The organism is Rhodococcus sp. T2V (genome assembly GCF_029269925.1).
Taxonomy (GTDB): domain Bacteria; phylum Actinomycetota; class Actinomycetes; order Mycobacteriales; family Mycobacteriaceae; genus Rhodococcus_F; species Rhodococcus_F koreensis.
The window spans coordinates 1-56,648 of record NZ_JARJBD010000027.1; the positions used below are offsets into that span (position 1 = coordinate 1).

56 protein-coding genes and 3 pseudogenes are annotated in these 56,648 nt (G+C 69.1%); 20 read left to right on the plus strand and 39 right to left on the minus strand.

Annotated features, from left to right (window positions below):
• Nucleotides 1-83 precede the first annotated feature (83 nt).
• The 4 genes from P3H15_RS22515 to P3H15_RS22530 are packed head-to-tail and all read right to left on the minus strand — an operon-like array spanning nucleotide 84 to nucleotide 3,553.
• Nucleotides 84-476, minus strand: coding sequence for a universal stress protein (locus P3H15_RS22515; protein WP_276139273.1), 393 nt, complete (start codon nucleotides 474-476; stop codon nucleotides 84-86).
• A complete protein-coding gene (locus tag P3H15_RS22520; RefSeq protein ID WP_276139274.1) occupies nucleotides 473-2,032 on the minus strand; it encodes a tripartite tricarboxylate transporter permease in 1,560 nt (519 codons plus the stop codon). Before P3H15_RS22520 ends, P3H15_RS22515 begins: the two co-directional genes overlap by 4 nt.
• Before the next feature lies 1 nt (nucleotide 2,033).
• Entirely contained in the window at nucleotides 2,034-2,567 is a 534-nt protein-coding gene (locus P3H15_RS22525) for a tripartite tricarboxylate transporter TctB family protein (protein ID WP_276139275.1), read from the minus strand.
• Nucleotides 2,564-3,553: a tripartite tricarboxylate transporter substrate binding protein gene (locus P3H15_RS22530; protein WP_276139357.1), complete on the minus strand. Its 990-nt coding sequence runs from the start codon at nucleotides 3,551-3,553 to the stop codon at nucleotides 2,564-2,566. The genes P3H15_RS22525 and P3H15_RS22530 overlap by 4 nt, the downstream gene beginning before the upstream one ends.
• Nucleotides 3,554-3,620: 67 nt before the next feature.
• On the opposite strand from P3H15_RS22530, the gene P3H15_RS22535 reads away from it, so the two are divergent.
• Nucleotides 3,621-5,237: an ATP-binding protein gene (locus tag P3H15_RS22535; protein WP_276139276.1), complete on the plus strand. Its 1,617-nt coding sequence runs from the start codon at nucleotides 3,621-3,623 to the stop codon at nucleotides 5,235-5,237.
• Between the two features lie 30 nt (nucleotides 5,238-5,267).
• Nucleotides 5,268-5,942, plus strand: a complete 675-nt coding sequence (locus tag P3H15_RS22540; RefSeq protein WP_087555714.1) for a response regulator — start codon at nucleotides 5,268-5,270, stop codon at nucleotides 5,940-5,942.
• 12 nt (nucleotides 5,943-5,954) lie between these two features.
• On the opposite strand, the gene P3H15_RS22545 is transcribed toward P3H15_RS22540, so the two are convergent.
• From P3H15_RS22545 to mqo, 10 genes are all read right to left on the minus strand, one after another.
• Nucleotides 5,955-6,716 (minus strand): serine protease, encoded by a 762-nt coding sequence (locus tag P3H15_RS22545; RefSeq protein WP_276139277.1) that lies wholly within the window; start codon nucleotides 6,714-6,716, stop codon nucleotides 5,955-5,957.
• A gap of 62 nt (nucleotides 6,717-6,778) precedes the next feature.
• Nucleotides 6,779-7,150, minus strand: a complete 372-nt coding sequence (locus tag P3H15_RS22550) for a glyoxalase superfamily protein (RefSeq protein WP_276139278.1) — start codon at nucleotides 7,148-7,150, stop codon at nucleotides 6,779-6,781.
• Between the two features lie 43 nt (nucleotides 7,151-7,193).
• Nucleotides 7,194-8,627, minus strand: a complete 1,434-nt coding sequence (locus P3H15_RS22555) for an MFS transporter (RefSeq protein WP_276139358.1) — start codon at nucleotides 8,625-8,627, stop codon at nucleotides 7,194-7,196.
• A gap of 101 nt (nucleotides 8,628-8,728) precedes the next feature.
• Complete coding sequence (gene cobA / locus P3H15_RS22560) at nucleotides 8,729-9,955, minus strand: uroporphyrinogen-III C-methyltransferase (RefSeq protein WP_276139279.1); 1,227 nt, start codon at nucleotides 9,953-9,955, stop codon at nucleotides 8,729-8,731.
• 47 nt (nucleotides 9,956-10,002) lie between these two features.
• Nucleotides 10,003-10,383, minus strand: coding sequence for a cobalamin biosynthesis protein (locus tag P3H15_RS22565; protein WP_276139280.1), 381 nt, complete (start codon nucleotides 10,381-10,383; stop codon nucleotides 10,003-10,005).
• Complete coding sequence (locus tag P3H15_RS22570) at nucleotides 10,376-11,776, minus strand: cobyrinate a,c-diamide synthase (protein ID WP_276139281.1); 1,401 nt, start codon at nucleotides 11,774-11,776, stop codon at nucleotides 10,376-10,378. The genes P3H15_RS22565 and P3H15_RS22570 overlap by 8 nt, the downstream gene beginning before the upstream one ends.
• Complete coding sequence (gene cobO, locus P3H15_RS22575; protein WP_276139282.1) at nucleotides 11,770-12,384, minus strand: cob(I)yrinic acid a,c-diamide adenosyltransferase; 615 nt, start codon at nucleotides 12,382-12,384, stop codon at nucleotides 11,770-11,772. Before cobO ends, P3H15_RS22570 begins: the two co-directional genes overlap by 7 nt.
• A gap of 35 nt (nucleotides 12,385-12,419) precedes the next feature.
• Entirely contained in the window at nucleotides 12,420-14,333 is a 1,914-nt protein-coding gene (locus P3H15_RS22580; protein ID WP_276139359.1) for a magnesium chelatase subunit D family protein, read from the minus strand.
• Nucleotides 14,334-14,544: 211 nt separating this feature from the next.
• Nucleotides 14,545-15,048: a GNAT family N-acetyltransferase gene (locus tag P3H15_RS22585; RefSeq protein ID WP_276139283.1), complete on the minus strand. Its 504-nt coding sequence runs from the start codon at nucleotides 15,046-15,048 to the stop codon at nucleotides 14,545-14,547.
• A 64-nt stretch (nucleotides 15,049-15,112) separates the two neighbouring features.
• Nucleotides 15,113-16,657 carry a malate dehydrogenase (quinone) gene (gene mqo, locus P3H15_RS22590; protein ID WP_072937847.1) on the minus strand — a complete coding sequence of 515 codons (1,545 nt, stop codon included), beginning with the start codon at nucleotides 16,655-16,657 and terminating at the stop codon, nucleotides 15,113-15,115.
• 121 nt (nucleotides 16,658-16,778) lie between these two features.
• Between mqo and P3H15_RS22595 the strand changes: the two genes are divergently transcribed.
• The 3 genes from P3H15_RS22595 to P3H15_RS22605 are packed head-to-tail and all read left to right on the plus strand — an operon-like array spanning nucleotide 16,779 to nucleotide 19,497.
• Entirely contained in the window at nucleotides 16,779-17,789 is a 1,011-nt protein-coding gene (locus P3H15_RS22595; protein ID WP_276139284.1) for an alpha/beta hydrolase, read from the plus strand.
• Nucleotides 17,786-19,171 carry a mycothione reductase gene (gene mtr / locus P3H15_RS22600; RefSeq protein ID WP_276139285.1) on the plus strand — a complete coding sequence of 462 codons (1,386 nt, stop codon included), beginning with the start codon at nucleotides 17,786-17,788 and terminating at the stop codon, nucleotides 19,169-19,171. Before P3H15_RS22595 ends, mtr begins: the two co-directional genes overlap by 4 nt.
• Nucleotides 19,168-19,497, plus strand: a complete 330-nt coding sequence (locus P3H15_RS22605) for a YnfA family protein (protein ID WP_015890329.1) — start codon at nucleotides 19,168-19,170, stop codon at nucleotides 19,495-19,497. Before mtr ends, P3H15_RS22605 begins: the two co-directional genes overlap by 4 nt.
• Before the next feature lie 31 nt (nucleotides 19,498-19,528).
• Here P3H15_RS22605 and P3H15_RS22610 read toward each other — a convergent pair whose 3' ends face one another.
• The 4 genes from P3H15_RS22610 to P3H15_RS22625 all read right to left on the minus strand — a co-directional run bounded on the left by P3H15_RS22610 (nucleotide 19,529) and on the right by P3H15_RS22625 (nucleotide 23,493).
• Complete coding sequence (locus P3H15_RS22610) at nucleotides 19,529-20,095, minus strand: alpha/beta fold hydrolase (protein WP_095860754.1); 567 nt, start codon at nucleotides 20,093-20,095, stop codon at nucleotides 19,529-19,531.
• Between the two features lie 239 nt (nucleotides 20,096-20,334).
• Complete coding sequence (locus P3H15_RS22615) at nucleotides 20,335-21,873, minus strand: cobyric acid synthase (protein WP_276139286.1); 1,539 nt, start codon at nucleotides 21,871-21,873, stop codon at nucleotides 20,335-20,337.
• A complete protein-coding gene (gene map / locus P3H15_RS22620; protein WP_072937841.1) occupies nucleotides 21,870-22,727 on the minus strand; it encodes a type I methionyl aminopeptidase in 858 nt (285 codons plus the stop codon). Before map ends, P3H15_RS22615 begins: the two co-directional genes overlap by 4 nt.
• Before the next feature lie 58 nt (nucleotides 22,728-22,785).
• Complete coding sequence (locus P3H15_RS22625; protein WP_276139287.1) at nucleotides 22,786-23,493, minus strand: GntR family transcriptional regulator; 708 nt, start codon at nucleotides 23,491-23,493, stop codon at nucleotides 22,786-22,788.
• Nucleotides 23,494-23,676: 183 nt separating this feature from the next.
• Here P3H15_RS22625 and P3H15_RS22630 point away from each other — a divergent pair, with 183 nt between their 5' ends.
• The 4 genes from P3H15_RS22630 to P3H15_RS22645 are packed head-to-tail and all read left to right on the plus strand — an operon-like array spanning nucleotide 23,677 to nucleotide 27,548.
• Nucleotides 23,677-24,714, plus strand: a complete 1,038-nt coding sequence (locus P3H15_RS22630) for a 2-aminoethylphosphonate ABC transporter substrate-binding protein (protein WP_276139288.1) — start codon at nucleotides 23,677-23,679, stop codon at nucleotides 24,712-24,714.
• Between the two features lie 2 nt (nucleotides 24,715-24,716).
• On the plus strand, nucleotides 24,717-25,886 hold the full coding sequence (locus P3H15_RS22635; protein WP_276139289.1) for an ABC transporter ATP-binding protein: 1,170 nt from the start codon (nucleotides 24,717-24,719) through the stop codon (nucleotides 25,884-25,886).
• Nucleotides 25,883-26,788, plus strand: coding sequence for a 2-aminoethylphosphonate ABC transporter permease subunit (locus P3H15_RS22640; RefSeq protein WP_276139290.1), 906 nt, complete (start codon nucleotides 25,883-25,885; stop codon nucleotides 26,786-26,788). Before P3H15_RS22635 ends, P3H15_RS22640 begins: the two co-directional genes overlap by 4 nt.
• Nucleotides 26,763-27,548, plus strand: a complete 786-nt coding sequence (locus tag P3H15_RS22645; protein WP_276139291.1) for an iron ABC transporter permease — start codon at nucleotides 26,763-26,765, stop codon at nucleotides 27,546-27,548. The genes P3H15_RS22640 and P3H15_RS22645 overlap by 26 nt, the downstream gene beginning before the upstream one ends.
• A gap of 65 nt (nucleotides 27,549-27,613) precedes the next feature.
• Here P3H15_RS22645 and P3H15_RS22650 read toward each other — a convergent pair whose 3' ends face one another.
• Nucleotides 27,614-29,233: an AMP-binding protein gene (locus tag P3H15_RS22650; RefSeq protein ID WP_276139292.1), complete on the minus strand. Its 1,620-nt coding sequence runs from the start codon at nucleotides 29,231-29,233 to the stop codon at nucleotides 27,614-27,616.
• Between the two features lie 116 nt (nucleotides 29,234-29,349).
• On the opposite strand from P3H15_RS22650, the gene P3H15_RS22655 reads away from it, so the two are divergent.
• A complete protein-coding gene (locus tag P3H15_RS22655) occupies nucleotides 29,350-30,216 on the plus strand; it encodes a LuxR C-terminal-related transcriptional regulator (RefSeq protein WP_276139293.1) in 867 nt (288 codons plus the stop codon).
• Between the two features lie 53 nt (nucleotides 30,217-30,269).
• Nucleotides 30,270-31,691, plus strand: coding sequence for an APC family permease (locus P3H15_RS22660; RefSeq protein ID WP_276139294.1), 1,422 nt, complete (start codon nucleotides 30,270-30,272; stop codon nucleotides 31,689-31,691).
• A gap of 44 nt (nucleotides 31,692-31,735) precedes the next feature.
• Here the strand turns inward: P3H15_RS22660 and P3H15_RS22665 are convergent, their stop codons facing one another.
• From P3H15_RS22665 to dxr, 8 genes are all read right to left on the minus strand, one after another.
• Nucleotides 31,736-32,164, minus strand: a complete 429-nt coding sequence (locus P3H15_RS22665; protein ID WP_276139295.1) for an AraC family transcriptional regulator — start codon at nucleotides 32,162-32,164, stop codon at nucleotides 31,736-31,738.
• 2 nt (nucleotides 32,165-32,166) lie between these two features.
• A complete protein-coding gene (locus P3H15_RS22670) occupies nucleotides 32,167-32,643 on the minus strand; it encodes a GyrI-like domain-containing protein (protein WP_276139296.1) in 477 nt (158 codons plus the stop codon).
• 1 nt (nucleotide 32,644) lies between these two features.
• Nucleotides 32,645-32,950: a hypothetical protein gene (locus P3H15_RS22675; RefSeq protein WP_276139297.1), complete on the minus strand. Its 306-nt coding sequence runs from the start codon at nucleotides 32,948-32,950 to the stop codon at nucleotides 32,645-32,647.
• A 157-nt stretch (nucleotides 32,951-33,107) separates the two neighbouring features.
• On the minus strand, nucleotides 33,108-34,922 hold the full coding sequence (locus P3H15_RS22680; protein ID WP_276139360.1) for a penicillin-binding transpeptidase domain-containing protein: 1,815 nt from the start codon (nucleotides 34,920-34,922) through the stop codon (nucleotides 33,108-33,110).
• A 54-nt stretch (nucleotides 34,923-34,976) separates the two neighbouring features.
• Nucleotides 34,977-35,813: a GNAT family N-acetyltransferase gene (locus P3H15_RS22685; RefSeq protein WP_015890310.1), complete on the minus strand. Its 837-nt coding sequence runs from the start codon at nucleotides 35,811-35,813 to the stop codon at nucleotides 34,977-34,979.
• Between the two features lie 94 nt (nucleotides 35,814-35,907).
• Nucleotides 35,908-37,065 carry a flavodoxin-dependent (E)-4-hydroxy-3-methylbut-2-enyl-diphosphate synthase gene (gene ispG, locus P3H15_RS22690; protein WP_276139298.1) on the minus strand — a complete coding sequence of 386 codons (1,158 nt, stop codon included), beginning with the start codon at nucleotides 37,063-37,065 and terminating at the stop codon, nucleotides 35,908-35,910.
• A 41-nt stretch (nucleotides 37,066-37,106) separates the two neighbouring features.
• A complete protein-coding gene (locus P3H15_RS22695) occupies nucleotides 37,107-38,327 on the minus strand; it encodes an RIP metalloprotease (RefSeq protein WP_276139299.1) in 1,221 nt (406 codons plus the stop codon).
• 6 nt (nucleotides 38,328-38,333) lie between these two features.
• Nucleotides 38,334-39,491, minus strand: a complete 1,158-nt coding sequence (gene dxr, locus P3H15_RS22700; RefSeq protein ID WP_276139300.1) for a 1-deoxy-D-xylulose-5-phosphate reductoisomerase — start codon at nucleotides 39,489-39,491, stop codon at nucleotides 38,334-38,336.
• Between the two features lie 141 nt (nucleotides 39,492-39,632).
• Here dxr and P3H15_RS22705 point away from each other — a divergent pair, with 141 nt between their 5' ends.
• Nucleotides 39,633-39,902, plus strand: coding sequence for a DUF2631 domain-containing protein (locus P3H15_RS22705; RefSeq protein ID WP_276139301.1), 270 nt, complete (start codon nucleotides 39,633-39,635; stop codon nucleotides 39,900-39,902).
• 82 nt (nucleotides 39,903-39,984) lie between these two features.
• Here P3H15_RS22705 and rlmN read toward each other — a convergent pair whose 3' ends face one another.
• The gene (rlmN, locus tag P3H15_RS22710) at nucleotides 39,985-41,094 is read right to left on the minus strand and encodes a 23S rRNA (adenine(2503)-C(2))-methyltransferase RlmN (RefSeq protein ID WP_276139302.1); all 1,110 of its coding nucleotides are present in this window, start codon (nucleotides 41,092-41,094) and stop codon (nucleotides 39,985-39,987) included.
• A 114-nt stretch (nucleotides 41,095-41,208) separates the two neighbouring features.
• Between rlmN and P3H15_RS22715 the strand changes: the two genes are divergently transcribed.
• Nucleotides 41,209-41,622: a lipopolysaccharide assembly LapA domain-containing protein gene (locus tag P3H15_RS22715; protein WP_276139303.1), complete on the plus strand. Its 414-nt coding sequence runs from the start codon at nucleotides 41,209-41,211 to the stop codon at nucleotides 41,620-41,622.
• An 83-nt stretch (nucleotides 41,623-41,705) separates the two neighbouring features.
• Nucleotides 41,706-42,557, plus strand: a complete 852-nt coding sequence (locus tag P3H15_RS22720; protein ID WP_206015285.1) for a CoA ester lyase — start codon at nucleotides 41,706-41,708, stop codon at nucleotides 42,555-42,557.
• 9 nt (nucleotides 42,558-42,566) lie between these two features.
• Here P3H15_RS22720 and P3H15_RS22725 read toward each other — a convergent pair whose 3' ends face one another.
• From P3H15_RS22725 to rpsB, 6 genes are all read right to left on the minus strand, one after another.
• Nucleotides 42,567-43,268 (minus strand): class I SAM-dependent methyltransferase, encoded by a 702-nt coding sequence (locus P3H15_RS22725; RefSeq protein ID WP_276139304.1) that lies wholly within the window; start codon nucleotides 43,266-43,268, stop codon nucleotides 42,567-42,569.
• A 10-nt stretch (nucleotides 43,269-43,278) separates the two neighbouring features.
• Nucleotides 43,279-44,205: a phosphatidate cytidylyltransferase gene (locus tag P3H15_RS22730; RefSeq protein ID WP_095860764.1), complete on the minus strand. Its 927-nt coding sequence runs from the start codon at nucleotides 44,203-44,205 to the stop codon at nucleotides 43,279-43,281.
• 28 nt (nucleotides 44,206-44,233) lie between these two features.
• Entirely contained in the window at nucleotides 44,234-44,791 is a 558-nt protein-coding gene (gene frr, locus P3H15_RS22735; RefSeq protein ID WP_015890301.1) for a ribosome recycling factor, read from the minus strand.
• A gap of 81 nt (nucleotides 44,792-44,872) precedes the next feature.
• Entirely contained in the window at nucleotides 44,873-45,601 is a 729-nt protein-coding gene (gene pyrH / locus P3H15_RS22740) for a UMP kinase (protein ID WP_015890300.1), read from the minus strand.
• A 178-nt stretch (nucleotides 45,602-45,779) separates the two neighbouring features.
• Nucleotides 45,780-46,604, minus strand: a complete 825-nt coding sequence (gene tsf, locus P3H15_RS22745; RefSeq protein WP_072937822.1) for a translation elongation factor Ts — start codon at nucleotides 46,602-46,604, stop codon at nucleotides 45,780-45,782.
• 112 nt (nucleotides 46,605-46,716) lie between these two features.
• Complete coding sequence (gene rpsB / locus P3H15_RS22750) at nucleotides 46,717-47,583, minus strand: 30S ribosomal protein S2 (protein ID WP_015890299.1); 867 nt, start codon at nucleotides 47,581-47,583, stop codon at nucleotides 46,717-46,719.
• 316 nt (nucleotides 47,584-47,899) lie between these two features.
• Between rpsB and P3H15_RS22755 the strand changes: the two genes are divergently transcribed.
• Entirely contained in the window at nucleotides 47,900-48,442 is a 543-nt protein-coding gene (locus P3H15_RS22755; RefSeq protein WP_276139305.1) for a M23 family metallopeptidase, read from the plus strand.
• A gap of 83 nt (nucleotides 48,443-48,525) precedes the next feature.
• On the opposite strand, the gene P3H15_RS22760 is transcribed toward P3H15_RS22755, so the two are convergent.
• Complete coding sequence (locus P3H15_RS22760; protein ID WP_276139361.1) at nucleotides 48,526-49,551, minus strand: MinD/ParA family protein; 1,026 nt, start codon at nucleotides 49,549-49,551, stop codon at nucleotides 48,526-48,528.
• A gap of 124 nt (nucleotides 49,552-49,675) precedes the next feature.
• Nucleotides 49,676-50,169 (minus strand): annotated as a pseudogene (locus P3H15_RS22765) (tyrosine-type recombinase/integrase).
• A 109-nt stretch (nucleotides 50,170-50,278) separates the two neighbouring features.
• Here P3H15_RS22765 and P3H15_RS22770 point away from each other — a divergent pair.
• On the plus strand, nucleotides 50,279-51,448 hold the full coding sequence (locus tag P3H15_RS22770) for a multidrug effflux MFS transporter (protein WP_276139362.1): 1,170 nt from the start codon (nucleotides 50,279-50,281) through the stop codon (nucleotides 51,446-51,448).
• A gap of 21 nt (nucleotides 51,449-51,469) precedes the next feature.
• On the opposite strand, the gene P3H15_RS22775 is transcribed toward P3H15_RS22770, so the two are convergent.
• On the minus strand, nucleotides 51,470-52,249 hold the full coding sequence (locus P3H15_RS22775) for a siderophore-interacting protein (protein WP_276139306.1): 780 nt from the start codon (nucleotides 52,247-52,249) through the stop codon (nucleotides 51,470-51,472).
• A gap of 357 nt (nucleotides 52,250-52,606) precedes the next feature.
• On the opposite strand from P3H15_RS22775, the gene P3H15_RS22780 reads away from it, so the two are divergent.
• Nucleotides 52,607-52,984 (plus strand): helix-turn-helix transcriptional regulator, encoded by a 378-nt coding sequence (locus P3H15_RS22780; RefSeq protein ID WP_276139307.1) that lies wholly within the window; start codon nucleotides 52,607-52,609, stop codon nucleotides 52,982-52,984.
• Entirely contained in the window at nucleotides 52,981-53,589 is a 609-nt protein-coding gene (locus P3H15_RS22785; RefSeq protein ID WP_276139308.1) for an SRPBCC domain-containing protein, read from the plus strand. The genes P3H15_RS22780 and P3H15_RS22785 overlap by 4 nt, the downstream gene beginning before the upstream one ends.
• Nucleotides 53,590-53,628: 39 nt before the next feature.
• Here P3H15_RS22785 and dprA read toward each other — a convergent pair.
• Both dprA and P3H15_RS22795 read right to left on the minus strand, forming a co-directional pair.
• Nucleotides 53,629-54,782: pseudogene (gene dprA / locus P3H15_RS22790) on the minus strand (DNA-processing protein DprA).
• Nucleotides 54,779-56,047, minus strand: a pseudogene (locus P3H15_RS22795) (YifB family Mg chelatase-like AAA ATPase); the annotation flags it as partial. The pseudogenes dprA and P3H15_RS22795, both read right to left, overlap by 4 nt.
• Nucleotides 56,048-56,136: 89 nt before the next feature.
• Between P3H15_RS22795 and P3H15_RS22800 the strand changes: the two are divergent.
• Both P3H15_RS22800 and P3H15_RS22805 read left to right on the plus strand, forming a co-directional pair.
• Nucleotides 56,137-56,286 carry a hypothetical protein gene (locus tag P3H15_RS22800; RefSeq protein ID WP_276139309.1) on the plus strand — a complete coding sequence of 50 codons (150 nt, stop codon included), beginning with the start codon at nucleotides 56,137-56,139 and terminating at the stop codon, nucleotides 56,284-56,286.
• Nucleotides 56,283-56,486 carry a hypothetical protein gene (locus tag P3H15_RS22805; protein WP_276139310.1) on the plus strand — a complete coding sequence of 68 codons (204 nt, stop codon included), beginning with the start codon at nucleotides 56,283-56,285 and terminating at the stop codon, nucleotides 56,484-56,486. Before P3H15_RS22800 ends, P3H15_RS22805 begins: the two co-directional genes overlap by 4 nt.
• Nucleotides 56,487-56,648 lie beyond the last annotated feature (162 nt).

The window sequence follows — 56,648 nt, forward strand, 5'->3', positions numbered from 1 at the left end:
CTCCGCTCCCCACGCTGACTGCCAGGTGTCTCACGACCATGCTGACAGCCAGCGCGGGCGGTTGACAAGTACTCACGGGTGCGTCAGCGCTCGGCGGGCTTGACTGCGAGGACCGGTTTGCGGCAGCCCAGCAGCAGCCGCTGGGCGGTGCTTCCCATCAGCAGCTTTCCGACGGGGGTGCGGTCGCGGATGCCGATCACGAGCAGTTCCGCGTTCGGCGCCGTCATCGCCTCGAGGATCACGTCGACGGTGTCGTCCCCGACGATCTGCCGGACCTCGTGGCCGATTCCGCTCGCGGCCAGTGTGCCTTCGAGTTCCTGCAGGTGCGCGTTGTCGGCGAACGACTGATCGGCGAGGGAGTCGCCTTTCGACGAGTTGATCACGAGCAGCGACGTTCCGCGCAGCTGCGCCTCCGCGACGCCGTGTTCGAGGGCCGCCCCTCCGAACTGGTCGGGGGTGTATCCGACGACGATCATGCGTGTGCCTTCTCTCTGGTGTCGGTGGAGTCGCCGCCGGCCGGTCCGTCGGGGAAATCGGGGGCCGCGACGGGGTAGTGCGCGCGGACGACCTTGGCGACGAGGGGTGCGATGAGGAGTACGGCGATCACGATGTAGACGATGATCGCGACGGGCTCGGTGAACAGGCTGCCCCAGTCGCCGCCGCCGAGTTGCAAGCTCTGCCGCAGTTGCCGTTCGATGCGCGGCCCGAGGATGACGCCGATGATCAACGGCAGCACCGGCAGCCCGAACCTCCGCATCATCAGACCCAGCAACCCGAACGTCAGCAGCAGCGCCAGGTCGAGCCATTGGAGGTTGACGGCGAACGCGCCCAGGGCGGCGAAGAACAGGATGCCCGCGTACAGGTAGGGGCGCGGGGTGCGAAGCAGCTTCGCCCACAGCGGCGCGAGCGGAAGGTTGAGCACCAGCAGCAGGAAGTTGCCGATGAACAGACTGGCGATCAGCGTCCAGATCAGCAGCGGTTCCTTCTCGAACAGGGTCGGGCCCGGCTGGATGCCGTACGACACGAAGGCCGTCAGCATGACCGCGGCCGTGGCGTTGGTCGGCAGACCGAGCGAGAGCATCGGCACGAGCGTGCCTGCCGCCGACGCGTTGTTGGCGGCCTCGGGGCCTGCGACACCCTCGATGGCGCCCTTGCCGAATTCGTCCTTGTGCTTCGACAGCTTCTTCTCGGTGATGTAGGAGAGGAACGTGGGCAGTTCGGCACCGCCCGCGGGCAGCGCACCGAACGGGAACCCGTAGGCGGTGCCCCGCAGCCACGGCTTCCAGGAACGCTTCCAGTCGCTCCCACCCATCCAGGGCCTGCCGACGGGAATGACCTCGGCCGGTTTGCGGCGGAGGTGCGCGGCGACCCAGAGGGCCTCGCCGAGCGCGAACACGGCGACGGCGACGACGACGATGTCGATCCCGTCCGACAGCTGCGGGATGCCGAACGTGGCACGCGGCTGGCCGGTGAGGAAGTCGATGCCGACCAACCCGATCGCGAGACCGAGGAGCAGGGAGATGCATCCGCGGAGCTTGGAGGTTCCGAGGACCGCGGTGACGGCGACGAGAGCGAGCAGCATGATCGCGAGGTAGGACGGCGCACCGAGGGTGACCGCGAAACTCGAGACGGCAGGCGCGAAGAGCACCAGGAGCATCGTGCCGATGGACCCGGCGACGAACGACCCGATCGCGGCGGTCGCCAGGGCCTGCGCGGCCCTGCCCGCTCTCGCCATCTTGTTGCCTTCGATCGCCGTGATCACCGAGGAGGACTCGCCCGGCGTGTTCAGCAGGATCGACGTCGTCGACCCGCCGTACATGCCGCCGTAGTAGATGCCGGCGAACATGATGAACGCGGCGCTCGGGCTGACGTTGTAGGTGACGGGAAGCAGGAGGGCGACGGTCATGGCCGGTCCGATGCCCGGAAGCACACCGACCGCCGTGCCGAGCAGGACGCCGATGCAGGCGTAGAGCAGGTTCATGGGGGTGGCTGCCTGCTCGAACCCCTGCAGCAGCCAGTTCAGATTGTCCATGTCAGAGAATTCCGTCCAGAATGCCTGCGGGCAGCGGTATTCCGAGCCCGACGTAGAACGCGTAGAAGCTGCCGAATCCGAGCACGGCCCCGATCGCGATGTTGCGCACCCAGTGCCTGCTGCCCAGAATTGTTGCGGCCCCGGCGAACAGGACGGTGCCGATGATCGCCCAGCCCAGGAAGTCGACGAGCGCGATGGTCACCACGAACAACCCGACGAGCAGACCGACTGTCTTCCAGTCGCCCGGGGAGTCCGGATCGACGTCCTCGCCGCTGTCCGCGTCCCCGGTGGAGCCACGCAGGATCGCGACGGCGAACACCACCGACAACACCAGCAGTCCCCCACCGATGACGAGCGGGAACAGTCGCGGGCCCACCGGGTCCACCTTCGCGAAGCCCTCGCTGAGCGACAGCGCGTCGACGACGAGGAACGCCCCGATCACGGCCAGCACCGCGCACACGACGAACTGCGCGTAGTCCCTCCGCTTCGGCGCCCTGTCCGCGGAGACGGCGGACGGTTCTGCGGGCGCGGTCATGCCAGCCCCAATTCGGCCAGCGTGGACGAGACCCGCTCGTCCTGGTCCCGGAGGAACTGCTCGAACTCCGGTCCCGTCATGAAGGCGTCACTCCAACCGTTCTTCACCAGGGCCTCCTTCCATTCCGGTGTGTCGTGCAACTTTTCAAGCGCCTCGACCATGTCGGCCTTGGCGCCGTCGGACAGCCCGGGCGGCGCCAGGACGCCCCGCCAGTTGGTGAAGGTCAGGTCCACTCCGGCCTCGGTGAGCGTCGGCGCGTCGACGCCTTCGACCCGCTCGTTTCCCGACACCGCGAGGACCCGGACCTGGCCGGCCTCGATCTGGTCCACGTACTCGCCGAGGCCCGACGTGCCCGCGGTGATCTTCTTACCGAGAAGGGCCGTCAGCAGGTCGCCGCCGCCGTCATAGGACACGTAGTTCACCGCGTTCGGGTCCACTCCCACCGCGCGTGCCGTCTCCATCGGGAACAGGTGGTCGGGGCCGCCGGGCGAGGAACCGCCGCCGATGGTGATCGACGCCGGGTCCGCACGCCAGGCCGCAACGAAGTCGTCGATGGTCTGCAGTGGCGAATCCGCGGGCACGAGAATGCCCTCCTGCTCCTCGACCATCTTGGCCAGGGCGGTCGCGTCGGAGACCCGTGCGGTGGAGCCGTTGGTGTATCCGGCGCCGACGACGCCGAGGCCCATCATCATCATGAGGTCGTCGTTGCCGGCCTCGTTCATCAGCCGGGCCATCGCCACCGTTCCACCTGCGCCGATCACGTTGAAGACCTCGACGCGGCCGGTGATGTCCTCGTCTTCCATGATCTTCACCGCGGTCCGCGCCGTGAGGTCGTAGCCGCCGCCCGGACTGTTCGGAACCATCATCCGCACCCTGTGCAGGCCCTCGTCCTCGCCGCGGGTGACCCCGCAGCCGGCCACGAGGAGGCCCACGAGCGCGAGCAGGAGCAGCGCGCGTACCCTGCTCCCGCTACCTGTTCTCGACATCGTTCCCCATTTCGCCATGAATGTGATCTTCCGCAATACTGAACCTCTGGCGTGATGCACGTCACCTATGCGAACGAAACGGAACTTAAGTTCATTGTGGTCACCACTTCATCCCCGCGTTCGTAGCCTCGCGGGCCAGGTCCTGCTCCTCCAGCTCGTCGTCGTCGCCGTCGTGCTGCTCGCGGTGGCCGCGGTGTCGGTCCACCAGTCGACCGTGGAGTTCCGCGACCTCCAGGGACAGCGCATGATCGCGGTGGCCGAGAACGTGGCGTCGACGCCGGTGGTGCGCGACCAGCTGTCGGACCGCTCGGTCGAGCGGGTGCTGGCACCGGAGGTCGATCGCGCCGTCAACCTGTCGGGCGCCACGCTCGCCGAGATCGTCGCGCCGAACGGGGCGGTCACCGTGTCGTCGGATCCGACCCGGCTCGGGGTTCCCGCGGAACTCGGGGCCAGCGACGTGATGACCGGACGCGCCTGGTCGGGCGACGTGGACGTCGACGGGCGCCGCGCCATCGTCGGGCACGTCCCGATCCTGTCCGCGACCGGGGACGTCCTGGCGGTCGTCTCCGTCAGCGACGACTACCCGTCCATCTGGGACCTGCTCAGCAGCGCGGGGGCGCGCCTGCTCCTGTACCTCGGAATCGGCGCCGGTCTGGGGCTTCTCGGTTCGTGGCTGCTGTCCCGCCGGATCAAGACCCACACCCGCGGACTCGAAATCGCCGAGATCGCAAGTCTCGCCGACCATCGCGAGGCCCTGCTGCACAGCATCCGCGAGGGGGTGGTCGCGGTGAACCCCGACGGTGTGATCACCGTGCTCAACGACAGCGCCCAGGAATTGCTCGACCTCACCGGCGACGCCGTCGGCAGGCACGTCGACGACGTCGCGCTCGACCCGGCCGTCCGGCAGTACCTCCTCACCGGGGAGGACGGCCGCGACGTGGTGCTGTCGACGTCGTCGCGGATGCTCGCCTTGAGCCGCCGCGCCGCGACCAGCCAGGGCCACGCGATCGGCACCGTCACCACGATGCGCGACAGCACCGAACTGGCGTCGATGCAGAGCCAGCTGTCTTCGCACAAGAGTGTCACCGACACCCTGCGGGCGCAGACGCACGAGTTCGCCAACCAGCTGCACACGATCTCGGGGCTGACGCAGCTCGGCGACTACGACGCGGTCACCGAGTTCGTCGGCACCCTCACCCGCCGCCGGGCTGAGATCAGTGACGCTGTCACGCAACGTATCTCGGATCCCGCCGTGGCCGCGCTGCTGATCGCGAAGACGTCGCTCGCCGCCGAGACCGGGGTGTCGCTGACGCTGGAACCGGACTCACACCTGCACGCCCTCGACCCCGAACTCGCCACCGACGTGATCACCGTGCTCGGCAACCTCATCGACAACGCCGTCGACGTCTCCGAGGGCGGCCGGGACGCACGGATCTCGATCCGGATCACCGACGACGACGGCATTCTCATCGAGGTCGCCGATTCCGGGCCCGGAGTTCCCGAGACGATGCGGGAGGAGATCTTCTCCCGCGGGGTCACCTCGAAGCCCGGCACGCCCGGCGGCCGCGGAATCGGGCTCGCCCTGGTCCGTCTCGTCAGCTCCCAGCACGGCGGGTCCGCGGCCGTCTCGGACGCACCCGGCACCGGTGGTGCCTTGTTCACCGTCCACGTGCCGCGTAGCTAGACTCTCCGATCATGACGGGACGGCGCGGCGATGTATGAGGTCCTGGTCGTCGACGACGACTTCATGGTCGCGGAGATCCACCGCCGATTCGTCGACAAGACACCGGGGTTCACCACGGTCGGGGTGGCGCGGACCGCCGCGGAGGCCCTCGAATCGGTGCGCACCGGCAACCCCGACCTCGTGCTCCTGGACGTGTACCTGCCGGACATGTCCGGCCTCGACGTCCTGCAGCGACTGCGCGCCGAGGGCAACGCCGTGGGCGTCATCATGATCACCGCCGCCCGGGAGATCGACACTGTCAGCCGCGCACTGCACGGCGGCGCCTCCGACTATCTGGTCAAGCCGTTCGACTACACGCAGCTGCAGGAGAAACTCGAGAACTTCCGGCGCCGCGCCCGCGCTCTCGAATCACAGTCCGGCGCAGACCAATCCCTGATCGACTCCCTGTTCGGGGGCAAGGGCAAGAATCCGGAACCGAGCCGGCTGCCGAAGGGGCTCAGCGCCGAAACCGGCCGCCTGGTGCTCGACATCCTGCGGTCGAAGGGCGAGCTGTCGTCGACCGAGTGCGCCGAACTCGCCGGACTGTCCCGGGTCAGTGTCCGCCGCTACCTCGAGCACTACCTGTCCGAGGGACTGCTGGAGGTCCGGCTGGAGTACGGGGGTGCCGGCAGGCCCGTGCGCCGGTACCGGCCGGCACCCCGCTGACCCCAGGCTCCGTCAGGATCGGGTGCAGGTGCCGGGCAGCGCGAACGGTGTCGAATCGCCCGCACCGCGGCTCTCCGCGCGCTGCAACAGGCCGAGTGTGGCAGCGCCGAAGGCCGGTGAGTAGGACACCGAGTCGGTGCACCCGCCGTGGTCGAGGCCCCCGACGAGGGCGACGACCCGCGAACCCGCCACCCACGGGCCACCACTCGTTCCGTCGCCGAGACCGTCGCAGACCACCGTCGGATAGCTGTCCGTCGACGTGGTCGCGGCGGTGCACGACACCGGACTGTCGCCCAGCATCGGGTAGCCGGTGACCGCCACCGTGGTCTCGGCTTCCGGGGCGGGCGCCAGTTCGAAGCCGCCACCGACCACCGATTCGACGGGGGCGGGCACGGTGGTTCCACTCGGCGCCACCCGGAGGACGGCGTAGTCGTGCTGGGGGTCCTGCGACTCCAGCCAGGCGGGGTCGACGTAGATCTGGGACACCGTCCACAGTCCGAACGGGGCCACGCCGCGGTCGTATCCGGGCGCAAACGACAGGGCACCGCCGGACCCTGCGATGCAGTGCGCGGCGGTGAGCACGAGGTCGCCGTCCGTGCTGTCCAGGACCGATCCGGTGCAGACGTGGATCGGCGTCCCGGCCAGGAACAGCGGACCGACGCGTGGGTCCGGTGCGGCGGGCGCGGCGGTGGCCGGAACCCCGGCCACCCAGGCAGCCAGCAGCATGCCTACTGCGACTGCCCCCAGGACGGACGTGCGGGTGGGCGTGAGCACAGGACCATCATGCTCCGCCCGGCAGGCGCGGGCGGGCCGATTTCTGCTACCTGCCGCCGGGGTCAGCCGCGTTGCGGAAGCTGCTGCAGCGCCCACTGGTTGCCGTCGGGATCGGCGAAATACACGAAGCGCCCCCATGCCAGATCCTGCACCTCGCTGACGGGCACACCGCGGGAGGACAGTTCCGCGTGGGCGGCATCGGCGTCGTCGATGACGATCTGCAACCCGTGCACCGAGCCGGGCGAGGTGTCGACCAGGCCCTCGCCGACGGCGATCGAGCAGGCCGACCCGGGCGGAGTGAGCTGGACGAACCGCACATTCTCGTCCACGCGGTGATCGTGGTCGACGACGAAGCCGACCTGGTCGGCGTAGAACGCCTTGGCCCGGTCCACATCGGACACCGGCAGAATGATCAGCTCGATTTTGTAGTCCATGACCGGATGCTAGCGACGGTCTCCGGCGCCCGGGCCGAAACGCTCACGCCTGCTGCGCGGCCTTCTCGGCGGCCTGCGCCTGCGCGACCTGTTGCGGGGTGAAGCGGATGAACAGCGCGGCGAATCCGGCGATGAGGGCGCAGCCGGCGCTGCCGACGAGGGCGAACGTGTAGCCGTTGCCCAGTGCCTCGAGTTGCGCCGGATTCATGTCCGCGACCTTGCCGGAGATGCCGCCGAGCGAGAGGGTGCGCGACGTGGCCATCGCCCCGATGACGGCGAGGGCAAGAGGTCCGCCAAGGGTCTGCGCCACCTGCGCGATGGCGGCGAGCGGCCCGATCTCCGTTTCCGACACCCCGGCGATGGCACACAGCGGGAGCGGGACCACGGCGAGTCCGACGCCGAACCCGATGCCGATGACCGGGACGAACAGGTTGGCCAGATAGGTGGCGGAACTGTCGAGGGTCGACCCGTAGAGCAGCCCGACCACCATGATCGTGGCGCCGGCGACCACCAGCCACCGCGGCTGGATCCGCACGGCGAGCTTGGACGCCACCGCGGCCGCGCTGCCGAGGCCGAACGCGAACGGGATGAACGCGAGGCCCGCCTCCAGCGGGCTGTAGCCGAGGATGTCCTGGACGAACAACGCGACGAACGCGGCGACCGTGAACATGACGGCACCGGCGAAGAAGATCGCGACGAGCGTCGCCACCCGGTTCTTGTCGTGGAACAGCGAGAACGGCAGCAGTGGGTTGTCGGCGGTCCGTTCGACGTACAGGAACGCGCCGAACAGCAGCAGCCCGGCGATGAGCGCGCCGATCACGTACGGACTCCCCCATCCGAGTTCCGGGCCCTCGGTGAGCGCGAACACCACACCCGTCGCCGCGACCGTCGCGAGGACCGCGCCGGGAACGTCGAGGGCCAGGCGCTCGCCCGCCGTCTCCTTCAACGCCACGAACGCGCACCCCACGATGACGACCCCGATGGGCACGTTGATGAGGAAGATCAGGCGCCACGACACCTCGGTGAGCGCGCCGCCGATGATCAGGCCCGCGATCGACCCGATGCCCGTCATGGCCGCGAAGATCGCGATGGCCTGGTTGCGTGCGGGTCCGGCCGCGAACGTGGTCGCGACCAGGGCCAGCGCCGTCGGCGAGGCCACCGCGGCGCCGACGCCCTGCAGGAACCGGGCCGCGATCAGCATGAACTCGCCCACCGCCAGGCCACACATCAGCGAGGCGACGGTGAACAGGGCGACACCGCCGACGAACATCTTCTTCCGGCCGAACGCGTCACCGAGCCGTCCGCCCAGGAGCATGAGGCCACCGAATGCGAGCGCGTACGACGTGAGCACCCAGTTGCGGCCGCTGTCGCTCAGCCCCAGGTCCGCCTGCAGCGGCGCGAGGGCCAGGTTCGCGACGGTGCCGTCGAGGACCACCATCATCTGCAGCCCGCTCAGCACGACGATCGCCAGCCCCATCACGCGGGTGGCGGCGGGCGGATTCACCGTGGCTCTCGCCGCAGACTGGTTCGACGCCGGCGCGCCTTCGGGTACTCGGGATTCAGACACGGGGGTTCACGTTACCCAGCGTCCACAGAAAACCCGGCCACGGGCCCGATGACCACGATGGCGGGGGGACGGATCTGCTCTTCCTTGACCCGCGCGGCCACGGTCTGGAGATCGGCCCGCAGGGTGCGCTGCGTCCGCAGCGTGCCCTCCTGGATCACCGTGACCGGGGTATCCACGGGACGCCCGCCGTCCATCAGGACGGTCGCGAACGCCTCGATACGTTCGACGGCCATCAGCAACACGATCGTGCCCTTCAACCGGGCCAGCGCCGACCAGTCGACGAGGGAATCCGGGTGGTCGGGGGCGACGTGACCGCTGACGACGACGAACTCGTGGGTGACGCCCCGGTGGGTGACCGGGATGCCGGCGGCCGACGGCACCGAGATGGCGCTGGTGATCCCGGGGACGACCGTGACGGGCACACCCGCCGCCGCGCACGCCTCCAGTTCCTCGTAGCCGCGCCCGAACACGTACGGGTCGCCGCCCTTGAGCCGCACCACGAACTTGCCTGCCTTCGCACCGTCGACGAGGGCGGCGTTGATCGCCTCCTGCGCCATCGCGCGGCCGTACGGAATCTTCGCGGCGTCGATGACCTCGACGTCCGACCCCAGTTCGGCGAGCAGTTCGGGCGGGGCGAGACGATCGGCGACCACCACGTCGGCCCGGGCCAGCAGTCGACGGCCGCGCACGGTGATGAGGTCGGGATCGCCCGGACCGCCGCCCACCAGCGCGACACCGGCCGCCGGATGGTCGGCCGTGTCGGCGACCGCACCCGATTGCAGGCCCTCGACGAGGGCGGTGCGCACGGCGGCGGACCGACGGTGGTCGCCGCCGGCCAGCACGCCGATGCTCATCCCGTCGTAGCTCGCGCTCGCCGGAGTGACGGCGGTGCCGGAGCGGGCGTTGTCGGCGCGGACACAGAAGACACGGTTCCGCTCGGCCTCCGCGACGATCGCCGCGTTGGTGTCCGGTTCGTCCGTGCACGCGATGGCGTACCAGGCGTCGGCGAGGTCGCCGTCCCGGTACTCGCGAAGTTCCACTGTGATCTGTCCCGCAGTGGCCATTCCCTCGACCGCCGGCGTGACCGCGCGGCTGATCAGGTGGACCCGCGCACCCGACGCGATCAGGAGCCCGAGCCTGCGCTGCGCCACCGTTCCGCCACCGACCACGACCACACGGCGATCGGCCAAATTGAGTCCGACCAGGTAGTTGGTCTCGTCTCCGGTGGCAGCAGTCACGCGCTCTCCCCGTTTCTCCAGAAAATCCTGCACGTCTCGTCTCGAACCTACGAAACTTTACGGGCTGCCGCGACGACGACGCCATTCGCGGACCACTTGGTCACGATCAGGGGCCCGCCGCCCGCGCCGAGCACGGCCGCCGCTTCCGCGACGCTCGGCGATCCCGTCGCCGAGTGGACCCGGTCCGACGGGTTCGCCACCTCGACGGCGGCGAGTTCCGCCGCCGCGAATCCGCGGACGGGGACACCCAACGCCGCCGCCGCATCCCGGACAGCCGGGTCCACGGACTTACGGTCGAGGGTGCACAGGCAGTCGAGAGTCCCGGCCGAATCCGGGCCCGCGGACGTCAGCACGTGCCGGACGGCGGCGAGGATGTCCGCGCTGTCCGCGGCCGCGCGGAACCCGACGCCGACGCAGATGTCACCCATGCGCGGCGAAGGTGCGGGCCGCGGCCACGAAACGGGTGATCGCCGCCGGGTGACCCGCGGGGTGGGTGTGCAGGTACGAGGCGTGCACGCCGCCGCGCACGAATCCCTCGCGCGCAGGGTCACCGTCCCAGGGCCGCCAGCCCCAGGCCGGCGCGAAGCCGTCCGCCTCCGCCGCGGTGAGCGACGTGCGATGGAACTCGTGGCCGACCACCCGCTCACCGGCCGCGAAGAGCGTGGAGTCCGTGACCGCCACCGCCTCGCGGTACCCGAGCGTGAGACGAGACCCGAACGAGGCGTCGACCCCGACCACGGAGGCCATCGCGTGCCCGTCGAGGCTGCGGGCGAGGTAGAGCAGACCGGCGCATTCGGCATGGATCGGCGCCCCCGCTGTGGCGAGTGCGCGTATCTGCGACAGGAGCGCAGAGTTTTCCGCGAGCGCGACGGCGTGCTCCTCGGGGAAACCACCGGGCAGCACCACGCCGCTCGTGCCGGGTGGCAACGCGTCGTGCAGGGGGTCGAACGTGATCACGTCCGCACCGGCGGCGTCCAGGAGTTCGCGGTGCTCGGCGTACCCGAACGTGAACGCCCGGCCCCCGGCGATCGCCACGGTCGGGCGCGGGCCGGGCGGAAGTGCTCCGACCTCCGCAGCGGGATCCCACACCGGCCCGTCGACCGCCGAGGACGCGAGCGCGCGGATGGCGGGCAGGTCGAGGTGGCGGGCGGCCAATCGGGTCATGGCGTCCACGGCGTTCACGGCGTCGGCGCCGTGCTCCGCGGCCGGGATCAGCCCGAGATGGCGGGACGGGACCTCCAGTTCGGCCATTCGCGGCACGGCGCCGAGCACGGGGAGCCCGACGCGCTCGCACGCCTGCCGCAGCACCTGTTCGTGCCGTGGGCTGCCCACCCGGTTGAGGATCACCCCGCCGATGCGAACCCCGGAGTCGTACGTGGAGAAGCCGTGCAGGACGGCGGCCAGGCTCTGACTGTGGCCGCGAGCGTCCACCACGAGCACCACGGGGGCGCCGAGCAGCGCGGCCACCTGGGCCGTCGATCCCTCCGCCGACGGCTCGTGGGACGCGGCGTCGATCTTGCCGTCGAACAGGCCCATGACGCCCTCGACGACCGCGACGTCGCATCCCGAACTCCCGTGCCGGTACAGCGGGGCGATCCGCTCCGCGCCGACCATGACCGGGTCCAGGTTGCGTCCCGGACGTCCGGCCGCGAGCCCGTGGTATCCAGGGTCGATGTAGTCGGGGCCGACCTTGAACGGCGCCACCGCGCAGCCGGACTCGCGCAGCGCCCCCACCAAACCGGTTGCGACAGTGGTCTTTCCACTACCCGATGCGGGGGCGGCGATGACCACCGCGGGCACAGCGGCGAGGGTGGTCACCACTCGATGCCCCGCTGGCCCTTCCGGCCGGCGTCCATCGGATGCTTGATCTTGGTCATCTCCGTCACCAGATCCGCCGCGTCGATCAGCGCCTGCGGGGCGTCGCGGCCCGTGATCACGACGTGCTGGTTGCCCGGCCGGTTCCGCAGGACCTCGACCACCTCGTCGACATCCACCCACCCCCACTTCAGGGGATACGTGAATTCGTCGAGCACGTAGAACCGGTGTTCCTCGGCGCCCAGCCGGCGCGCGATCTCGGTCCACCCCTCGGCGGCCGCGGCGGCGTGGTCCTCCTCGCTGCCGTGCTTACGCGTCCAGGACCAGCCCTCGCCCATCTTGTGCCACTGCACCGCCCCGCCGACACCGGTGTCCTCGTGCAGTTGGCCGAGCGCACGGAAGGCCGCTTCCTCCCCCACCTTCCACTTGGCGCTCTTGACGAACTGGAACACTCCGACGTCGAATCCCTGATTCCAGGCGCGCAGCGCCATGCCGAACGCAGCCGTCGACTTCCCCTTGCCCGGCCCGGTGTGGACCGCGAGCACGGGAGCGTTGCGCCGTTGACGCGTGGTGAGGCCGTCGTTCGGAACGTTCTCGGGAACACCCTTGGGCATGTGTCTTCTCTCTCCCTACCGAATCCGCGTCCGGGTCAGGCCGCGGCGCGGACGACGCCCGCGACCTGCTGCGCGGACAATTCGCCGAGCCGGACGTAACCACCCCGCAGCCGGCGGGACAGCTCCGCGGCCAGCCCGAGCCGGACCATCCCGGTCTCGCAGTCGACGACCACCGACGCGACCGCGCTGTCCGCGAGCAGGCCCGCGGCCACCTTCGCCCGGTGCAGTGCGTCCTTGCCGCCGGTCGCCCGTCCGTCGGTCAGCGCGACGACGAGAGCGCGGCGCTGCGGGTCGCGGAGCCGTTCCCGCAGCACGACCTCGCGCGCGCGCAGAAATCCTTCTGCCAGTGGCGATTTGCCACCCGTCTTCATTCCCTGCAGACGGCGGACGGCGATGTCGACCGACGAGGTGGGCGGCAGGACGAGTTCCGCGGCCCGTCCGCGGACCGTGATCACCGCCACCTTGTCGCGGCGCTGGTAGGCGTCGCGGAGCAGTGAGACGACGGCGCCGGTCACCGCCGACAACCGGTCACGGGCCGCCATCGACCCGGATGCATCGACGACGAACACCACGAGATTGCCCTCGCGGCCTTCGCGGATCGCTCCGCGCAGATCGACGGAATCGAGGATCATCCGTCCGGCGGTCCGGCCGCGGGCCACCTGCTGCCCGGCGGCGGCGAAGAGCGTGCCCACCAGGTGGAGTCCGTGCCCCGACTCGGCGGTGGAGCGCACCGCGCGACCGCGCGACGAGCGGGAACGGGAACGCCGGCCCGGCGCGCCCTCGCCGACCCCGGGTACCTCGAGCAGTTTGGTGGTGAACTGGGTGCCGGCCGGCCCGGCCGGGCGCTCCGGCGGCGCCGGTACGCCGCCTCCGGGCCCGTCGGGATCGTCGGGTCCCTCCGGGTCGGTGTCCGTGCCGTCCGCCGCGGGCGGTGCGCCGGGGGAAGATCCGGGTTCCTGCTCCGGCGGTTCCCCGGCACCGGACCGCGCATCCTCGTCGGCCTGCCGGAGGGCGTCGTCGAGTTGCTGTTCGTCGAGACCGGGTTCGTCGAACGGATCCCGGCGGCGACGGTGCGGCAGGGTCAGTTCAGCGGCCACCCGCACGTCCTCCGCCTCGACGGCCCCGGCGCCCCGCCACGCGGCGTGCGCGGTCGCGGTGCGGGCGAGGACGAGATCGGCGCGCATGCCGTCCACGTCGAACGACGCACAGAGAGAAGCGATTCGGCGCAACTCGACGTCGTCGAGCACGACGGAGTCGAGCCGGTCGCGGGCCTCGCGGATGGCGGCGGCGAGGGCGGCGTCCTGCGCGGCGTAGCGCTCGACGAACCCCGCGGGATCACGCTCGAAGTCCAGCCGCCGCCGGACCACCTCCATGCGCACGTCCACCTCCCGCGACGCCGCGACGTCGACGGCCAGCCCGAACCGGTCGAGAAGCTGCGGCCGGAGCTCGCCCTCCTCCGGATTCATCGTGCCGACCATGACGAACCGGGCGGCGTGCGAATGCGAGATGCCGTCCCGTTCGACGTGGACGCGGCCCATCGCGGCGGCGTCGAGGAGCACGTCGACCAGATGGTCGTGCAGGAGATTGACCTCGTCGACGTAGAGAACGCCCTGATGAGCAGCCGACAGCAGTCCCGGTTGGAACGCGCGCTCACCGTCGCGCAGCACCTTCTCGAGATCGAGGGAACCGACGACGCGGTCTTCCGTGGCGCCGACCGGCAATTCGATCAGCCGCGCCGGGCGGGTGCCGTTCTCGTCCTGCACCGCCGGGAGCAGGGCGGTGAGAGCGCGGACCACCGTCGACTTGGCCGTCCCCTTCTCACCGCGCACCAGCACTCCGCCGATACCGGGATGGACCGCGCAGAGGACGAGGGCCAGCCGCAGCCGGTCCTGGCCGACCACCGCACTGAACGGAAATCCCCACGAAAAGTCGGGTCGAACCTGGTCCACTTCACGATCCGTACGCACGCTGCATCCCTTCACGTCCCGGTTTCCTCGCCGAGAGCTTTGGCCGGTACGAACGCCGCGGCAATCTGGCTGGGAGACCGGATCGGCAACCAGGGTGATGGCAGCCGGTCAGAGATCCGTCACAGTGGCGGGACCGCGCCTGATTCGAACAGGACTTCCCCGCGGACATTCACCTGACGACCCTAGTCGGCGCTCACTTCCCAGCGCTCGACGGGGCCGCCTCCGCCACCTCGTACGCCGCGGCACCGCCGCCGCGTCGCATGGGGACGTGCGGGATCCCGTCCTCGACGAACTCTTCGCCGTCCGGCCGGAAACCGTGCTTGGCGTACATGTCCACCAGGTACGTCTGCGCGTTGATCCGGCACGGCGCGTCCCCGACCTCGGCGAGCGCGGCGCGCAGCAGACGCGTGGTGTGGCCCTGACCGCGCGCCGGCCGCGCCGTGCACAGCCGGCCGATGCGGAACGACTTGGTGCCGTCGGCGTGCTCCTCGAGGAGGCGGAGCGTGCAGACCACCTGACCGTCCTGCTCCAGCCAGAAGTGGCGCGTCTCGGCCAGCAGGTCCCGGCCGTCGAGTTCCGGGTACGGGCACGCCTGCTCGACAACGAAGACCTCTACGCGGAGCTGGAGCAACTCGTAGAGCGTCTTGTTGTCGAGATCGAGTGCCCACGAACGCTTGAGTGCTGCAGTTGCCGTCATGACAGGCAACTATCGCACAGCACCCGTGAGTGCGCGCGCCCGTGGACCCGCGCCGAGCGGTCGGTCAGACCGCGACCGACGCGTCCTCGACCTTGCTGGTATCGAGCTGGAGCACCTTCGACGTCCAGTCCCACACTTGCGAGAACAGGCCGGTGTCGTCGGAGAGCTTGACGCCGAGCGAGGGCACCATTTCCTGGAGCTTCGGCTTCCACGACTCGTACTGCGTCGGGAAGCAGCGCTGCAGCACGTCGAGCATGGCGGGCACCGCGGTGGACGCACCCGGCGACGCACCGAGGAGGCCTGCGATGCTGCCGTCGCCGGCGTTGACGACGGCGGTGCCGAATTCGAGGACACCGCCCTTGCCCTTGGCGCGGCGGATGACCTGGACGCGCTGGCCCGCGGTGATCAGCTCCCAGTCCTTGCCGAGCGCCTTCGGGACGAACTCCCGCAGGGTGTCGATGCGGCCGGCCTCGGACATCGCGAGCTCACTGATCAGGTACTTGACGAGACCCAGTTCGCTGACGCCGACACCGAGCATCGACAGCAGGTTGTTCGGCTTGACCGAGCTGGGCAGGTCGGTGACCCGGCCCTGCTTGAGGAACTTGGGCGACCAGCCGGCGTACGGTCCGAACAGCAGTCCGGGCTTGCTGCCGATCACGCGGGTGTCGAGGTGCGGCACCGACATGGGGGGCGCGCCGACGGCGGCCTTGCCGTAGACCTTGGCGCGGTGCTGGTCGATGAGCTCCGGGTTGGTGCAGCGCAAGAACGCGCCGCTGACGGGGAACCCGCCGAATCCCTTGGCCTCCGCGATCCCGGACTTCTGCAGCAGGTGCAGTGCACCGCCGCCGGCCCCGACGAACACGAACTTGGCGCGCACGACCTTCTTGGCACCGTTGCGGCGGTTGGTGACCTTGACCACCCAGCTGCCGTCGGACTGCTTGGTGAGGTCGGTGACCTCGTGCCCGAAGTGGACGACGCCGCCGGACGCGCCGACGTAGCCGAGAAGCTGCTTGGTGAGGGCGCCGAAGTCGACGTCGGTGCCGTCCTGGGTCCAGTTGAGGGCGATCGGATCGCTGAAGTCGCGGCCCTTCGCCATCAACGGCAGCCGGCGGGTGAACTCGTCGGGGGCGTCGATGTACTCCATGCCCGCGAACAGGGGGTGACCGGCGAGGGCGTCGTAGCGGGCCCGCAGGTACTTCGCGTTGGCCTCGCCGTGCACGAAGCTCACGTGCGGGATGGGGTTGATGAACTCCTTGGGCTGCGTCAGCACACCGCTCTCGACGCCGTGCGCCCAGAACTGCCGCGACACCTGGAACTGTTCGTTCACGTTGACGGCCTTCGTGATGTCCACGGTGCCGTCGGCGTTCTGCGGGGTGTAATTGAGCTCACACAGCGCGGAGTGGCCGGTGCCCGCGTTGTTCCACGGGTCGCTGCTCTCGGCGGCTACTGCGTCGAGCCGCTCGAATGTGGTGATCGACCAATCGGGCTGCACCTGACGCAGGATCGCTCCCAGCGTCGCGCTCATGATGCCCGCGCCAACCAGCACTACATCCGTTTTCGTCTCTACCGCATTCTGATCTGACACTGGAGTATCGACTTCCTTGTCCATAGCCGTACGCGCATACGCCTGCCGTGTTCGCCGGATAGGTTACCCGCGCGTATGGGCGAAAATCACCTGCCCCAATTGTGCGCCTCCCCGCACCCCCGAAACGCACATTAGATTGTGATCTGTGACTACTTGGGCTCCCGACGTTCTCGGCGACGGTTATCAGCAGCTGACCATCCCTCTCGGCACCGACCCCGACGGCGAGGGCGAGGTGAAGGCCACGCTGATCCGCTACCAGCCCCCGCAGGAGACGAAGAAGACCGGCCGCGCCGTGCTCTACGTCCACGGATTCACCGATTACTTCTTCCAGAAACACCTGGCCGAGCACTTCGCCGAACAGGGTTACGCGTTCTTCGCACTCGATCTGCGCAAGTGCGGGCGCTCCCTCGAACCGGGGCAGACGCCGCATTTCGTCTCCGACCTGAGCCTGTACGACGCCGAACTGGACGAGGCGTTGCGCCAGGTCCGGGAGCAGACCGCCGACGGCGAGGTCCTGCTGGTCGCGCATTCGACGGGCGGCCTGGTGCTGCCGCTGTGGCTGCACCGCCTGCAGCGCAAGGCGGGCGGCACCGCAGCCCTCGGCATCAGCGGAGTCATCCTCAACAGCCCGTGGTTCGACCTGCAAGGTCCGTCGTACCTGCGGAACGTCGGGACGGTGGCCGTCGACGCGGTCGGGCGGGTCAAGCGCAAGTCGATCATCCCGAAGACCGGGCTCGACACGTACGGCGTCAGCCTGCACGTCGAGGGCAACGGCATCTGGAACTACAACCTCGACTGGAAGCCGCTGAGCGGTTTCCCCGTGACATTCGGGTGGCTGCGCGCGGTGCGCCGCGGGCACGCGCAGTTGCACCGGGGACTGGACATCGGGGTTCCCGCCCTGATCCTGCGTTCCAAGGCCTCGTACTTCGCGCCGCGGTACGACCCCCGGGTCGACACGGCGGACGCCGTCCTCGACGTCCGGCAGATCGCGCGCTGGGCGGGGTGCCTCGGCGACCGCACCACGATCGTGCCGATCGCGGGCGCCCGGCACGACGTGTTCCTGTCCGCCGACCAGCCCCGCGCCGAGGCTTTCGCCGAGGTGGACCTGTGGCTCGAGTGGCTGCACGGCCACAACGCGGCGGAGGCCAACCGGTGACACATTTCGATCTGGCGATCATCGGGTCGGGGTCCGGCAACTCGCTGCCCGACGAACGGTTCGCGGACAGGAAGATCGCGATCCTGGAGGAGGGCACGTACGGCGGGACGTGCCTGAACGTCGGCTGCATCCCGACGAAGATGTTCGTCTACGCCGCGGAGGTGGCCCGCACGGTCACCGGTTCCGCCAAGTACGGCGTCGACGCCCAACTCGAGGGTGTGCGCTGGCCCGACATCGTCAAACGGGTCTTCGGCCGCATCGACCCGATCTCGGCCGGCGGGGAACGCTACCGCGCCGAGGACAGCCCGAACACGACGCTGTTCCGCGGGCACGCGACGTTCACAGGCCCGCGGACCCTCGACACCGGGACCGGGGAGGTGATCACGGCCGACCAGGTGGTCGTCGCCGCGGGATCACGGCCGATCATTCCCGACGTCGTCCGGGAGTCGGGCGTGCCGTACTACACGAACAACGACATCATGCGGCTGCCGGAACTGCCCGAGCGGATGGTGATCATCGGCGCGGGATTCATCGCGGCCGAGTTCGCGCACGTGTTCTCCGCGCTGGGCACCCGGGTGTCGCTGATCGCGCGCAGCGCACGCCTGCTCCGCCACCTCGACGAGGACGTCTCCCGCCGATTCACGGCTCTCGCCGAGCAGAAGTGGGACGTGCACCGCGGGCACGCCGTGACGGCCGTGCGCCGGGACGGTGACGGCGTCGCCGTCGAACTCGCGGACGGCACCGTCGTCTCGGGCGACGTTCTCCTGGTGGCCACCGGGCGGCAGTCGAACGGCGACGCCGTCGGGGCCGCCGCCGGCGGCATCGAACTCGACGACGAGGGACGCGTCGTGGTCGACGACTTCCAACGGACCAGCGCCGAAGGTGTGTACGCGCTCGGCGACGTCTCCTCGCCGTACCAGCTCAAGCACGTCGCCAACCACGAGGCCCGGGTCGTTCAGCACAATCTGCTGCAGGACGCGTGGAAGGACACGTCGGAGCTGCGCGCCTCGGACCACCGGTTCGTTCCCGCCGCCGTGTTCACCGACCCGCAGATCGCGCACGTCGGGCTGACCGAGGCCGAGGCCCGGGAGGCCGGCTGGGACGTCACGGTGAAGGTGCAGGCGTATGGCGACGTCGCGTACGGGTGGGCGATGGAGGACGACGAGGGTCTCTGCAAGGTCGTCGCGGAACGGGGCACCGGGCGTCTGCTGGGGGCACACGTGATCGGCGCCCAGGCGCCGACGGTGATCCAGCCGCTGATCCAGGCGATGAGCTTCGGGTTGACGGCGCAGCAGGTGGCGCGGGGACAGTACTGGATCCACCCGGCGATGCCCGAGGTGGTCGAGAACGCTCTCCTCGGCCTCGACCTGTCGTTCGAATGACGGTCGCCAAATCCGTCGCGCTGTTCGCCGTCGCGGCGCTGTTCGAGATCGGCGGCGCGTGGCTGGTGTGGCAGGGCGTCCGCGAACACCGGGGCTGGATCTGGATCGGCGCCGGTGTCGCGGCGCTGGGAGCGTACGGGTTCGTCGCGACGATGCAGCCGGACGCCAACTTCGGCCGCATCCTCGCCGCCTACGGCGGGGTGTTCGTCGCGGGCTCGCTGATCTGGGGCATGGTGGCCGACGGTTTCCGCCCGGACCGCTGGGATGTCTCGGGCGCCCTCATCTGCCTGCTGGGCATGGCCGTCATCATGTACGCCCCACGCTGAGCCCGGCCGGGCTCGGCGTGGGGCGTCAGGTCTACCAGGGGCTGGTGCGGAGCACGATCTCGGTGGCCAGCTCCGCGGCCGCGGCCGCGGGGACGTTGCTGACGCCGTCGAGTTGGACGACGCGGAAGTCGGAGTAGACGAAGCGTCCGCTGGCGTCCGCCTCGGCGCGCCGGTCGGGGTCCCCGACCATCACGGTCGTGGGGAGTTCGACCGCCGGACAGTCGGATCCGCGCACCGCACCCGCGGCGTCGGGCGCCGCCGGATGCCCCCGGTCGGCGACGACGAGGCTCGCGAAGCGCCCGAACTGGCGCGCCGCCAGCGACCAGGCCAGTTCGGCCCCTTCCCGGCTGCCGACGAGGTTGACCCATCCGACCTTCAGCTCGTCGAGCAGGCCCATGACCGCCGCTTCGTCGAGACCGGTGATGTCCTCGGGCACGATCGTGCGCAGGTCCGAATTGTGCAGGCGCTCGCAGACGCCGTCGTAGACATCCGGCCCGTCGCCGGCCCCCGGTAGCAGCAGAACGGTGTGCTTGCTCTCCGGTCCGTCGATCCGGACCGTGCAATTTCCATTTCCCACCGCCACGTGCGTCAGTTCCATGGGCTAAAAACTACGCGATCGGGGACCTCTCGCGCTCGGACCGCCCTAGTTCCATGGTTCGTTGCACGAGTCATGAACCGATCAACCGGCGAGGCGGGCGTCGATGATCGACAACGGCAGACCGCTGTTCCGGCGCGGGGTCGCGGCTCTCGCGGGCATGACCTCCGCGCTCGGAGTGACGGTCGGCCCGGCCTCCCGCACCGATCTCCCTGTTCGACGAGCCGTATCTCGGCGAGGGCCTAGCGCAGCAGGGTCGACGCGATGGCAGGCAGCCCGGCCGGGGCGCCCGCCCCGAGCAGCGCCTCGAGCGCGTGCAGATCGAGATTCTGCTCCACCAGGTCCGCCAGCAGATCGAGTTGAGCGGTCCGGATCGCGGCGACGTCCGTGTCCGGGGCGGTGACGAAACCGGTTCTCCCCGCGTGCTCGGCCACGTCGTCCAGCAGAAGCCGGCGGAACCGGTCCGTCTCGAGCAGGCCGTGCCAGTGCGTGCCGTACACGGCGCCGCGGATACTGCCCTCCGCGGCGCCGCTGCTCGCGTGGAGCAGCGGCGGATCGCCGTTGCGGCGCACCCGCCCGTGATGGATCTCGTACCCGGACACCGGAACTCCGTGGGCGTCGCCGCGGACCTGCGCGAGCACCTTGTCCGGGGCGAACTCCACCTCGAGGTCGAGCAGTCCCAGCCCGGGCACCGCACCCCGGCCGGATTCGACGTCGTCGACGATGACGGACCCGAGCATCTGGTAGCCGCCGCACACACCGAGAACCGGGCCGCCGCGTTTCGCATGCACGGCGACCGCGTCCGCGATGCCGGTGCGGCGCAACCACTCCAGATCCGACACGGTCGACTTGCTGCCGGGCAGCACGATCAGGTCGGCGGCCTCGAGCCGCGACGGATCGCCGACCCAGCGCACCGCCACGCCCGGTTCGCACGCGAGCGCCTCGACGTCCGTCGAATTGGAGATGCGGGGCAGGCGGATCGCGGCGACGCGCAGCCAGTCGTCGCCGACCGGTGGTGCCGGACGTCCGACCGGGGCATCCCCCACCACACCCAGCGAATCCTCCGCGTCGAGCCACAGGTCCTCGGCGAAGGGGATCACGCCGAGCGTCGGGCGACCCGTCATCGCCGTCAACTGCTCGAGACCCGGCGCCAGCAACGACACGTCGCCGCGGAACTTGTTGATCACGAAACCCGCGATCAACGCCTGGTCCTCCGGCGCGAGGACCGCCACCGTACCGAACAGGTGAGCCAGCACCCCACCGCGGTCGATGTCGCCGACGACGAGCACCGGGAGGTCCGCCGCGCGGGCGAGTCCCATGTTCGCGAGGTCCGTGGCCCGCAGGTTGATCTCGGCGGGAGACCCCGCGCCCTCACACAGCACGACGTCGTATTCGGCGCGCAGCGATTCCAGTTCCTCGGCCACGACCGCGCGCAGGTGCTGCCGGTGCTCGATGTAGTCGCGGGCCCCGACGGACGTGACGGCGCGCCCCCGCACGACCAGTTGTGACGTGCGGTCGCTGCCCGGTTTCAGCAGCACCGGGTTGAAGCGGACGCTCGGCTCGAGTCCGCAGGCCGCGGCCTGCAGGGCCTGCGCCCGGCCGATCTCGCCGCCGTCCAGCGTGACGACGGAGTTGTTCGACATGTTCTGCGCCTTGAACGGCGCCACCCGGACACCCCGCCGCGCCAGCATCCGGCACAGTCCGGCCACGAGCACACTCTTGCCCGCGTCGGACGTGGTGCCGGCGACGAGCAGGGCGCCCCTCCACCGGCTCGCGATCAAGGCAGGGTGAGGATCTCGTTGCCGGTCTCGGTGACCACGATGGTGTGCTCGAACTGGGCCGTCCACTTGCGATCCTTGGTGACCACGGTCCAGTCGTCGTCCCACATGTCCCAGCCGATGTCACCGAGGTTGATCATCGGTTCGATCGTGAACACCATGCCGGGTTCGATGACCGTGTCCACGGAAGGCTCGTCGTAGTGGAGGATGACGAGGCCGTTGTGGAACGTGGTGCCGATGCCGTGTCCGGTGAAGTCGCGGACCACGCCGTATCCGAAGCGGTGCGCGTACGACTCGATGACACGGCCGACGACGTTGAGCGCCCGGCCCGGCTTGACGGCCTTGATGGCCCGCATCGTCGCCTCGTGGGTCCGCTCCACCAGCAACCGGTTCTCCTCGGCGACGTCGCCCGCGAGGAACGTGGCGTTGGTGTCTCCGTGCACGCCGCCGATGTAGGCGGTGACGTCGATGTTGACGATGTCACCGTCCTGGATCACCGTCGAGTCGGGGATGCCGTGGCAGATCACCTCGTTCAGCGAGGTGCAGCACGACTTGGGGAATCCCTTGTAGCCGAGCGTCGACGGATAGGCGCCGTGATCGATCATGTACTCGTGCGCAATGCGGTCGAGTTCGTCGGTGGTGACGCCCGGCGCCACCGCCTTACCGGCCTCCTGCAAGGCCTGCGCGGCGATCTTGCTCGCCACCCGCATGGCCTCGATGGTCTCCGGGGTCTGAACCCACGGCTCGTTGCCTTCCTTGGCCGTGGGCTTCCACGCGTACTCGGGACGCTCGATCCCCGCCGGTACGGCGAGGACGGGAGACACGGTTCCGGGGCTCAGTGCTGTGCGGACAGACATGGGTACCAGGTTAGACCCGCACCTGGCCGGGGCGCCTCGGGACCCGCCGCGCGGGTTCTCAGTCCCGCAGGGTCGTGAGGAATGCGATCCGGTCGCCGCGGTAGAGAGAACGCACCCGTTCGATCGGAACACCGCGGGTGTCGAGCGAGAGCCGGTGGAGCAGCAGCATCGGCATCGCGGTGGTCGAGTCGAGCAGCGCGGCCTCCCGCGGGGAGGCCAGCACGGTCTCGATCCGCTCGGTGGCGGACGCGAACACCACTCCCGTCTCGCGGATCGCCGCGTACAGCGAGGTGCCCGGGTCGAATGCGCGCGCCATCTCCCCGAAGCGGCCTGCGGGCAGGTGGGTGCTCTCGAGCCCGATCTTCTCGTCGTCGGCGAGCAAGACCCGTTCGAGGTGGATCACCGGCGCGCCGATCGCGAGACCGAGCGCCTCGGCGAGGTCGGCGTCGGCGCCGAGTTCCTCGAACGTGACCAGTTCACGCCCGGGCACCCGCCCCTGGCCGACGGCACCCTCGGTGTAGGACCGCAGCGACAGCGGCTGCACGAGCTTGGGGCTGGCGACGACGGTGCCGCGGCCTCGACGCTCGACGCGTCCCTCGACCAGCAGTTCGTGGATGGCCTGCCGTACGGTCTCGCGGGACACCGTGAACCTCAGGGCCAGTTCCCGCTCCGCGGGCACCGCGTCCCCCACCTCGAGTTCGGCGAGGATCGTCTCGAGTTCGGTGCGGACGCGGTAGTACTTGGGGACGTTCGGCACCCGGGTCATCGCGTGACGGCGCCGATCAGCACGGGCTCTCCGGACGCATCGCCGTCGTCGTTCATGCGGCCGAGCGTACCCGAAAATGGTCTATACCAATTGTTCACCTGGCGTTCCCCCAACGGTGGCCCAATGGTCTAGACCAAAGGGCAGGCTCCTCGGCACCGACCCCCTCATCGTTAGGAACACGTCATGCGTCTTCGCCCACGGATCGCCGCAGCCGCTGTGGCCGCGACCGTCCTCACCCTCGGAACCGCTTGCGGCGGAACCGGTACCGCCGCGAGCTCGGGCACCGAGACCGTCACCGTGTACAGCGCCGACGGACTCTCCGGGTGGTACCAGTCGCGTTTCGACGCCTTCACCGACCGGACCGGGATCGCGGTGAACCTCGTGGAAGCCGGATCCGGCGAAGTCGTCTCCCGCCTCGAGAAGGAACAGTCGAACCCGCAGGCCGATGTCGTCGTCACGCTGCCGCCGTTCATCCAGAAGGCGGACGCTCAGGGACTGCTCGTCCCCAGCGGCGTCGACACCTCCGCCGTCCCCGCTGCCGAGACCGACCCGGCCGGCCGCTACGTTCCCGTCGTCGGGAACTACCTGTCCTTCATCGCCAACCCTGCGGCGGCGCCCGCTCCCCGCACCTGGGACGACCTGCTGTCCGACCGGCTCGAGGGCAGGATCCAGTACTCCACCCCCGGTCAGGCCGGCGACGGCACCGCGGTGCTGTTGCTCCTGCAGCACCTGATGGGCAAGGACGGCGCGCTCGGCTACCTCGCGAAGCTCCAGGCCAACAACGTGGGGCCGTCGTCCTCGACGGGCAAGCTGCAGCCGAAGGTCAGCAACGGCGAACTGCTCGTGGCCAACGGCGACGTCCAGATGAACCTCACCTCCATCGCCGACGACGGCTCGACGTTCGACCTCTTCTTCCCCGCTGCCGCCGACGGCACCCGCACCACCGTCGCCCTGCCGTACGTGATGGGCCTGGCGAAGGGCGCGCCGCGTAGCGAGCAGGGCAGGCAGTTGATGGAGTTCCTGCTGTCCGAGGAGTCACAGAAGACGGTCGCCGACGAGGCGCGCGGCGTGTCGGTCCGCGAGGACGTGCGCGCCGCCGCGAGCGACAGCGCCCCGGCGCGCGCCCTGCAGGGCGTCCAGGTGTGGTCGCCGAACTGGAACGACGTACTCACCGAACTCGATTCGGACGTCGCCGCGTACCAGAAGGCCACCGGGAGCTGATCGTGTCGGGAATTCCCACCGGGCGGACGCACCCGTCCCACACCCCCGCGGTCCGCGGGGCCACCGAGTACTCCGCACCCGCCATTACGTTCGACCGGGTCACCGTCGCCTACGGACGCGGCAGGGGTGCCACCCACGCCCTCGTCGACTTCACCCTCCGCGTCGCCCGCGGTGAAACCGTCGCCCTCCTCGGACCGAGCGGTTCCGGAAAGTCGACCGCGCTGAAGGCCCTCGCCGGATTCGTCCGTCCCACGTCGGGTTCGGTGCGGCTCGGATCACGCGATGTCACCGGGCTTCCGCCTGCGAAACGGGGAATCGGAGTCGTCGTGCAGTCCTACGCGCTGTTCCCGCACATGAAGGTCGCCGACAACGTCGCGTTCGGGCTCCGCGCCCGGCGAGTGCCGCGCGCGGAGATCGGCGCGCGGGTGGCGGAGGCCCTCGAGATGGTCGGCATGGCCGCCTACGGCAAGCGCCTGCCCCGCGAACTGTCCGGCGGACAGCAGCAGCGGATCGCGATCGCCCGGGCTCTGGCGATCCGGCCCGCGGTCCTGCTGCTCGACGAACCACTCGCCGCCCTCGACGCGCAGTTGCGCGAGAGCATGCTCGGCGAGCTCACCCGGTTGCGGGCGGCCCTGCCCGACACGGCGATGCTCTACGTCACCCACGACCAGGGCGAGGCGCTGGCGCTGGCCGACCGGATCGCCGTCATGCGCAACTCCCGGCTCGCGGACGTCGACACCGCCGAGAACCTGTGGACGCGGCCGCCCAGCAGTTTCACCGCGGAATTCCTCGGCGGCGCCAACCTGTTGCCGTGCACCGTCACCCGCGTGATCGGAACGTCGGCGCTCGTGTCCATCGGCGGCGTCCCCGTCACCGCGACGGCCCCGCAACCCGACATCGGACACGTCGCGTGGGAGTCGGACCTGCCCGCGTTCCTGTGCGTCCGCCCGCACGCGGTCAGGCTGACGGCGCCCGGCGCGAAGGGATCGTTCGCGGCGCGGATCGTCTCGACGGTGTGGCGCGGGTCGACCACACGGATCACCCTCGCCGTCGACGAACTCGAGGGCGTGCAGGTGGACGCGGACGTCGCCGGTCACGACCAGCGCACACCGGGCGCCGTCGTCGGCGTCCAGTTCCCCTCCGACGGCAGCGTCCTGGTGCCGGCGGCATGACCGCGACACTCGAACGTCCGCCCACCGAGGCGGCCCCGCCCCGGCCCGAACCGGTCCGGTGGCGCGCCATCGCCTGGACGCTCCCACCCCTGCTGCTCGTCCTCGGATTCGCCGTCTACCCGATGGCGCGGGTGCTCACCGAATCTCTCGACTCCGGCACCGGTTCCGGTCTGGACACCTGGTCCGGCGTCCTCTGCTCGGAACTGTTCCGCACGGCGCTGTGGCGGACGGTGCAGATCGCCGCCCTCTCGACGCTCGGCTGCCTGGTCCTCGGCACATTCCTCGCGCTGGTGCTGGCGTTCGTCCCGTTCGCGGGATCGAATGTCGTGGGGCGGCTGATCGACGCGGTGCTGTCGCTGCCGTCGTTCCTGATCACCCTGGCGTTCACGTTCCTCTACGGCACCGCCGGGGCGGTCAACGCACTGATCGCGCGGATCACCGGCGACGCCGACGGGCCGCTGAACTTCGTCGGCACCCCACTCGGGGTGATCGCCGCCGAGATCACGTTCTTCACCCCGTTCGTCGTTCGCCCCCTGCTCGCCGCGTTCACCCAGATCCCCCGCGAACAACTCGACGTCGCCGCCAGTCTCGGGGCGTCGCCGCTGCGGGTGCTGCGGACCGTCGTGATGCCGGAGGCCTGGCCCGCGCTGCTGGCCGGTGGCTCGCTTGTGCTGCTGCTCACCCTCAACGAGTTCGGCATCGTCCTGTTCACGGGCGCCAAGGACGTGGTGACACTGCCCGTCCTGATCTACACACGCGGCATCGTCACGTTCGACCTGCCGGGCGCGGCCGTGATCGCCACGGTCCAAGTGGCGTTGTCGCTGGCCCTGTACTGCACGTACCGATTTCTGTTCGCGACCCTGACGGGAGGCAGCCGTGCTGCTGTGGACGACAAGAGCTAGGGCGCTGGCCCTGAGCCTGTTCGGCCTCGTGGTGGCCGTCGTCTTCGCGGCACCGATCGCCACCGTCGTCGCCGCCGGCCTCGCCGGATCCTGGACGGGCCCACTGCCCTCGGACCTCGGTGGCCGGAACTTCGCGGCGGCAGTGTCCGACGAGAATCTCGCCAGCCTCACCGTCAGCCTGCAGACGGCGTTCATCGCGGGCGCACTGGCACTCGCGGTCGGGACGTGGGCGGCACTGGCGGCGCGGGAGGCGCCGGCGTGGTTGCGCCGCGTCACCGACGCCGTCTTCCACCTGCCGATCGCGATCCCGTCCGTCGCGATCGGTCTCGGTCTGCTGATCGCGTTCAACGCGCGGCCGCTGCTGCTCGGCGGAACCAAGTGGATCGTGATCCTGGCGCACACCATCCTCGTGCTGGCGTTCACGTTCAGTGCCGTCTCGGCGGCACTGGACCGGCTCGATCCCGCGTACCGGCAGGCCGCCGAATCCCTCGGCGTCGGCCCCGGCCGCGTCCTGCTGCGGATCACCCTGCCGCTGCTGCTCCCGGCCCTCGGTGCGGCGGCCGGCCTGTCGATCGCACTGTCGATGGGCGAACTGGGCGCGACCGTGATGTTGTATCCGGCGACCTGGAAGACGTTGCCGGTGAGCATCTTCGGTCTCACCGACCGCGGCCGGGTGTTCCTCGCCGCGGCCGACACCACCCTGCTGCTGGCGGTCACCCTGCTCGCCCTGCTGGTCGTCGGCCGCCTCCGCAGGCGCTGACGCGCCCGTGCGTGGTTAACGAGTCCTGACACTCCTCAACCGCGCACGGGCGGCGGAGCCGCCTACTACTTCTGGCGGAGCAGGTACCGCTGCACCTTGCCGCTGGGGGTCTTCGGCAGGCTCGGGACGAAGTGCACGGTGCGCGGGTAGGCGTGCGCGGCGAACTTCTTCTTCACCAGCGTCTGCAGTTCGACCTCCAGTTCGCCGGTCCCGTCGATGCCGTCGCGCAGGACGACGAACGCCTCGAGCACCTCACCGCGCAGTTCGTCGGGCATCCCGACGACCGCCGCCTCGACGACGTGGTCGTGCATGACGAGCACACTCTCGACGTCGAACGGCCCGATCCGGTAGCCGGCCATGATGATCACGTCGTCGTCGCGGGCGGAGAAGAAGTAGAAGCCGTCCTCGTCGGTCTGGCCGGCGTCGCCGGTGAGGTACCAGCGACCGTCGGCGGTGAACCGCTGCGCGGTCTTCTCCGGCGCGTCGACGTAGCCGGTGAACCACATCAGCGGACTGGCCAGGGTGTCGATGGCGACCCGTCCCGGGGTGCGCGGCGGGGCGATGGCGTCGGAATCGTCCGCGAGGACGGCGCACGCCCACCCCGGCAGGGGTTTGCCCATGGAGCCCTCGCGCACCTCGTCCCGCAGCCCGTCGGCCCAGGCGTTGGCGATGAACATGCCGTGTTCGGTCTGGCCGTAATGGTCGCGGACGAACACGTTCAGGTTGGCCTCGGCCCACGAGATCACGTCGGGGGTGAGGGGTTCACCCGCCGACGACGCCCGCCGCAGTTTCACCGTCTCGGGGATCGGTGTGGGATCGGCACGCAGGCTGCGGTAGACCGTGGGCGCGGCAGCGAAGTTGGTGACGCCGAAGCGCTCCATCACCTGCCAGGTGAGGGGCGCGGAGAACCCGGCGTGCAGCAGAATGCTGCGGGTGCCCGCGGCGAGCGGGCCGAGCAGCGCATAGTACAGGCCGTACGCCCAGCCGGGGTCGGCGGCGTTCCAGAACACGTCGTCCTTGCGGACGTCGAGGCCGAACTCCTGGTAGGCGTGGAACGACGCGAGTGCGCGCAGGGGCACCGGAACGCCCTTCGGGGTTCCGGTCGTGCCACTGGTGAACAACTGGACGAGGGGTCCCGCGCCGCCGACCGTGACGGCCGCGCCCTTCGCGTCCGCCACGTCGCGCGATTCCACGAGCGTCGCGAAATCGAGCGCGCCGGAGCCGCCACCCACGACGACGACCTGCCACGACGCGTCCGCGGGAATGTCCTCCCCCGGGGCCAGCTTGTCGACCTGATTGGCGTCGGAGACGACGACCTTCGCGCCGCTGGCACCGAGCCGGAACGCGATCGCCGGCGGCGCGAACGCGGTGAACAGGGGGACGTGGACGGCGCCCCGGCGCCAGATCCCGAGCAGCGCGACGACCAGTTCCGCCGACTTGCCCATCAGCGTCGCGACGTGATCACCCGGCTGCACCCCGAGGTCCGCGAGTGCGGCGGCAAACCGTGTCGACTGCTCGCGCAGGTAGCCGTAGGTGAGGTCCGTCGACGACAGGTCGGCTTCGACGACGGTGAACGCCACGTCGTCGGCGGGGTGTCGATCACACAGCAGTTCCGCGGCGGACGCCGTCGGCGTGTCGTACTGGTCCAGCAGTTCACGCACGCGTGCGGCGGGATCGGTGGTCATGCGGTACTCCTCGTGTTCTCATGGCCAGGTAAAGAGGTCGGGCCGTCACCCGAACCCACTACGGTTATGATCTAGCTCACAGACCGCCGTGACTACCCCCGGAAAGGGGTGACGACTTGGTTGCTCGTGCACCGTCGCTGCTGCGCCCTCGGGACGGGGACGCACTGCGTGGTGAGCTGCGCGCCATCGCAGCTCACGGCGTTGCGCCGGTCCTGTTCGCCGGCGAGGTCCAGGACGACACCCTCCATCTCAGCGAGTTCGTCGGCACCCGCACCAACAACCTCAAGGGGCTCGCCATCCCGGCGCGGTCCGGACTGGGCGGCCGCGTGGTCGCCCAGCGCACACCCGTGTCGGTCAACGACTACGGCAGAGCCTCGACCATCACGCACCACTACGACCGGCCCGTCCTCAGCGAGGGACTCCGCTCCATCCTGGCGGTGCCCGTGATGGTGCACGGCAGTTCGCGCGCGGTGCTGTACGCCGCCATCCGCGATTGCGCGCCGATCGGCGACCGCACCGCGGACATCGTCGTCGCGGCGTCGCGGCGCCTCGGTACCGAGATCGCCATCCGGGACGAGGTCGATCGCCGCCTCGAGATGATGAAGACGCTCGAGGGCAACGGCGCAGGCGGCGCCACCACCGAGGAACTCCGGGACATCCACGCGGAACTGCGGAGTGTCGCGCAGACCGTCACCGACACCTCGCTGCAGGCCCGACTCCGTGGGCTGTCGCAGAGGCTGGCCGGGATCCTGCGGCCCGACACGGGCGGCGCCGACGAGGACCCCGGCATCCACCTCACTCCGCGTGAGATCGACGTCCTGTCCCACGTCGCCCTGGGGTGCACCAACAGTGAAGCCGCACAGCGACTCTCGGTCGGGCCCGAGACGGTGAAGAGTTATCTGCGCAGCGCCATGAGCAAGCTCGACGCACGGTCGCGGCACGAGGCGGTGGTCACCGCGCGCAGGCTCGGGCTGCTCCCCTAGCGAACGCGCCTCCTCGAACGAGGGGCGCAGGCGGTAGCGAAAGGCGGTGGGTCATGGGATCGACAACGGACGCCACGAATTCGAACACCCCGGGTTCGAACTCGCCCGAACAACCGAGCCTCAAACGGGTCATGGGCCCGGGTCTGCTCCTGTTGTTCATCGTCGGCGACATCCTCGGCACCGGCATCTACGCGCTCACCGGCAAGGTGGCCAATCAGGTCGGGGGCGCGGTGTGGCTGCCGTTCCTGGTGGCGTTCGTGGTCGCGATCATCACCGCGTTCAGTTACCTGGAGTTGGTCACGAAGTACCCGAAGGCCGCCGGCGCCGCGCTGTACACGCACAAGGCGTTCGGGGTGCACTTCCTCACGTACATGGTCGCGTTCGCCGTGATGTGCTCGGGAATCACGTCCGCGTCGACGGCGTCGCGGGCGTTCGCGGCCAATTTCGTCGAGGCGTTCCACCTCGACTTCTCCACCGGGATCGGCATCACCCTGCTCGGTCTCGGATTCATGACGCTGGTGGGTCTCGTCAACTTCCGCGGGGTCAGCGAGAGCGTCAAGACCAACGTCGTGCTCACCTGCGTCGAACTGTCCGGACTCCTGATCATCATCATGATCGGGTTGTGGGCCCTCGGCGTCGGCGACGGCGACTTCTCGCGAGTCACCACGTTCGACACGGGCGACCGATCCGCGCTCGGCGCGGTCGTCGCGGGAACCGCCCTCGCGTTCTTCGCGATGGTCGGGTTCGAGGACTCGGTCAACATGGCCGAGGAATGCAAGGAACCGAGCCGCATCTTCCCGAAGGTCCTGCTGACCGGTCTCATCATCACGGGCTGCATCTACGTGTTCGTGTCGGTCACCGCGATCGCGCTGGTGCCGGTGGCCGAACTCGGCGAGGGCGACACTCCGCTGCTGAAGGTCGTTCAGGCCGGGGCGCCCGGCTTCCCGATCGGGATCTTCGCGTTCATCACCATGTTCGCCGTCGCCAACACGGCGCTGATCAACATGCTGATGGCGAGCCGGCTGCTGTACGGCATGAGCCGGGAGGGCGTCCTGCCACCCCCGCTCGGCCGCGTGCACTCCACGAGGCGCACCCCGTACGTGGCGATCGTCTTCACGACGCTCCTCGCGTTCGGCCTCATCACGTTCGTCGGTGAGGTCCCCGAACTGGGCGGCACGACGGCGCTGCTGCTGCTGGGCGTGTTCACCATCGTCAATGTCACCGTGCTCGTCCTGCGCAGGCAACCGGTGGAGCACAAGCATTTCCGGGTACCGACCATCCTGCCCATCATCGGCGCCCTCACGTGCGGCTTCCTCGTCACTCCTTTCGCCGACCGCCCCGCGGTGCAGTACCAGATCGCGGGCATCCTCCTCGGAATCGGTGTCGTGCTGTGGGCCGGGACCGTCGTCGTGAACAAGAGGCTCGGCAGGGGCGGGCCCGAGATCGACCCCGAGAAACTCGCCGAGCACGAGTGAAACGGCAGTACTGGTTTTCGCATCCGCGACCGGCCGTTCGCCGCTCAGTGCAGCGAGAGGAACAGTTCGACCGACCCGTCCGGATGATGCACCTCCAGATCCTCGGTGAACGCGCGTTCGATCCGGCCGCGCGCCGCCGCGTAGTCGGCGACGCTCCACGTCTCGGCGAGCGCGTCCGGTTCCGATTCGTCCTCGCACCGGAATCGGGCGAAGTAGCCGGACCGCACACGAACCAGGACGTCGCCGGGCTCCATCTTGTCGGTCGAATCGCACGGGTATCCGACGACGACCGTGAACGTGCGCGGCGGCGGGGATGCCGCGTAGACGACGAAGATCTCGGAGATCCCCCGATCCCTGATCCGCTCCACCGTGAAGTCGACGAGTTCCCGGCCCGGCCCCGGACGCCCTGGTTTTCCTTCGGGGATGGTCAGGCCCACGAACGATTCGGCCTGCCTCTTGACGATTTCGATCATCGCTACTCACCTGGTGCCTTCGACGGTCCGGCGGACCCGTCCACACGGATAGGGATGTACAGGTCGACGGCGTAGGCGTGCGGATACGCCTCGAGGTCGCCGGTGTACGTCCGCTCGATGTCGCCGTGCGCCTCCGCCTCGCTGACCTGCGCCCACAGCCGCAACATGACGTCCGGGAACATGCCCCGCGAGGAGAACTTCGCGTACGTGCCGGGCGGGATCCGCGAAATGACGTGGCCCCGCGTGGCGTCGTCCACCGTCGCGCACTCGTACCCGACGATCTGGGTGTAATACGACTCGACGTCGGGCGCGAAGTCGATGTAGGTGGACGCGAGCGGCCCGCCGACCTCGTGGTGGAGCACCCTCGTCCAGGCGCGGTCGAGACGAGGGTCGCTCAGCTGTCCCAACGCCCGCCGGGGGCTGCGCACGGGCAGCCCGGCCACGAGGGTTTCGCCGCGCTCGATGATCTCGAATGACATGTCAGATCGCGTCCTCGAGCACGTGTGCGTCGCGAACGCCGACGCAGGGCACCCCTCGAGCCCGCGCCAGCTGCATCGCCATCGCATCGGATGGCGAACAGAGTCCGTCCAGAACGTCCTCGGTCGCGATCGCGCAGACGACGTCCCCCTCACATTCGGTGATCGATTCGACTCCACGGTCGGAAGCCCACTGCCGCAACGCAACCCACCGCGTCAGCTCGGTGCCGGCGCCCGGGCGCCCGACGAACAACACCCGCCGGGTGCGGTTCGCGGTCTCCGCGCAATTCGCTTCTGCACTGATGGTCATGGTCCGACTTCCTGTCCACGTTGGCTTTTCGATCCCGGCTGTGCGGGTTCTTCCTTCTGCAACCAACTATGGACGGCGCCGACGGTGAAGTCTGTCCACCGATCAGCCCCCGAACAGGATGAATTCCGCGTCCCCCGATCGGTGGACAGCGGCCGGGTCAGTACCCCTCGGGCAGGGCGGCGAACATGTCGCGGGTGACGGCGACGGCGTTGTCGGAACTGCCGCCGCGCACCACCAGTGTCGCGAACGCCAGGTCGCCGCGGTATCCGACGAACCAGGCGTGCGAGCCGCCCTCGACCTCGGCCTCACCGGTCTTGCCGTACACCTCGCCCTGATCTTCGATCCGCTCGGCGGTACCGCTCGTCACCACGAGGCGCATCATTCCGCGCAGCCCGTCGACCATCTCCGGGCTGATCGGCGGATGTTCCCCGTCGATCTTGGTTTCCCGCCCCGCAATCAACCGCGGCACGGGCGTCGTACCGTGTGCGATGGTCGCCGCGGCCAACGCCATCCCGAACGGACTGACCACCACCTTGCCCTGACCGAACCCGTCCTCGGTCCGCTGCACCAGGTCGTCGGCGGGCGGCACCGAACCCGAGTCGGTGGGCAGGCCGACCACGTCGTAGTCGGGCCCGATTCCGTACTGCGATGCCGCGACCGTCAGTGCGTCGGGCCGCATCTCGCTGGCGAGTTTCGCGAACGACGTGTTGCACGAACGGGCGAACGCCGTCGCCATGGGCACGGTGCCGAGCGCGAATTCGTTGTAGTTCGGGACGCTGCGTTCACCGATCTCGATGCGTCCGGGACACGGCACCATCGTGTCGGGTGTCGCGATGCCCGAGGAGATCGCGGCGCCGGCGGTGATGATCTTGAACGTCGAACCGGGCGGATACAGGCCGGTGAGCGCAACCGGTCCGTCCTTGTCCGCCGCCTTGTTCTGCGCGACGGCCAGCACGTCGCCGGTCGACGGCTGGATGACGACCATCATGGTCTGGTCGGTGCGGGCATTGACGGCGTTCTGCGCGGCGATCTGGATAGGACGGTCCAGGCTGATCGAGAACGACGGGGAGGTCTGCGGCGCCGTCTCGGTGAGCACGTCCGTGTCCACCCCGTTCTGGTTGACCGTGACCACGCTCCAGCCGGCCTTGCCGTCGACTTCGTCGATCACGGTCTTCTTCACCTGGCCGACCAGATCCGGTGCGAAGTTCCGGTCGGTCGCGACGAGGTCCGCCTCGTCGGACACGCTCACCCCGGGAATGGCGCCGAGCACACCGGCGACCTGTTCGTAATCGTCCGACCGCAACCGGGTGACGAGGTAGTCGCCCTTGACCGCCGTCGCCGATTCGGCGATCGACTGCGCGGTGAGCGTGGTGTCGAACGTGACGAGCGCCGACGCGAGGGACTGGGCGCTGCCGATCACGTTGCCCGACTGCGCCGCATCGAACTTCACGCGGTACACCACGCCGGGGACGAGGACGTCCGAACCGGAATGCTCGTTGACCCGCGCCCGGGGGGCTGCGGTGGACCGCAGCGACATCGTCTGCCGGTCCCCCAGCCGGGGATGGACGTTGGTGGAACTCCACCGCACGGCCCAGTCGCCGCCGCGCCGCCCCATCTGCAGTTCACCCGAATACGTCCAGACCCGGTTCTTCGGCAGATGCCATTCGTACGTGTACCCGACGGTGGCCGTGTCACCGCTGACGTCGACGTCCGTCGTCCGGGCGTCGAGCGACTCGGCCTGCAGCGACGTCCACGCGGACTCGAGGGCCTGGCGGGCCACGTCCGGCCGGTCCGACAGGTCGGCGGCCTGCTCCGAATCCTGCTCGGCGAACGCCGTCAGAAACGCCTGCGCCGCCGGTTCCGGACCGTCCGGTCTCGGCGTGCACGCGGCGAGACCCACCGTCAGCACAGCGGCGCCGCAGAGGGCGATCGACTGGACGACGCGGGAGCGAGAGTGTGGCCGCAGGTTCATCGCCGCCCATGCTATGTCGGCGGACACCGCCGACACGGTAGGCGGGCCAGCGCGTCAGTCCAGGAGAATTGTGGCGAATGTCGCGACCTGCCTGAAGCCGATGCGTGCGTACGCGCTGCGGGCCACCGTGTTGAAACTGTTGACGTAGAGACTGGCGATGCGGCCCTCCGCGATGACGGCCTCCGCGACCGTGGCGGTGCCCGCCGCGCCGAACCCGTGTCCGCGGTACATCGGGTGCACCCAGACGCCCTGGATCTGCCCGACCCGCGCGGACACCGAACCGACCTCGGCCTTGAACACCACCTGATCGTCCTCGAATCTCGCCCACGCCCGGCCTGCGGCGATGAGATTGGCGACACGGCGCCGGTATCCTCGACCGCCGTCGTTGGCGCGGGGGTCGATGCCGACCTCCTCGATGAACATCGCGACCGCGGCAGGCAGGTACTGCTCGAGTTCGTGCATCCGCACCTGGCGGACCAACGGATCCGGGCGGCATTGCGGCGTACTCGCCAGCGCCAGCAGCGGCTGATCGGGCCGGACCTCGCGGGCAGGCCCCCAATCCAGCTCGAGCATCTCCCACAACGGCAACGTCAACTCGGCCCGCCCGACCAGCGACGAGCACATGCGCGGCGTGCGACAGGCGCGGTCGGCGAACGCCCGCATGTCGTCGATGCTGCCCCGCAGCGGCACGAAATTCGCGCCGGAGAAGCACAACGATTCGAGCGGCCCGCCCCGACTCCACAACTCTCCGTGGATCATCCGGGGATCGATACCGCCCTCTTCCACGCGAGCGGCAACCATGCAGGCGGCGACAGGATCGGCGTCGAGAACGCGGAGCACGTGTGCTGCGTCCCGACTGCTCAACTGTTTGGCACCGAGGAGCTTGAGCATCTACCCAACCTTGTCAGCTAGTGGACCTGCCCACCAGATTGCCACGAACTCGCCGGAAACGGGAGACGTTTCGTAGCCCGCTGCGGGCACCGGGTCAGCTGACCGTCACGACGGGAGATCCGGACGTCGCGTCGCCCTTCATCTCCTCTGCGATCCGCATCGCTTCCTCGATCAACGTTTCGACGATCTGCGCCTCCGGCACCGTCTTGATGACCTTGCCCTTGACGAAGATCTGTCCCTTGCCGTTTCCGGACGCGACACCCAGATCGGCCTCGCGGGCCTCACCGGGACCGTTGACGACGCACCCCATGACGGCCACGCGCAGCGGGATCTCCATACCCTCCAGTCCGGCGGTCACCTCGTCGGCCAACGTGTACACGTCGACCTGGGCGCGCCCGCACGACGGGCAGGACACGATCTCGAGCTTCCGGGGCCGCAGGTTCAGCGACTGCAGGATCTGCGTGCCGACCTTGATCTCCTCGGCGGGCGGGGCGGACAGCGACACCCGGATGGTGTCGCCGATGCCGTCGGCCAGCAACGCGCCGAACGCCACCGCCGACTTGATCGTGCCCTGGAACGCGGGACCGGCCTCGGTCACCCCCAGGTGCAGCGGGTAGTCGCACTGCGCCGCCAGCTGCCGGTAGGCCTCGACCATGATCACCGGGTCGTTGTGCTTCACCGAGATCTTGATGTCGCCGAACCCGTGTTCCTCGAACAGTCCCGCCTCCCACAGCGCGGACTCGACGAGCGCCTCCGGCGTCGCTTTGCCGTACTTCTGCATCAGCCGCGGGTCGAGAGATCCGGCGTTGACGCCGATCCGGATCGGGATGCCTGCGTCGCCTGCCGCCTTCGCGACCTCCTTGACGCGTCCGTCGAACTCCTTGATGTTGCCGGGGTTCACGCGGACGGCGGCACAGCCGGCCTCGATCGCGGCGAAGATGTACCGCGGCTGGAAGTGGATGTCGGCGATGACCGGAATCTGGCTCTTCTTCGCGATGGTCGCGAGCGCGTCGGCGTCCTCCTGCCGCGGGCAGGCGACGCGCACGATGTCGCAACCGGATGCCGTGAGTTCGGCGATCTGCTGCAGCGTGGCGTTGACGTCGTGCGTCTTGGTGGTGCACATCGACTGCACGGATACCGGGAAGTCGCTGCCGACACCGACAGATCCGACCTGGAGCTGGCGAGTCTTGCGGCGAGGTGCGAGAACGGCGGCCGGGCCTTCGGGCATACCCAATCCGACAGGGCTGGTCACGTGGGTGCCTTCTTTCGTAGCTTCAAGTCCGAGTTTAGCGATCACTGGAAGAGCTTGATCGGGTTGACGATGTCGGCGGTCAGTGTGAGGAGCATGTATGCGCCGCCTATGACGATCACCACATAGGTGACGGGCAGGAGCTTCATGTAGTCGACGGGTCCGCCGCGCGGAAGCCCGCGCCTGCTGCGGAACCAGTCCCGGACCCGTTCGTACACGGTGACCGCCATGTGCCCGCCGTCGAGCGGCAGCAGCGGAAGCAGGTTGAACATTCCGAGGAAGAAGTTCAGGCTCGCCAGCAGCAGCACGAATGCTTCCCAGATGCCCTGTTCGGCGATCTGACCGCCGATGACGCTCGCGCCGTACACCGAGATCGGGGTCTCCGGGTCGCGTTCGCCGCCGGTGACCGCGTGCCACAGGTCGACGGCCTTGCTCGGCATCTGCACCATCCGCTCGGCGGTCATCACGAACATGTCGCCGGTGAACTCGAACGACGCGGGAACCGCGGAGAGGGCCGAGTGCTCGACGACGCTCGGGGTCGCGCCGATACCGATCGCACCGACGGTCGCCTCGTGCGGTTCGGTCTCGCCCTTCTCCTGGACCCAGCGCTGCACCTGCTGGACCGGGACGACGATCGTCTGCTCCTCGCCGTCCCGCTCGATCGTGAAGTCGACCGGACCGGACAGCGGCCGGGTCGCGGCGGCCACGTCGGCGAACGTCGGCGTGTCCTTGCCGTCGACCGCGGTGATGACGTCGCCGGTCCTGATGCCCGCCTGCTCGGCGGGGCCCGGGCCGGTGCACTCGGACAGGGCGAAGTCGGGGCCGGGACCCTGGGTCGGCGCCGCGCACCCGACCGACCCGACGACCGCGTCGGTGGACCGGTTCAGATCGGGCAGGCCCCAGCCGACGGCGAGGACGTACACCAGCACGAGGCCGAGGACGAAGTTCATGCCGATGCCGCCGGACATCACCGCAAGGCGCTTCCAGGTGGGCTTCTTGTACATGGCCCGGTCTTCTTCGTCCGGTTCGAGTTCGTCCAGCGCCGTCATCCCGGCGATGTCGCAGAACCCGCCGAGCGGGAGCGCCTTGAGCCCGTACTCGGTCTCACCGCGGCGGAAGGAGAAGACCTTGGGTCCGAAGCCGATGAAGTACCGGCGGACCTTCATGCCGGTGGCCTGCGCCACCCACATGTGCCCCGCTTCGTGAAGTGCGATCGACAACGCGATCCCGAGGGCGAAGAGAACAACGCCCACTGCGAACACCATGCAGTTCTAGCCTTCCTGCTTCACGAGCTGACGTGCTCGCTCACGTGCCCAGCCGTCGGCGGCCAGTACGTCTTCCACGGTAGCCGGTGGCGCCGACCACTCGTCCGCCTCGGACAGCACGGAGGCGACGGTGCGGACGATGCGCGGGAACCGGATGATCCCGTCCAAGAATGCCTGAGCGGCGACCTCGTTCGCAGCGTTGTAGACGGCGGTGAGGCATCCCCCACCCTTGCCCGCCTCGCGGGCGAGGTCGACGGCGGGGAAAACCTGCGAGTCGAGTGGCTCGAATTCCCAGGTGGATGCGGTGCTGAAGTCGCAGGCCGCGGCGGCGCCCGCCACTCGGTGCGGCCAGCCGAGGGCCAGCGCGATCGGGAGCTTCATGTCGGGTGGGCTGGCCTGCGCGAGCGTCGAGCCGTCGGTGAACGTGACCATCGAGTGCACGATGGACTGCGGGTGCACGGTGACGTCGATCCGGTCGTAGTCGACGCCGAACAGCAGGTGGGTCTCGATCAGTTCGAGCCCCTTGTTGACGAGGGTCGCCGAGTTCAGCGTGTTCATCGGCCCCATCGACCACGTGGGGTGGGCGCCGGCCTGCTCGGGTGTCACCGATTCCAGCCGGTCGGCCGTCCAGCCTCGGAACGGTCCGCCGGAGGCGGTGAGGACCAGGCGGTCCACCTCGTCCGCGCTGCCACCGCGCAGGCACTGGGCCAGCGCCGAATGCTCGGAGTCGACCGGCACGATCTGTCCCGGCGCCGCGGACGCCGTCACGAGTGGCCCGCCTGCGACGAGCGACTCCTTGTTGGCCAGCGCGAGCCGCGCCCCGGACCCGAGCGCGGCCAGGGTCGGCTCCAGGCCCAGCGAACCGACCAGTGCGTTGAGCACGACATCCGCTTCCGTCGTCCGCACGAGTTCGGTGACGGCGCCCGGTCCGCTCAGCACGCCGGGCAGAGCCAGCGAGGCCGCCGCGCCCGGATCCGCGACTGCAACGGACGACACACCCGTCTCGCGAATCTGCCGGGCCAGCAGTTCGACGTTTCCGCCACCGGCCGCGAGCCCCACCACCGTGAACTTGTCCGGGTTGGCGGCCACCACCTCCAACGCCTGGGTGCCGATCGAACCTGTGCTGCCGAGCAGCAGGACGCGAGTGGGCCTGTTTTCATCCACCTGCCCATTGTTCCTGATCACCTGCCCATTGTTCCTGATCGAATGCGGACCGCCCGCCATGGATGGCCCCACTACATACGACGGGCAGTCGTATGTCACGATATGTCGAGTAGCGCAACCGAATCTGCAGGAGGATCGATCGTGGCCGGTACCCAGTTGGAGCCCTCGTCCAGCGACCCCATCGTGGCCGCACACATCGACACCGCGGAGGTCCCGTCGGCGGCATGGGGCTGGAGCGGTGAGGCGCCGAAGACGTTCCGGTTCTTCGGATGGTTCTTCGCCGTGTTCCTGCTGCTCATGATCATCGGCAACCACACCGGCCTGGTCGAGGACCTGTGGCTGATCGCGTGCGCAGCCGTGATGTTCTTCATCCTCATTCGTGACATCGTCCTGCGGCGCAAGCCCCGGTAATACCGAACCACGAACGAAACCCCTCGTCTCCGATAACTCGGGGACGAGGGGTTTCGTCGTATCGGCCTGCGTGACGAAATACTCAGTTCTCGGCCGCGAGCTGGCCGCAGGCGGCGGCGATCTCCTGGCCGCGAGTGTCCCGCACCGTGCAGGACACACCCTGTGCCAGCACGCGCCGGACGAATTCCTTCTCCACCGGCTTCGGGCTCGCGTCCCACTCACTGCCCGGTGTGGGGTTCAGCGGGATCAGATTCACGTGCACCAGCGGTCCGAGCGCCTTGCGCAGTTTCTTACCCAGCATGTCGGCGCGCCACGGCTGATCGTTCACGTCCCGGATCAGCGCGTACTCGATGGAGACCCGGCGACCGGACTTGTCCGCGTAGTAGCGGGCGGCGTCCAGGACCTCCGCCACCGACCAGCGGTTGTTCACGGGGACCAGGGTGTCGCGCAGTTCGTCGTCCGGGGTGTGCAGGGACACGGCGAGCGTCACGCTGAGGTCCTCGTCCGCGAGCTTGCGGATCGCGGGCGCCAACCCCACCGTCGACACCGTCACCGAGCGTTGCGACAACCCGAGGCCGTCGGGGGCGGGCGAGGTGATGCGGCGGACCGCGGCGACCACGCGCTTGTAGTTGGCGAGCGGCTCCCCCATGCCCATGAACACGACGTTCGACAACCGGCCCGGACCGCCGTGGACGTCACCGTCGCGCAGGGCCGCGGCCGCGGCACGCACCTGGTCGACGATCTCGGCGGTCGACAGGTTGCGTTGCAGCCCGCCCTGACCGGTCGCGCAGAACGGGCACGCCATTCCGCACCCGGCCTGACTGGAGATGCACAGCGTCGCGCGGTCGGGGTAGCGCATGAGGACGCTTTCCAGCAGCGTCCCGTCGTTCGCCTTCCAGAGCGTCTTGCGGGTGTCGCCACCGTCGCAGGCCAGGTGCTTGACGGGGGTGAGCAGCGTCGGGAACAGCGCCGCGCCCACCTGTTCGCGCACGGCGGCCGGGAGGTCGGTCATCTTCTCCGGATCCGCCTCGAGCCGCGCGTAGTACTGCCGGGCCAGCTGGTCGGCCCGGAACCCGGGCAGACCCAGCTCCTTGACGGCCTCCCGCCGCTCGGTGGAGTCGAGGTCCGCGAGATGCTTGGGGGGCATCCCACGCCGGGGCGCGGTGAAAACGAGGGGAAGCGAGACAGCCATAGTTTCTCCATTGTCCCATTGATTCGGGGGTCGTTGTCGTGCGGATGCCTGATCGACGTTGTTTCGCCGCCCGATGCGCATGCGGAACCCGCCCAGGTGGGTGAAGATCAACTCATGTCGACAACACCGGACGACCCCTCGAACTTCCCACCGGACGTCCCGGCCGGTCGTGGTCCCGGTACCGGAGCGGCGCCGACGGACCCGGCACAGCCCGACACGTCACCGGCAGGCACCGAGCATCCCGACATCGCCCGCCGCAAAGGCATCAAGCACACGCGGGTGGGTGCCACCTGGACCGGCCTGGTGATCGGAATCGTCGTTCTGGTACTGCTTCTCGTGTTCATTCTGCAGAACCTCGACAGCGTGACCCTCGAGCTGTTCGCCTGGGATTTCACGCTCCCGCTGGGCGTCACTCTGCTGTTCGCGGCGATTGCGGGCGCGGTGATCATGGCCCTCGCGGGCGGTGTCCGCATCATCCAGATCCGGCGGGCGGCGAACCGGCAGCGACGTCTGAACAGTAATTTCTAACTGAACAATAGTTACGCAAGTGGATTGCGCCGCCGCCTTGCGAGCAGAATTACTGTCGTGGATATCACCGGAACGGCACGACTGTGAAGGCCGACATGGAGACGACTGTGGCACCGCGCATCGCAGCTGAACAAGCACGATCCTGGCTGCTGGTTCCCGCCGGCAAACCCGAAGGTTTCGAGGCGGCACACACCAGCGCCGCCGACGCGGTGATCCTCGACCTCGAGGACGCCGTCACTCCCGACCGCAAACCCCGGGCCCGGGCCGACGTGGTCGCGTGGCTCGGCGAGAACCGCCGCGCGTGGGTGCGGATCAACGACGCCACCACGCCCTACTGGGCGGACGACCTGGCAGCCTTGCACGGTGTGCCCGGACTCGAGGGCGTCATGCTCGCCAAGACCGAGAGCGGGATGCAGGTCGACGCGACCGCCGAGCGACTCCCCGAGGGCACGAAGGTGCTCGCTCTCGTCGAATCCGCGATGGGGCTCGAGGCCGCACCCGAGATCGCCCGGACGGAGGCCACCTTCCGCCTGGCGTTCGGCAGCGGCGACTTCCGTCGCGACACCGGCATGGACGACTCACCGCTGGCGATGGCGTATCCCCGCTCCCGGCTGACGGTCGCCAGCCGGGCCGCCCGGATCGCACCGCCGATCGACGGCCCCACCCTCGGCACCGACATCGACGCGCTGATCCGCGCGTCGGCGCTCACCCTGTCGATGGGCATGACCGGGAAGCTGTGCATGACCATCGCGCAGACGGCTCCGGTCAACGACGCACTGAGTCCGTCCCCGGCCGAGGCCGAATGGGCACGCGACGTGATCGCGGACCTCGGCGAGGACGGTTCCCGGGTACGGGACGGCAGCGACCTCCCCAAGCTGGCGAAGGCCAAGAAGATCAACGCGCTCGCCAAGCTCTTCCACATCGCACCGCGGTAACGACACCGGTCAGAGCAGTTCCAGCCCGGCGGGCTTTCGGCGGACGTGCACGCGGTAGCGCACGTCGAGAGCCACGCCGGGGGTCTGCGCGAATGCCGTGGACGCCGTCTTCTTCGTGAACTCGATGCCGAGGACTGCGCGCAGCGCTTCCCGGTTCGGGAAGCGCCATCGTGTCTCCACTCGGGCCAGGTCGAACCCCTGCGCCGCGAAGAAGTCCTCCACGGCCGCCGGGTGGTAGTGCGGCAGGTCGGCTCGCATCCATTGTCCGTAGGGGTGGGCCGTCGCGTCGAGATCGACCACGACCAGTGCGCCGCCCGGGCGCAGCACCCGCATCGCCTCGCGAATTCCACGGCCGCAGCCCGGTCCGAAGAAGTACGCGGTCCGCGCGTGCACGACGTCGACGGACGCACCGCCCAGGGGTATGCCCTCCGCGGAGCCGTCGAGCACGCGGACGTTCGGCAGGTGCCCCACGCGGGCGCGGGCCCGTTCCAGCAGCGGCGGATGGGGTTCGATGCCGTAGACCGTGGCCGCGGACTCCGCGAAGACCGGGAGATGGAAACCGGAGCCGCAGCCCACGTCCGCGACGACGCCGCCCGTCCAGCCCACGGCCCCGCGCAGGTGCCGGAAGATCGCACCGTCCACGTCCTGGGCACGGTTCTCCACCTCGTACCACTCCGGCCAGTGCCAGATGTTCGGGCTGGGAATGGTCACGACAGCGCGGTCACACGAGGACCGTGAGCACCAGCCACGTCACGAACGCCGACGGCAGCAGGGAATCGAGACGGTCCATGATCCCACCGTGCCCGGGAAGCAGAGTGCCCATGTCCTTGATCTGCAGCTCGCGCTTGACCTGGGATTCGATGAGATCGCCGAGCGTGGCGGTGACCACCAGCACGACACCGAGGAGCACACCGATCATCGAGTTCTCGTCGAGGATCAGCGTGACCGTCAGCAGGCTTCCGATCACGCAGAACAGCAGCGAGCCGAAGAACCCTTCCCACGACTTCTTGGGGCTGATCGCCGGCACCATCGGATGCTTGCCGAACAGCACACCCGCCGCATAACCACCGACGTCGGAGCAGACCACGCCGATCATCAGGCACAACACCCGCCCGGCGCCGTCGTCCTGCAGCACCATCAGCACGGCGAACGACGCCAGCAACGGAATCCAGGACGCCACGAACACGGTGATCGCGGTGTCCCGGAGGAAGTTCTGCGGCGTCGCCTTCAACCCGTGGTCGAACAGGCGCCAGACCATGCAGACCAGCACCGTGCCCGCGAAGGCACTGAGCACTCCGACCGGGCCGAACGGCCACCCGAGCCACAGGATCGCCTGCCCCCCGGCGATCAGCGGGATCCGGGGGGCGCTGATGCCGGCCTCGCGGAGCCGCTTCGTGACCTCCCACGTGGCGACGGCCATCGCGACCGCGACCACCCCGATCCACACGAGGGGCACGTAGACGAGGATCAGGATGAGCGCGACGCCGAGCCCGACGCCGACGCCGATCGCCGCGGGGAGGTTACGCCCGGCCTTGGACTTCGCGGCCGTGGCCGGTTCCGGCGCGGGCTTCCCCTCGGAGACCGGTCCCGAGGGGTCGCCCTCGGAGATGGGTCCCCCTGGGGTCCCGTGTTCTGCTGGCACGGTCACTGTCCCCGATCCACTCCTCGTCTCGTGACTAAACTTCCAGTAACTCGGCTTCCTTGTGCTTCACCAGTTCGTCCACCTGCGCGACGTACCGGGCGGTCGTCTTGTCGAGTTCCTTCTCGGCCCGCCCCACCTCGTCCTCGCCGGCCTCGCCGTCCTTCTGGATCCGGGACAGCTCGTCCATCGCCTTGCGGCGCACGTTGCGCACGGACACCTTCGCGTCCTCGCCCTTCGACTTGGCCTGCTTCACCAGTTCGCGGCGTCGTTCCTCGGTGAGCTGGGGAACGGAGATGCGGATCAGGTTTCCGTCGTTGGACGGGTTCACGCCCAGGTCGGAGTTCCGGATCGCCGTCTCGATGGCATTCAGCTGCGAGGCCTCGTACGGCTTGACGACGACGAGTCGCGCTTCCGGCACGTTGATGCTGGCGAGCTGCGTGATCGGGGTGAACGCGCCGTAGTAGTCGATCCCGATGCGGTTGAACATGCCAGGATTCGCGCGGCCCGTTCGGATCGATCCGAGATCGTCCTTGGCCACCGTGACAGCCTTCTCCATCTTCTCCTCGGCTTCGAAGAGAGCTTCATCAATCACGGCTGTTCCTCCATGTCGTTCTGCATCGATTCGTCACTGCCTCTGTTTCGGGAAAACCCTGTGTCGAGCGTGGCACGCGCGTCATGACTTGACGAGCGTTCCGATCTTCTCACCGGACACCGCCCGAGCGATATTCCCCTCGGTCAGCAGATTGAACACCATGATCGGCATCTGGTTGTCCATACACAGGCTGAAGGCCGTCGCGTCGGCCACCTTCAGCTCCTGTTCGATGACCTCACGGTGCGTGATCTGCGTGTACATCGTGGCGTTCGGGTCGAGGTTCGGGTCCGCGGTGAACACACCGTCGACGGCCTTGGCCATCAGCACCACCTCGGCGCCGATCTCGAGGGCCCGCTGCGCCGCGGTCGTGTCGGTCGAGAAGTACGGCATGCCCATGCCGGCGCCGAAGATCACGACGCGTCCCTTCTCGAGGTGACGCTGGGCGCGCAGCGGAATGTACGGTTCCGCCACCTGACCCATGGTGATCGCCGTCTGCACGCGGCTGTCGATGCCCTCTTTCTCCAGGAAGTCCTGCAGAGCAAGGCAATTCATGACGGTGCCGAGCATGCCCATGTAGTCGGAACGCGCGCGGTCCAGACCTCGCTGCTGCAGCTCCGCACCACGGAAGAAGTTGCCGCCGCCGATGACCACCGCCACCTGCACCCCGGATCGCACGACCTCGGCGATCTGCTCCGCGACCTTGGTCACCACGTCGGGGTCGAGACCGACCTTGCCACCACCGAACATTTCTCCGCCGAGTTTGAGAAGGACTCGATGGAATCCCGTACGTTCGTTGGCTGGTTCGGACATTGCTCTCCTCAGTTCCACAGCACTCGTCGATTTCGACAGCGGCCGAGCGCACCCACGCGGCTACCCGGCCCATTCAGACGGCCATCCTCATCCTGCCTCATCAGGACGGTGGCGGTATACGTAGGCCCCGCCGGGCGAGCGCACTCGTCCGACGGGGCCATACGACTCACACGAGCAGTTACGAAGCACCGACCTCGAAGCGGACGAAGCGCTTGATGGTCACACCGGCCTCGTCGAGGATCGCCTTGACGGACTTCTTGGAGTCCTGGACCGAGGACTGCTCGGTCAGCACGACGTCCTTGAAGTAGCCGTTGACGCGGCCTTCGATGATCTTCGGCAGAGCCTGCTCCGGCTTGCCCTCGGCGCGCGCGGTCTCCTCGGCGATGTGACGCTCGTTGGCGACGATGTCCTCGGGGACCTCGTCGCGCGTGACGTACTTGGCCTTGAGCGCCGCGACCTGCATCGCGGCGCCGCGAGCGGCCTCCGCAGCAGCGTCGCCCTCACCGGTGTACTCGACGAGGACGCCGACGGCGGGCGGCAGGTCGGCGCTGCGCTTGTGCAGGTAGACCGCGACCGGTCCGTCGAACGAGGCGATCTTGCTCAGGACGAGCTTCTCGCCGATCTTCGCGGACTGCTCCTGGATGACGGTGTCGACCGTCTTGCCGTCGAGTTCGAGCGCCTTGAGGGCGTCGACGTCGGCCGGCTTCGCAGCGGCGGCGACCGTGACGATCGACTCCGCGAGCTTCAGGAAGTCCTCGTTCTTCGCGACGAAGTCCGTCTCGCAGTCGAGCTCGAGCAGGACGCCGTCCTTGGAAACGACCAGGCCCTCGGCCGTGGTGCGCTCGGCACGCTTGCCCACGTCCTTGGCGCCCTTGATGCGCAGCTGCTCGACAGCCTTGTCGAAGTCGCCCTCGGCCTCAGCGAGAGCGTTCTTGCAGGCCATCATTCCGGAGCCGGTGAGCTCGCGGAGCCGCTTGACGTCAGCGGCGGTGTAGTTCGCCATGGTGAGCGAGCCTCCTCATATGTCTGTTGGGACGTAAGTCAGGGTAGTACTCGGGGCAGACCGTGAAACGGCCCTGACCAAAGATCTCTTGGTCAGGGCCGTGTGCATCGGATCAGGCCTCGGTGGAGGGAGCCTCTGCTGCGGGGGCCTCGGCAGCCGGAGCCGCCTGTGCCTCAGCTGCGGGAGCGGCCTCTGCTGCGGGCGCTGCCTGCGAGAGCAGTTCCTGCTCCCACTCGGCGAGGGGTTCACCGGCGCCGGCCTCGGGCTTCGCGTCCTTGTCGGAGCTCAGTCCGGCACGGGCCTGCACGCCCTCGGCCACCGCGGAAGCGACGACCTTGGTGAGCAGGGCGGCGCTGCGGATGGCGTCGTCGTTGCCCGGGATCGGGTAGTCGACGAGGTCGGGGTCGCAGTTGGTGTCCAGGATCGCGATGACCGGGATGTTCAGCTTGCGCGCCTCGGCAACCGCCAGGTGCTCCTTGTTGGTGTCGACGACCCACACCGCGGAGGGGACCTTGGCCATGTCGCGGATACCGCCGAGGGTGCGGTCCAGCTTGGTCATCTCACGCGTGAGCATGAGGATTTCCTTCTTGGTGCGACCCTCGAAGCCACCGGTCTGCTCCATCGCCTCGAGCTCCTTGAGGCGGAGAAGACGCTTGTGGACGGTGGTGAAGTTGGTGAGCATGCCGCCGAGCCAGCGCTGGTTGACGTAGGGCATCCCGACGCGAGTGGCCTCGGCCGCGATGGACTCCTGGGCCTGCTTCTTGGTGCCGACGAAGAGGACGGTGCCGCCGTGGGCAACGGTCTCCTTGACGAATTCGTACGCCTTGTCGATGTACGTCAGCGTCTGCTGCAAGTCGATGATGTAGATGCCGTTGCGGTCGGTGAAGATGAATCGCTTCATCTTCGGGTTCCAGCGACGGGTCTGGTGACCGAAGTGCGTGCCGCTGTCCAGCAGCTGCTTCATTGTTACGACAGCCATGGCTGTGTATCTCTCTTTCATTGCCGGTTGATGCCGAACGTCGGTGACGTTCCGCCCTGGCGCCCGTGAACCGTCGGACTCACATCGAAATGCGAGACCAGCCGACGATCCGTACACTGCGCGGACGCGCGAAGTCGGACTGTGCGAACACAGACCGCTCGATCAGTGTACGGCCTCCACGTCCCACGCCCTAACCGCCCCTGCCACACCCGGTCCACGCGTGCAAGGGTTCTGCGAAATCTGTGGACGAATCAGGATCCATCCACAATGTCGCCCGCCGCCCGATATTCGCCCCGACGTGCGGGATCGTCGAGCCATGACGAAGTTCGGGACGATCCTGCGGGTCCTGACCGCGACGGTCACGGCGACGACCCTCCTGGGCGCCGCGGTACTCCTCTCCCCGCCCGCCGAAGCCGCGCCGACCGGGGACTTCGACTGGCCACTGCACCCGCGGCCTCGCGTGGTGCGGGCCTTCGACAATCCCGAGCACGACTGGCTTCCCGGCCATCGCGGCGTGGATCTGGGTGGCGTGCCCGACGAGGCGGTGCTGTCCGCGGGCGCGGGCGTGGTGGTGTTCGCAGGCACGGTCGCGGGTAAACCCGTCGTCTCGGTCGACCACCCGGGAGGTCTGCGCACCACGTACGAACCGGTGACCGCCCGGGTCACCGCCGGGCTGCGCGTCGGCCGCGGCACCGTCCTCGGCACACTCGAACCCGGGCACCCGGGCTGCATCGCCCCCGTCGCCGCGTGCCTGCACTGGGGTCTGCGCCGCGACCGCGAATACCTCGACCCACTCGGACTCGTCCGGACGGCGCCGGTACGGCTCCTCCCCGTCGGGCCCCGTGATCGCGGCGGCTAGCGCCACTCAGGGCAAATCGTCGCGGCTAGCGCCACTCAGGGCAGATAGTCGCGGCTAGCGCCACTCAGGGCAGATAGTCGCGGCTAACGCCACTCAGCGACGGCGTGTCTGCCCGCCGACTCCGGGAAGTCGTCCGCGACCATCGCGGCGAGTTCCACGAACGCCTTGCGCGTCTCGGGACGCAGCAGATCCAGATCCACGACGGAGCCCTCGGCGAGATGCTCGTCGAACGGCACCACCTTCACCGCACGGCACCGGAGCAGGAAATGGTTGGTCAGTTCCGTCATGTCGATCATGCTCGAGCCGGGCCGGGCGGCACTGATCACGACGACGGTGCGGGACACGAGGTGCCCGTAACCGTGGTGCTGAAGCCAGTCCAGTGTGGCGGCGGCACTGCGGGCGCCGTCGATCGCGGGCGAACTCACCAGCACCAGGGAATTGGCGAGTTGCAGAACGCCGTTCATCGCCGAATGCATGATCCCGGTGCCGCAGTCGGTGAGGATGATGTTGTAGTACACCTGCAGGATGTCGATGGCCCGCCGGTAGTCGTCCTCGCTGAACGCCTCGGAGATCGCCGGGTCCTGCTCGCTCGCGAGCACCTCGAGGCGGCTCGGCGCCTGCGACGTGTGAGCCCGCACGTCCGAATAGCGCCGGATGTCCGCCTCGGCCGCGATGAGGTCGCGGACGGTCGAATGTGTCTGCACCGGCACCCGTTGCGCGAGCGTCCCGAAGTCGGGGTTGGCGTCGACGGCGATCACGCAGTCGCCGCGCAGCGACGCGAACGTCGATCCGAGCCCGATCGTGGTCGTCGTCTTCCCGACGCCGCCCTTCAAGGACAGGAACGCAATTCGATAGTCCCCCTGGATCGGCTGCCGGATCCGGTCGAGGAGTGCGGCGTCACGAGCCTCCCCGGCCGACTCACCCAGGTTCACCGTTCCCCCGGTGAGCCGGTGCAGCCCGCGCCGCCATCCCCGGCTCGGCGCCTTGCGCGCTCGCTCGAGGAGCGCATCCGCAACCAGATCCTGATTGGTCACCTGATGCTGACTCGGCGCAGGAGCGGGGTCGTCCCAGGACGGCTGCCCCCACGGATCCGCCGTGGCATCGCCCACCGCGGTGCCGCCACCGTCGTTCAGCCAGGACGGTTGCGATCGAGTCAAGTCTTCGCGGTCCACTGTTCCCCCGGGATAGTGCAGAAACAACTGCAGATTCGTGGGGCGACGCTACCAAACCGGGTCAGGCCCGGGGGCGCGCCTGATCGTGCACCGCACGCAGCCTCGCCACGGACACGTGCGTGTAGACCTGGGTGGCGGCGAGGCCGGCGTGCCCGAGCAGTTCTGCACCGGGCGCAGGTCGGCGCCGCCCTCGAGGAGGTGCGTCGCCGCCGTGTGACGCAGCCGGCCGCAGTGCCCGATGGACCTTCGCGGCGCCCAGCCGGGCGCGCCGGGATCGGTGGCGATGCGCCGGGTCCGCAGCAGCCAGACTGTGAAGTTGCGCACCGACGGCATCCGCCGGGCGAGTGAGGTCCCGGCGATGCCGGCCGTCGACCGGCGCGCCGGCCACGACCACAGCACCTGGATGTCGAGCTCTCCGAGGTGTGCGTCCGGTGCCGTCGACAACCAGTGCAGCAGCAGCGACTTGGCGTCCGCGGCGTACGCCTTCACGGTGTGCGGCGATCGGCCGCGTTCGAGCCCGACATACCGGGTGCACGCCTCGAGTACCAGCTCCAACGGTGCCGGCAGATCGCTGCTGAGAGAGGCAGCAGTCGACTCGGGCGGGACATGAATCAAGCAGCCGCGCCACTAGAGTTCCTTTGTGCAGCGAACGATCTCCATCCCGATGTTGTGTGTTCTGGCGTTACTGTCCGCGATCGCTCCACTCGCCACCGACATGTATCTCCCCGGGCTCCCCCTGATGACGGAGAGCCTGAACACGTCGGCGCCGAGCGTGCAGCTGACGTTGACCACATTCATGGCCGGGCTCGGGATCGGGCAGCTCGTGGTCGGTCCGTTGTCGGACGGCCTCGGTCGCCGTCGCCTGCTGATCGGCGCCACCGTCGTGACGACCCTCGCCGCGATGGCCTGCGCTCTCGCCCCGACCGTCGAAACCCTCATCGCCGCACGACTTTTCCAGGGACTGAGCGGCGGCGCGGCGATCGTGCTCGCCCGCGCCTGCATCGCCGACCGGGCCCGCGGCGACAGCGCCGCCCGGCTCTTCAGCATCATGATGATCATCGGCGGCGTCGCACCGGTGGTCGCGCCGCTGCTGGGTGGGGCCCTGCTCGGGCCGGTCGGCTGGCGAGGGATCTTCTGGGTCCTCACCGCAGCCGGGGTAGCGATGTTCGCGGGGGTGCTGATCCTCGTCCCGGAGACGCTTCCCGAGGAACACCGGCACGGCGGCGGGCTCACGGCACTCGTGCGGAACCTGCACTACGTCGTCGGCAACCGCGTGTACCTGGGTTACGCGTTCACGTTCATGTTCGGATTCGTCGCGCTGTTCTCGTACATCTCCGCGTCCCCGTTCGTCGTGCAGAACGTCCTCGGCCTCAGTCCGGGGCAGTTCTCGATGGTGTTCGCGGTGAACGCGGCGGGCATGGTGAGCGCAGCGATCGTGAACACACGGCTCGTCGGCACGTTCCATGCGCGGCAGTTGCTCGGCTTCGGGGTCACGCTGCTCCTGGTGGCGGGCGCCGTGCTGCTGCTCGCCGCGGCAACGATCGATTCGCCGCCCTGGTGGGCGATCCTGATCCCGCTGTTCGTCTCGGTGTCGAGCATCGGTTTCGTGATGGGCAACGCGACGGCGCTGGCTCAGGGCGAGGTGACCAAGGCGTCCGGCACCGGGTCCGCACTCCTCGGGGCAGGTCAGTTCGGGCTCGCCGCGGTGGTCTCGCCGCTGGTCGGGATCGCCGGACCCGACAGTGCCGTGCCGATGGCCGTCGCGATCCCGTCGGCGGGCGCCGTGGCCATGCTGTCGCTGCTGGTGCTGACCCGGCGGACGCGCACGTCGTAGCGCGTCCGCCGTGTCAGCGTGTCAGCGGGAGGCACCCTCGCTCGCTGCGAGCTCGGACTTCCACACCCGGAAGCCTTCCTCGGTGCGACCGCGGCGCCAGTATCCGGAGATCGACGCGGAACGAGCGGGGACGCCCCGCTCGTTGCGCACGTAGGAGCGGAGGTTGTGCATCACGGCCTGCGCCTCACCGTGAATGAACACGTGCGCGTTTCCGGGCAGCCATTCGGCGTCGCGGACCGCGGCGACGAGGGGGGCGTTGTCTCCCGACGCCTCGTCCCCGATCCGGTCCGCCGTGTCGCCGCGGTGGATCCACGTGACGTCGACACCCGCGGGCGCGTCGAAGGCGATCTCGTCGTCCGGGCCTGCGACCTCGATGATCACCCTCCCCACCGCCGACGCGTCGAGGTTCTCGACGGACGCCGAGATGGCAGGAATCGCGGTCTCGTCGCCCGCGAACAGGTACCAGTCGGCCGCCGGGTCCGGCGCGAATGCCCCTCCGGGGCCGCGCAGCGTCAGGACGTCACCGGCCGCCGCGGACGCAGCCCACGGTCCGGCGACGCCGGCGTCGCCGTGGACTACGAAGTCGATCGCGATCTCCCGCGCCGCCGGGTCCACGGACCGGATCGTGTAGGTGCGCAGGACCGGCGCTTCGGGGCTTCCGAATTCGAGTTTCGCGTACGCGTCGGTGAAGGCGTTGGGAACGAAGCTGTCGAATCCCGGGTCCCCGAGGACTACCCGCACCATGTGCGGGGTCAGCCATTCGGTCCGGAGCACGGTCAGTGTTGCGGTCGGCTTTGCCACAGGCATCTCTCCAATGAACTCAAGTTGGTTAGTGTTACCTAACTACGGTACAGGAGAGGCTGCCGGCCGCGGCCGGAGTCGTTTACGAGCCGGAAGCGAACAACAAGCTCAACACGTGCGCGACGAAGTTCCGCCACAAATCCTCGGCTGACCCCATATCTCACTCCTGACGTGACGCTGACCCACCTGTGGGTATCGCATGCGATGTGCGAGGTGCGTTCCTGAGACGTTTCTACTCCACCTCGTCGCCGATCGGACGGTTCGACTCACCCTGTGCGCAGGCCGGAGCGCGACGAAGAATCGAACCGCGCCGCTTCGGCCCTTGCCTATATTGGCGACAGCCGATACAAAGGGGGTGTGCACGCGTTCGACGTACTCGGCGACCCCGTTCGGCGGCGGATCATGGAGCTCCTGTCCGAGGGCGAACTCTCGGCCGGTCAGGTGACCGACGTCGCAGCCGCCGAGTTCGGGATCTCACAGCCGACGGTGTCCGGACACCTGCGGGTGCTTCGGGAGAACGGGTTCGCCACCGTCCGGCGCGAAGGCACCAGACGTCTCTACGCGGTCGAGCCTGCACCGCTGCAGGAAGTGGATCGATGGCTCGACGGGTTCCGCCGGTTCTGGAGCCAGCCGCTCGACGCCCTGGCCACCGAACTCGCCCGCGGGAGTCGTCACGATCCCCGGCCGAGCCGAGCCGCACACCCCGGATCATCGACAGAAGGAGACCGACAGTGAACGAGATCGCCGGTCAGGACACCAGCCTGACGACAGTGCAGCGGAGCATGGGCAACCGGGACATCGCCGAGGGTGCAGCGCGAACGGCGGTGCTCAGGCGACGCTACGACGCGCCGATCGACGACGTCTGGAATGCCATCACGACCCCGGACCGCGTCGACCGCTTCTTCCTCCCGCTCAGCGGCGATCTGCGCGCGGGCGGTTCCTTCGCCCTGCAGGGACAGGCCAGTGGAGAGATCCTGGCCTGCGACGCCCCGCATCTGCTGCGGCTGCAGTGGACTCCGCCCGGCGACCGTGGTTACAGCGACCAGGTCGAGGTCCGGCTGACCGCAGACGGTCCGGACGCGACGTGGTTGGAGTTGGAACATGCCTCCGTCGCCGACGTCTTCCGCAACGACCCGGACACGGGCTGCTATGGCGTCGGAACGGGCTGGGAAGGTCCCCTGCACTATCTCGGCGAGTACCTGCGCGGCGTCCTGCCGGACCGCCCGAGCACCGAGTGGTACACCTTCGACGAAGCCGAGGAACTGCGCCTCGCCAATTACCGCGGCACGGAATGGGCGAAAGTCGAGGCACAGCACGCGCGGAGCACCGGCCACGCCTGAGGACGTATTCAGATCGCCTGCCCCCGGGCCCGCCCCGTCTCACCGCTGCCGCGACCATCCGGTGTCGTCGGAGCCGACGAAGCCCTCCATCTCCAGCAGCGGGAGCACGGCGCGGACCTGCTCCACCGCGACCCCGGACAGTTCGGACAGTTCCCGGACCCCGCGCGGTCCGACGGCCGGCAACGCCTCGTACACCAGCAGGGCGTCGCCCGACAGCGCGTCGAGATCGCGGACCACCTCGGGGCCGTCCCGCAGCCCGATCGGCCCGGCCTCCTCCACCACGTCACCGGCGTTCGCGACCAACCTCGCCTCACCCTCCCGAATCATCCGATTGCACCCGGTCGACGACGCCGACGTCACCGGACCGGGCACCGCCATCACGGACGCCCCAGTTTGCGCGCCCAGCTCACGGTGTTCCGGGCGCCGCTGCGCCAGCCGGCCTCCACCACGACCACCCCGTCGGACAGGCTCGCCACCAACCGGTTCCGCGCCAGGAACCGATGTTTCGCCGGAGTCGTCCCCGGCGCGTACTCGCTGATCACCGCACCGTTCTGCGCGATCTGCCGCAACAAGCGCGCATGCCCCGCCGGGTACGCGCGATCCACACCACACGCCAGCACCGCCACCGTCAGGCCCCCCACACCCAGCGCCGCACGATGCGCGGCGCCGTCGACCCCGAACGCTGCGCCCGACACAATCGTCCACCCGTCGACGGCGAGATCACCCGCAATCTCCGCTGTCACGTGCTCGCCGTACCCACTCGCCGCCCGTGTCCCCACGATCGAGATCGCCCGATCGGTGAGTTCGGCCACCGGGCGCGAACCGAGCACCCACAGCGCGAGCGGCGGACCGTCGTCCCGCGACCGCGACAGATTCCCGAAACCGAGGAGCCGCCACTGAGGCCACTCGTCGTCGTCCGGCGTCACGATCCGGCCACCCATTCCCGCCACCAGTTCGAGATCGTCCGCCGCCGTGTCCACGTGGGCACGGGCCACCGTCCGCTCCCCCAGCATGTCCGACAGATCCCGCTCCCGCACGGCCCGCGCAGCCTCCTCCGGCCCCACCTCCTCCACGAGACGAGACAGCGCCGGACACGGCCCCTGCACCACCTTCGACAGATACGCCCACGCCAACCGGCGCGGATCGTGAACTCCACTCGGATCGGTTGCGCCACTTCGAATTTCCACCGTCATTGAAAGCTCCGATCACGAAATCCCAACGCGGTGACCACCTGCTCCGGGCCCGGCATACCCAGCCCGGCCAGATCGCTCACCGTCCACGCCACTCGTAGTGCACGATCGGCCCCCCGGGCCGTGATCAGCCCCTTGCGCAGTGCTCGCTCCACCGGCGCCAGCGCCGGGCGCGCCAACCGGAACTTCTGCCGCAGGGCCGGGCCCGGCACCTCCGCGTTGGTGCGCCACCCGTAGTCGCTCCACCGCTCGCCGGCTGCGGCGCGCGCCTCGGCCACCCGCTGCCGGACGTCCTCGGTGCTCTCGCCGACGTCGTCGATGAACGCTCCGGTCGCGACGGCCTGCATTCGCACCCGCAGGTCGACGCGGTCCATCAGAGGCCCCGACAACTTTCCGAGATAGCGTCGCCGGGCGGTCGGCGCGCACACGCAGTCCGCCTCCCGCGGCGGCGCGCACGGGCACGGATTGGCCGCGAGGATCAGCTGGAAACGCGCCGGGTAGCGGGCGACCCCATCCCGTCGCGCGATCCGCACCTCCCCGTCCTCGAGTGGGGTCCGCAGAGCCTCGAGCACCTTGGTTCCGATCTCGGCGCACTCGTCGAGGAACAGCACTCCGCGGTGGGCGCGACTGACCGCACCGGGTTTCGCGACACCGCTGCCGCCGCCGACGAGTGCACTCACCGACGCGGTGTGGTGTGGTGCGATGAACGGCGGCATGTCGATGAGGGGGCGCTCGGGCGGCAGAAGCCCCGCCACCGAGTGGATTGCCGTCACCTCGAGCGATTCACTCTCGGTGAGCGGCGGCAGAACTCCCGGAAGACGTTGCGCGAGCATCGTCTTCCCGACGCCGGGTGGGCCGGTGAGCATGAGGTGGTGCGCTCCGGCCGCCGCGACCTCGATGGCCCAGCGCGCCTCCGTCTGACCCACCACCTCGCTCAGATCGGCACGCACCGGTTGCGCGACCCACTGCGTCGGCTCTGGGTACTCGAGCTCACGCTCCTCTCGCAGCCACGCGATCGCCGCCCTCAGATCGTGCGCGCCGAGCACTTCGACACCGCCGACCAGCCCCGCCTCGGGCAGGGACTGCACCGGGACCACCACCGTCGCCCATCCCGCGTTCTTCGCTGCCAGCACCGCGGGCAGGATCCCGCGCACCGACCGGAGCCGCCCGTCCAGCGCCAGTTCGCCGAGCAGAACGGTCTCGCGCAGCCGCTGCCGCTTCACCTGCTTGGCCGCATCGAGCACGGCGGCGACGAGCGCGAGGTCGTAGTGCAGCCTAAGACAGTTATAAAGACGGCCCCGGTTCGGGCTTCCCTCCCGATACCAGGGCCTAGAGGCCAACAACGGAAGCGACCGCCATGACCCCTGAGCGCAGGATACCCATACCCACTGACACAAGGCTCGAGCTACTGCTCGCCTTCGTCGGAATCATTGCCCTGATCGGCCTCTACGCCGCCACTCTCGGTGTCCTGCGGCTCGCCGTTGCTCTCGGCTGGTACGTCTCATGAGCGGCAACCTCAGTCTCAACGACGCCGCTAACCGGCTTGGTGTCACTCCAGCCGAGGTGATGGACGCAGCCGGTCTGACTCTCGGCGAACTTGAGCATTTTGCGGAACTGGACGGATTCGACGCGTACCAGTACCGGCAGGTTCCCGTCCTCACTGATCACGACATGAACGCAATCACGGCAAGGCTCACCCGACCGTGACCTGTTGAGCCGGGCCGGTCTCGTACCGGCCCGCGCTTTGCAGGCCACGGTCCGTGACCCCTGCACGTCGCTCCTGTCGTCTCAGACGTAAACCGAGACAGCCCGGTGTTGTTCATCCCCGAACCGGCGGGGCGCTCTCACATCGATGTCAGGCCTGGCCTT

Coding starts and splice junctions, on each gene's coding strand:
- P3H15_RS22610 (WP_095860754.1), bottom strand. CDS start 20,095: ATGGAACTGACGCACGTGGCGGTGGGAAATGGAAATTGCACGGTCCGG.
- P3H15_RS22715 (WP_276139303.1), top strand. CDS start 41,209: ATGTCGACAACACCGGACGACCCCTCGAACTTCCCACCGGACGTCCCG.
- P3H15_RS22525 (WP_276139275.1), bottom strand. CDS start 2,567: ATGACCGCGCCCGCAGAACCGTCCGCCGTCTCCGCGGACAGGGCGCCG.
- P3H15_RS22680 (WP_276139360.1), bottom strand. CDS start 34,922: ATGAACCTGCGGCCACACTCTCGCTCCCGCGTCGTCCAGTCGATCGCC.
- pyrH (WP_015890300.1), bottom strand. CDS start 45,601: ATGTCCGAACCAGCCAACGAACGTACGGGATTCCATCGAGTCCTTCTC.
- P3H15_RS22805 (WP_276139310.1), top strand. CDS start 56,283: ATGAGCGGCAACCTCAGTCTCAACGACGCCGCTAACCGGCTTGGTGTC.
- P3H15_RS22550 (WP_276139278.1), bottom strand. CDS start 7,150: ATGGACTACAAAATCGAGCTGATCATTCTGCCGGTGTCCGATGTGGAC.
- P3H15_RS22675 (WP_276139297.1), bottom strand. CDS start 32,950: ATGACCATCAGTGCAGAAGCGAATTGCGCGGAGACCGCGAACCGCACC.
- tsf (WP_072937822.1), bottom strand. CDS start 46,604: ATGGCGAACTACACCGCCGCTGACGTCAAGCGGCTCCGCGAGCTCACC.
- P3H15_RS22640 (WP_276139290.1), top strand. CDS start 25,883: ATGACCGCGACACTCGAACGTCCGCCCACCGAGGCGGCCCCGCCCCGG.
- P3H15_RS22530 (WP_276139357.1), bottom strand. CDS start 3,553: ATGTCGAGAACAGGTAGCGGGAGCAGGGTACGCGCGCTGCTCCTGCTC.
- rpsB (WP_015890299.1), bottom strand. CDS start 47,583: ATGGCTGTCGTAACAATGAAGCAGCTGCTGGACAGCGGCACGCACTTC.
- P3H15_RS22535 (WP_276139276.1), top strand. CDS start 3,621: ATGCGAACGAAACGGAACTTAAGTTCATTGTGGTCACCACTTCATCCC.
- P3H15_RS22625 (WP_276139287.1), bottom strand. CDS start 23,493: ATGACCCGGGTGCCGAACGTCCCCAAGTACTACCGCGTCCGCACCGAA.
- P3H15_RS22695 (WP_276139299.1), bottom strand. CDS start 38,327: ATGGTGTTCGCAGTGGGCGTTGTTCTCTTCGCCCTCGGGATCGCGTTG.
- P3H15_RS22565 (WP_276139280.1), bottom strand. CDS start 10,383: ATGGGTGACATCTGCGTCGGCGTCGGGTTCCGCGCGGCCGCGGACAGC.
- P3H15_RS22540 (WP_087555714.1), top strand. CDS start 5,268: ATGTATGAGGTCCTGGTCGTCGACGACGACTTCATGGTCGCGGAGATC.
- P3H15_RS22665 (WP_276139295.1), bottom strand. CDS start 32,164: ATGATCGAAATCGTCAAGAGGCAGGCCGAATCGTTCGTGGGCCTGACC.
- P3H15_RS22515 (WP_276139273.1), bottom strand. CDS start 476: ATGATCGTCGTCGGATACACCCCCGACCAGTTCGGAGGGGCGGCCCTC.
- P3H15_RS22685 (WP_015890310.1), bottom strand. CDS start 35,813: ATGCTCAAGCTCCTCGGTGCCAAACAGTTGAGCAGTCGGGACGCAGCA.
- P3H15_RS22650 (WP_276139292.1), bottom strand. CDS start 29,233: ATGACCACCGATCCCGCCGCACGCGTGCGTGAACTGCTGGACCAGTAC.
- P3H15_RS22770 (WP_276139362.1), top strand. CDS start 50,279: ATGTTGTGTGTTCTGGCGTTACTGTCCGCGATCGCTCCACTCGCCACC.
- cobO (WP_276139282.1), bottom strand. CDS start 12,384: ATGCCCAAGGGTGTTCCCGAGAACGTTCCGAACGACGGCCTCACCACG.
- mqo (WP_072937847.1), bottom strand. CDS start 16,657: ATGGACAAGGAAGTCGATACTCCAGTGTCAGATCAGAATGCGGTAGAG.
- P3H15_RS22585 (WP_276139283.1), bottom strand. CDS start 15,048: ATGACGGCAACTGCAGCACTCAAGCGTTCGTGGGCACTCGATCTCGAC.
- P3H15_RS22800 (WP_276139309.1), top strand. CDS start 56,137: ATGACCCCTGAGCGCAGGATACCCATACCCACTGACACAAGGCTCGAG.
- P3H15_RS22605 (WP_015890329.1), top strand. CDS start 19,168: ATGACGGTCGCCAAATCCGTCGCGCTGTTCGCCGTCGCGGCGCTGTTC.
- P3H15_RS22670 (WP_276139296.1), bottom strand. CDS start 32,643: ATGTCATTCGAGATCATCGAGCGCGGCGAAACCCTCGTGGCCGGGCTG.
- P3H15_RS22555 (WP_276139358.1), bottom strand. CDS start 8,627: ATGGGGCTGGCGATCGTCGTGCTGAGCGGGCTGCAGATGATGGTGGTC.
- rlmN (WP_276139302.1), bottom strand. CDS start 41,094: ATGGCTGTCTCGCTTCCCCTCGTTTTCACCGCGCCCCGGCGTGGGATG.
- P3H15_RS22630 (WP_276139288.1), top strand. CDS start 23,677: ATGCGTCTTCGCCCACGGATCGCCGCAGCCGCTGTGGCCGCGACCGTC.
- P3H15_RS22520 (WP_276139274.1), bottom strand. CDS start 2,032: ATGGACAATCTGAACTGGCTGCTGCAGGGGTTCGAGCAGGCAGCCACC.
- map (WP_072937841.1), bottom strand. CDS start 22,727: ATGTCTGTCCGCACAGCACTGAGCCCCGGAACCGTGTCTCCCGTCCTC.
- P3H15_RS22755 (WP_276139305.1), top strand. CDS start 47,900: ATGACGAAGTTCGGGACGATCCTGCGGGTCCTGACCGCGACGGTCACG.
- P3H15_RS22660 (WP_276139294.1), top strand. CDS start 30,270: ATGGGATCGACAACGGACGCCACGAATTCGAACACCCCGGGTTCGAAC.